The organism is Oscillibacter valericigenes (assembly GCF_021531915.1).
Taxonomy (GTDB): domain Bacteria; phylum Bacillota; class Clostridia; order Oscillospirales; family Oscillospiraceae; genus Oscillibacter; species Oscillibacter valericigenes_A.
In genome coordinates, this window is the sequence record NZ_JAFBIV010000013.1 from 1 (window position 1) to 57285 (window position 57285).

Annotated in this window: 53 protein-coding genes, 3 tRNA genes, 1 pseudogene and 1 riboswitch (1 of these 58 only partly in view); of the genes and pseudogenes, 10 read left to right on the forward strand and 47 right to left on the reverse strand. The window is 59.3% G+C overall.

What is annotated here, in order from left to right; translation table 11 throughout:
• From JQM66_RS09105 to JQM66_RS09160, 12 genes are all read right to left on the reverse strand, one after another.
• A partial coding sequence (locus tag JQM66_RS09105; RefSeq protein ID WP_328284129.1) for an IS66 family transposase occupies window positions 1–430 on the reverse strand: 430 nt, incomplete at its 3' end.
• Window positions 431–495: 65 nt separating this feature from the next.
• Window positions 496–687: a hypothetical protein gene (locus tag JQM66_RS09110; protein WP_235229565.1), complete on the reverse strand. Its 192-nt coding sequence runs from the start codon at window positions 685–687 to the stop codon at window positions 496–498.
• 484 nt (window positions 688–1171) lie between these two features.
• Complete coding sequence (locus JQM66_RS09115) at window positions 1172–1861, reverse strand: V-type ATP synthase subunit D (protein WP_235229566.1); 690 nt, start codon at window positions 1859–1861, stop codon at window positions 1172–1174.
• Between the two features lie 13 nt (window positions 1862–1874).
• The gene (locus tag JQM66_RS09120; protein ID WP_235229567.1) at window positions 1875–3260 is read right to left on the reverse strand and encodes a V-type ATP synthase subunit B; all 1386 of its coding nucleotides are present in this window, start codon (window positions 3258–3260) and stop codon (window positions 1875–1877) included.
• Entirely contained in the window at window positions 3260–5029 is a 1770-nt protein-coding gene (locus JQM66_RS09125; RefSeq protein WP_235229568.1) for a V-type ATP synthase subunit A, read from the reverse strand. The genes JQM66_RS09120 and JQM66_RS09125 overlap by 1 nt, the downstream gene beginning before the upstream one ends.
• A gap of 70 nt (window positions 5030–5099) precedes the next feature.
• Window positions 5100–5417, reverse strand: a complete 318-nt coding sequence (locus JQM66_RS09130) for a V-type ATP synthase subunit F (protein WP_235229569.1) — start codon at window positions 5415–5417, stop codon at window positions 5100–5102.
• A gap of 12 nt (window positions 5418–5429) precedes the next feature.
• Window positions 5430–6434 carry a V-type ATPase subunit gene (locus JQM66_RS09135; RefSeq protein ID WP_235229570.1) on the reverse strand — a complete coding sequence of 335 codons (1005 nt, stop codon included), beginning with the start codon at window positions 6432–6434 and terminating at the stop codon, window positions 5430–5432.
• 17 nt (window positions 6435–6451) lie between these two features.
• Window positions 6452–7042 (reverse strand): V-type ATP synthase subunit E, encoded by a 591-nt coding sequence (locus JQM66_RS09140; protein WP_235229571.1) that lies wholly within the window; start codon window positions 7040–7042, stop codon window positions 6452–6454.
• Between the two features lie 24 nt (window positions 7043–7066).
• Window positions 7067–7549, reverse strand: a complete 483-nt coding sequence (locus JQM66_RS09145) for a V-type ATP synthase subunit K (protein WP_235229572.1) — start codon at window positions 7547–7549, stop codon at window positions 7067–7069.
• Between the two features lie 20 nt (window positions 7550–7569).
• On the reverse strand, window positions 7570–9495 hold the full coding sequence (locus tag JQM66_RS09150) for a V-type ATP synthase subunit I (protein ID WP_235229573.1): 1926 nt from the start codon (window positions 9493–9495) through the stop codon (window positions 7570–7572).
• A gap of 1 nt (window position 9496) precedes the next feature.
• The gene (locus JQM66_RS09155; RefSeq protein ID WP_235229574.1) at window positions 9497–9811 is read right to left on the reverse strand and encodes a hypothetical protein; all 315 of its coding nucleotides are present in this window, start codon (window positions 9809–9811) and stop codon (window positions 9497–9499) included.
• Window positions 9812–10302: 491 nt separating this feature from the next.
• Window positions 10303–10379, reverse strand: a tRNA-Arg gene (locus JQM66_RS09160).
• Between the two features lie 151 nt (window positions 10380–10530).
• Here JQM66_RS09160 and JQM66_RS09165 point away from each other — a divergent pair.
• The gene (locus JQM66_RS09165) at window positions 10531–11121 is read left to right on the forward strand and encodes a hypothetical protein (protein ID WP_235229575.1); all 591 of its coding nucleotides are present in this window, start codon (window positions 10531–10533) and stop codon (window positions 11119–11121) included.
• 235 nt (window positions 11122–11356) lie between these two features.
• On the opposite strand, the gene JQM66_RS09170 is transcribed toward JQM66_RS09165, so the two are convergent.
• The 6 genes from JQM66_RS09170 to JQM66_RS09195 form a co-directional block, all read right to left on the reverse strand.
• The gene (locus JQM66_RS09170) at window positions 11357–11995 is read right to left on the reverse strand and encodes a YigZ family protein (protein WP_235229576.1); all 639 of its coding nucleotides are present in this window, start codon (window positions 11993–11995) and stop codon (window positions 11357–11359) included.
• Between the two features lie 162 nt (window positions 11996–12157).
• A complete protein-coding gene (hflX, locus tag JQM66_RS09175) occupies window positions 12158–13426 on the reverse strand; it encodes a GTPase HflX (RefSeq protein ID WP_235229577.1) in 1269 nt (422 codons plus the stop codon).
• A gap of 17 nt (window positions 13427–13443) precedes the next feature.
• Complete coding sequence (locus tag JQM66_RS09180) at window positions 13444–13956, reverse strand: flavin reductase family protein (protein ID WP_235229578.1); 513 nt, start codon at window positions 13954–13956, stop codon at window positions 13444–13446.
• A gap of 113 nt (window positions 13957–14069) precedes the next feature.
• Window positions 14070–14273, reverse strand: coding sequence for a 50S ribosomal protein L31 (rpmE, locus tag JQM66_RS09185; RefSeq protein ID WP_235229579.1), 204 nt, complete (start codon window positions 14271–14273; stop codon window positions 14070–14072).
• Window positions 14274–14437: 164 nt separating this feature from the next.
• Complete coding sequence (gene addA / locus JQM66_RS09190) at window positions 14438–17998, reverse strand: helicase-exonuclease AddAB subunit AddA (RefSeq protein WP_235229580.1); 3561 nt, start codon at window positions 17996–17998, stop codon at window positions 14438–14440.
• 1 nt (window position 17999) lies between these two features.
• Window positions 18000–21323 (reverse strand): PD-(D/E)XK nuclease family protein, encoded by a 3324-nt coding sequence (locus JQM66_RS09195; protein ID WP_235229581.1) that lies wholly within the window; start codon window positions 21321–21323, stop codon window positions 18000–18002.
• A 124-nt stretch (window positions 21324–21447) separates the two neighbouring features.
• Between JQM66_RS09195 and JQM66_RS09200 the strand changes: the two genes are divergently transcribed.
• Window positions 21448–22056, forward strand: coding sequence for a DUF1643 domain-containing protein (locus tag JQM66_RS09200; protein WP_235229582.1), 609 nt, complete (start codon window positions 21448–21450; stop codon window positions 22054–22056).
• 81 nt (window positions 22057–22137) lie between these two features.
• On the opposite strand, the gene JQM66_RS12600 is transcribed toward JQM66_RS09200, so the two are convergent.
• The 3 genes from JQM66_RS12600 to JQM66_RS09210 all read right to left on the reverse strand — a co-directional run bounded on the left by JQM66_RS12600 (window position 22138) and on the right by JQM66_RS09210 (window position 24109).
• Window positions 22138–22269, reverse strand: a complete 132-nt coding sequence (locus JQM66_RS12600) for a hypothetical protein (protein ID WP_268824382.1) — start codon at window positions 22267–22269, stop codon at window positions 22138–22140.
• 82 nt (window positions 22270–22351) lie between these two features.
• Complete coding sequence (locus JQM66_RS09205; protein ID WP_235229583.1) at window positions 22352–23431, reverse strand: S-layer homology domain-containing protein; 1080 nt, start codon at window positions 23429–23431, stop codon at window positions 22352–22354.
• Between the two features lie 48 nt (window positions 23432–23479).
• Entirely contained in the window at window positions 23480–24109 is a 630-nt protein-coding gene (locus tag JQM66_RS09210; RefSeq protein ID WP_235229584.1) for a redox-sensing transcriptional repressor Rex, read from the reverse strand.
• A gap of 363 nt (window positions 24110–24472) precedes the next feature.
• On the opposite strand from JQM66_RS09210, the gene JQM66_RS09215 reads away from it, so the two are divergent.
• Together JQM66_RS09215 and fic are read left to right on the forward strand one after the other, a co-directional pair.
• A tRNA-Arg gene (locus JQM66_RS09215) sits at window positions 24473–24549 on the forward strand.
• A 61-nt stretch (window positions 24550–24610) separates the two neighbouring features.
• A complete protein-coding gene (fic, locus tag JQM66_RS09220) occupies window positions 24611–25216 on the forward strand; it encodes a protein adenylyltransferase Fic (RefSeq protein WP_235229585.1) in 606 nt (201 codons plus the stop codon).
• A gap of 110 nt (window positions 25217–25326) precedes the next feature.
• Here fic and JQM66_RS09225 read toward each other — a convergent pair whose 3' ends face one another.
• On the reverse strand, window positions 25327–25779 hold the full coding sequence (locus tag JQM66_RS09225) for a tyrosine-type recombinase/integrase (protein WP_235229586.1): 453 nt from the start codon (window positions 25777–25779) through the stop codon (window positions 25327–25329).
• 57 nt (window positions 25780–25836) lie between these two features.
• Between JQM66_RS09225 and JQM66_RS12810 the strand changes: the two are divergent.
• Window positions 25837–26043 (forward strand): annotated as a pseudogene (locus JQM66_RS12810) (ABC transporter ATP-binding protein); the annotation flags it as partial.
• A gap of 197 nt (window positions 26044–26240) precedes the next feature.
• On the opposite strand, the gene JQM66_RS09235 reads toward JQM66_RS12810, so the two are convergent.
• The 4 genes from JQM66_RS09235 to JQM66_RS09250 all read right to left on the reverse strand — a co-directional run bounded on the left by JQM66_RS09235 (window position 26241) and on the right by JQM66_RS09250 (window position 28842).
• Window positions 26241–26519, reverse strand: coding sequence for a DUF1015 family protein (locus JQM66_RS09235; RefSeq protein WP_235229588.1), 279 nt, complete (start codon window positions 26517–26519; stop codon window positions 26241–26243).
• A gap of 186 nt (window positions 26520–26705) precedes the next feature.
• Window positions 26706–26906 carry a hypothetical protein gene (locus JQM66_RS09240; protein WP_235229589.1) on the reverse strand — a complete coding sequence of 67 codons (201 nt, stop codon included), beginning with the start codon at window positions 26904–26906 and terminating at the stop codon, window positions 26706–26708.
• Window positions 26907–27129: 223 nt separating this feature from the next.
• Window positions 27130–28053, reverse strand: coding sequence for a histidine kinase N-terminal 7TM domain-containing protein (locus JQM66_RS09245; protein WP_328284130.1), 924 nt, complete (start codon window positions 28051–28053; stop codon window positions 27130–27132).
• 159 nt (window positions 28054–28212) lie between these two features.
• Window positions 28213–28842, reverse strand: coding sequence for a helix-turn-helix transcriptional regulator (locus JQM66_RS09250; protein WP_235229591.1), 630 nt, complete (start codon window positions 28840–28842; stop codon window positions 28213–28215).
• A gap of 216 nt (window positions 28843–29058) precedes the next feature.
• Between JQM66_RS09250 and nifJ the strand changes: the two genes are divergently transcribed.
• Window positions 29059–32565, forward strand: a complete 3507-nt coding sequence (gene nifJ / locus JQM66_RS09255; RefSeq protein WP_235229592.1) for a pyruvate:ferredoxin (flavodoxin) oxidoreductase — start codon at window positions 29059–29061, stop codon at window positions 32563–32565.
• A 126-nt stretch (window positions 32566–32691) separates the two neighbouring features.
• Here the strand turns inward: nifJ and JQM66_RS09260 are convergent, their stop codons facing one another.
• The 6 genes from JQM66_RS09260 to JQM66_RS09285 all read right to left on the reverse strand — a co-directional run bounded on the left by JQM66_RS09260 (window position 32692) and on the right by JQM66_RS09285 (window position 38478).
• Window positions 32692–33072, reverse strand: a complete 381-nt coding sequence (locus JQM66_RS09260; protein ID WP_235229593.1) for a metal-dependent transcriptional regulator — start codon at window positions 33070–33072, stop codon at window positions 32692–32694.
• Window positions 33073–33138: 66 nt separating this feature from the next.
• A tRNA-Ala gene (locus JQM66_RS09265) sits at window positions 33139–33214 on the reverse strand.
• An 80-nt stretch (window positions 33215–33294) separates the two neighbouring features.
• Window positions 33295–34824 (reverse strand): nitrite/sulfite reductase, encoded by a 1530-nt coding sequence (locus tag JQM66_RS09270; protein WP_235229594.1) that lies wholly within the window; start codon window positions 34822–34824, stop codon window positions 33295–33297.
• Between the two features lie 115 nt (window positions 34825–34939).
• The gene (locus JQM66_RS09275; RefSeq protein ID WP_235229595.1) at window positions 34940–35932 is read right to left on the reverse strand and encodes a hypothetical protein; all 993 of its coding nucleotides are present in this window, start codon (window positions 35930–35932) and stop codon (window positions 34940–34942) included.
• A gap of 8 nt (window positions 35933–35940) precedes the next feature.
• Window positions 35941–37092, reverse strand: coding sequence for a hypothetical protein (locus JQM66_RS09280; protein ID WP_235229596.1), 1152 nt, complete (start codon window positions 37090–37092; stop codon window positions 35941–35943).
• A gap of 57 nt (window positions 37093–37149) precedes the next feature.
• Entirely contained in the window at window positions 37150–38478 is a 1329-nt protein-coding gene (locus JQM66_RS09285) for a CCA tRNA nucleotidyltransferase (RefSeq protein WP_235229597.1), read from the reverse strand.
• Between the two features lie 126 nt (window positions 38479–38604).
• Here JQM66_RS09285 and murC point away from each other — a divergent pair, with 126 nt between their 5' ends.
• Genes murC through JQM66_RS09300 form a run of 3 tightly spaced genes read left to right on the forward strand, consistent with a single transcriptional unit; the run spans window position 38605 to window position 41138 of the window.
• Window positions 38605–39987 carry a UDP-N-acetylmuramate--L-alanine ligase gene (gene murC, locus JQM66_RS09290; RefSeq protein ID WP_235229598.1) on the forward strand — a complete coding sequence of 461 codons (1383 nt, stop codon included), beginning with the start codon at window positions 38605–38607 and terminating at the stop codon, window positions 39985–39987.
• Between the two features lie 4 nt (window positions 39988–39991).
• A complete protein-coding gene (locus tag JQM66_RS09295; RefSeq protein WP_235229599.1) occupies window positions 39992–40528 on the forward strand; it encodes a prolyl-tRNA synthetase associated domain-containing protein in 537 nt (178 codons plus the stop codon).
• A 25-nt stretch (window positions 40529–40553) separates the two neighbouring features.
• The gene (locus JQM66_RS09300; RefSeq protein ID WP_328284131.1) at window positions 40554–41138 is read left to right on the forward strand and encodes a GNAT family N-acetyltransferase; all 585 of its coding nucleotides are present in this window, start codon (window positions 40554–40556) and stop codon (window positions 41136–41138) included.
• A 46-nt stretch (window positions 41139–41184) separates the two neighbouring features.
• Here JQM66_RS09300 and JQM66_RS09305 read toward each other — a convergent pair whose 3' ends face one another.
• The 4 genes from JQM66_RS09305 to JQM66_RS09320 all read right to left on the reverse strand — a co-directional run bounded on the left by JQM66_RS09305 (window position 41185) and on the right by JQM66_RS09320 (window position 46014).
• A complete protein-coding gene (locus JQM66_RS09305; RefSeq protein ID WP_235229600.1) occupies window positions 41185–42111 on the reverse strand; it encodes a sugar phosphate isomerase/epimerase family protein in 927 nt (308 codons plus the stop codon).
• Window positions 42112–42174: 63 nt separating this feature from the next.
• A complete protein-coding gene (mgtE, locus tag JQM66_RS09310; RefSeq protein ID WP_235229601.1) occupies window positions 42175–43182 on the reverse strand; it encodes a magnesium transporter in 1008 nt (335 codons plus the stop codon).
• Window positions 43183–43421: 239 nt separating this feature from the next.
• Window positions 43422–43582: riboswitch (M-box (ykoK) riboswitch) on the reverse strand.
• Window positions 43583–43621: 39 nt separating this feature from the next.
• The gene (locus tag JQM66_RS09315) at window positions 43622–44596 is read right to left on the reverse strand and encodes a helix-turn-helix transcriptional regulator (protein ID WP_235229602.1); all 975 of its coding nucleotides are present in this window, start codon (window positions 44594–44596) and stop codon (window positions 43622–43624) included.
• A gap of 350 nt (window positions 44597–44946) precedes the next feature.
• Entirely contained in the window at window positions 44947–46014 is a 1068-nt protein-coding gene (locus JQM66_RS09320; protein WP_235229603.1) for a hypothetical protein, read from the reverse strand.
• A gap of 159 nt (window positions 46015–46173) precedes the next feature.
• Between JQM66_RS09320 and JQM66_RS09325 the strand changes: the two genes are divergently transcribed.
• Complete coding sequence (locus JQM66_RS09325) at window positions 46174–47253, forward strand: D-alanyl-D-alanine carboxypeptidase family protein (protein ID WP_235229604.1); 1080 nt, start codon at window positions 46174–46176, stop codon at window positions 47251–47253.
• A gap of 79 nt (window positions 47254–47332) precedes the next feature.
• On the opposite strand, the gene JQM66_RS09330 is transcribed toward JQM66_RS09325, so the two are convergent.
• The 11 genes from JQM66_RS09330 to JQM66_RS09380 form a co-directional block, all read right to left on the reverse strand.
• Window positions 47333–48154, reverse strand: a complete 822-nt coding sequence (locus JQM66_RS09330; protein ID WP_235229605.1) for a 4Fe-4S binding protein — start codon at window positions 48152–48154, stop codon at window positions 47333–47335.
• An 85-nt stretch (window positions 48155–48239) separates the two neighbouring features.
• Window positions 48240–48452, reverse strand: coding sequence for a hypothetical protein (locus tag JQM66_RS09335; protein WP_235229606.1), 213 nt, complete (start codon window positions 48450–48452; stop codon window positions 48240–48242).
• 18 nt (window positions 48453–48470) lie between these two features.
• Window positions 48471–50783, reverse strand: coding sequence for an ATP-dependent Clp protease ATP-binding subunit (locus tag JQM66_RS09340; protein ID WP_235229607.1), 2313 nt, complete (start codon window positions 50781–50783; stop codon window positions 48471–48473).
• Between the two features lie 15 nt (window positions 50784–50798).
• The gene (locus JQM66_RS12680) at window positions 50799–51494 is read right to left on the reverse strand and encodes a CvpA family protein (protein ID WP_235229608.1); all 696 of its coding nucleotides are present in this window, start codon (window positions 51492–51494) and stop codon (window positions 50799–50801) included.
• A gap of 57 nt (window positions 51495–51551) precedes the next feature.
• Complete coding sequence (locus tag JQM66_RS09350) at window positions 51552–52745, reverse strand: DUF5711 family protein (RefSeq protein WP_235229609.1); 1194 nt, start codon at window positions 52743–52745, stop codon at window positions 51552–51554.
• Window positions 52738–53493 (reverse strand): tRNA pseudouridine(38-40) synthase TruA, encoded by a 756-nt coding sequence (gene truA, locus JQM66_RS09355; protein ID WP_235229610.1) that lies wholly within the window; start codon window positions 53491–53493, stop codon window positions 52738–52740. Before truA ends, JQM66_RS09350 begins: the two co-directional genes overlap by 8 nt.
• 9 nt (window positions 53494–53502) lie before the next feature.
• The gene (locus JQM66_RS09360) at window positions 53503–54387 is read right to left on the reverse strand and encodes a hypothetical protein (RefSeq protein WP_235229611.1); all 885 of its coding nucleotides are present in this window, start codon (window positions 54385–54387) and stop codon (window positions 53503–53505) included.
• 29 nt (window positions 54388–54416) lie between these two features.
• Entirely contained in the window at window positions 54417–55223 is an 807-nt protein-coding gene (locus JQM66_RS09365) for an energy-coupling factor transporter transmembrane component T family protein (RefSeq protein ID WP_235229612.1), read from the reverse strand.
• Window positions 55217–56083: an energy-coupling factor transporter ATPase gene (locus JQM66_RS09370; protein WP_235229613.1), complete on the reverse strand. Its 867-nt coding sequence runs from the start codon at window positions 56081–56083 to the stop codon at window positions 55217–55219. The genes JQM66_RS09365 and JQM66_RS09370 overlap by 7 nt, the downstream gene beginning before the upstream one ends.
• A gap of 24 nt (window positions 56084–56107) precedes the next feature.
• Window positions 56108–56953: an energy-coupling factor transporter ATPase gene (locus tag JQM66_RS09375; protein ID WP_235229614.1), complete on the reverse strand. Its 846-nt coding sequence runs from the start codon at window positions 56951–56953 to the stop codon at window positions 56108–56110.
• 248 nt (window positions 56954–57201) lie between these two features.
• Window positions 57202–57285: the 3' end of a class I SAM-dependent methyltransferase gene (locus JQM66_RS09380; protein WP_235229615.1), read on the reverse strand. It continues 780 nt past the right edge of the window; 84 of the gene's 864 nt are visible here — the last part of the coding sequence; the start codon falls outside the window, past its right edge; it ends in the stop codon at window positions 57202–57204.

Below are 57285 nucleotides of genomic sequence, written 5' to 3' on the forward strand. Positions count from 1 at the left end.
CATGTGCCCAACAACCCACAACACGGATATTTTCAGGCAGTTTGTGGTAGCCCTGGTATCCATCTGCATGAAGCCAGCCTGAGAACCCTTTCAGGAACTCTTCTGCATGCACAGCCTTGCGGCTTGGTTGGTATTCATACAGGACGATAGGGCTTTCCGCACATCCGCTGGTCCGGTACAGCCACATATAGGACTTGCTGGCAGCTGCCTTTCCAGACTCTTTCAATACCTGCAGAGTGGTTTCATCTCCGTGCAGAACAGGTTCCTTACAAAGATTTCTGTGCAGTACATCATAAATCGGACGCAGCCAGGTATCCGAGGTGTTCAGCATCCAGTTGGCCATTGTCTGCCGGGACAGTTTCAATCCCTCCCGGTTAAATTCCTGCTCCAAACGGTATAGTGGAGAATACATCACGAATTTCTGAGTCATGATGTGAGCCACTGCTTCGGCGGAAGCAAAGCTGCCCGGGTAAAGCACCGGCTGCTTTGGCGTCTTCAGAATATTGGCTTCTCCGGTCTCTTCTTCACACTTCTTGCAGGCATAAGTAAACCATACTTCTCTTTATAACTGATTTCCTTGGCTCCTGCGGCTTCAAGTCTCCGGATTCCTTCATCCACAAGACTATGCCAACCAGGGCCTACATGATAAATGGGGTTGTTGGTTGTGATGGGGTTATCTATTGTCATGGTGTCTCATTTTCCTCTGATCTCTGCTTTCCTTTGTTATGGTATGGCATTGTCTCTTGAATTCTCTTATACTTCCAGTCCGGCCTATAAACATCATTAAGTAAGTCAAAGTAGTCATTCATCTTCGATAGTATCTCTACTCTGAATTGGATGCTAAAAAGACTTTTTCTTCTTTGCCAAATGGATTTTGCTCACTGCACTACATAAGAAATTATTTATGTCTCATACCTGAAAACTACCATGCTAAATACTCCGATTTTTCCATGTCACTCTACAGAAAAATAGTATATAAAAACGGAGAGAGACTTAATGAGCTATCAATACAACTCATTAAGTCTCTCTTATTTCGCAGATGTCCGATGGTATTTTTTAAGGAAATTATGTCAGCGTTATGTCAGACCGCTGATTTTCCTTAAATTTTTCCAAATAAACCCAGTTCAAATCCTAACTTAAAAGTTACGGTTTTTACTCGATTTATAAGGTTTTAGTCCGCTTTTGCCTCACAAAGCATCTGGTCCTGAACCCTACGTTCCTCAATCGCTTGCCGAAGTATCATATCTTTCACCTTCATCAGACGGGTGGTGGTGGCACGGTCGTTCTCATCCAGCTTCATGGTGATATAGCGGATGGCGGCCTCGGTCTCGGGGATCATCACGTATTCCAGAGCGTTGACGCGGCGGCGGGTCTTTTCGATCTCCTCCGCCATCAGCTGGGCGGACTTCTCGATCTCCGCCAGCTTCAGCATCTTCCGGAACACATGGCCCAAGGCGTCCACAGCCGTGTCCAGCTCACCGGAGGTGGATGCGAAGCCATAGGGATAGATGTCGGAATCCGACTTGGTCTTGGTCTGGAAGTCGTACACCGGCACGTTGACGGACATGATGTTCTGGCTGCCCATGGTCAGCTCCACGCTCTGCTTGGGATACAACAGCGCCTGCTCCAGCGCCTCGGAGCTCATGAGGGCGGAGGCCACGGTGAAGGACTTATGGACTGTCATCAGCTCCTCCTCCACCTCGGCCCGGAGAGCCCGGACCTCACGAACGGTCTCCAGGAACTGCTTCATCAGGCCGTCGCGCTTGTCTTTCAGCAGCTTGTGGCCCCGGCGGGCGGTCTTCAGCTTGCCCTTCAGCCGGGTCAGTTCCATGCGGGTAGGGGTCACCGTGATATTCGCCATGGCTCACCCCTCCTCAATTCTCGTCTTTCTTCGGCCAGTACTTCTCAATATACTCGGGTTTGATTCGTTTCAGCTCGCTCTTGGGCAGGATGCTCAGCAGCTCCCAGCCCAGATCCAGCGTCTCCTCGATGGAGCGGTTCTCCTCGTAGCCCTGATTCACATAGCGGCGCTCAAATTCGTCAGCGAACTTGGCGTACAGCAGGTCCGTGGGGGTCAAGGCGGCCTCGCCCAGAATGGACATCAATTCCTTGTTGTCCTTACCGGTGGCGTAGGCGGCGAAGAGCTGGTTCATGGTGTTGGCGTGGTCCTCCCGGGTCTTGCCCTCGCCGATACCCTTATCCTTCAGACGGGACAGGGAGGGCAGCACGTCCACGGGGGGATGGATGCCCTGGCGGTACAGGGCGCGGCTCAGAATGATCTGACCCTCGGTGATATAGCCGGTCAGGTCGGGAATGGGATGAGTCTTGTCATCCTCCGGCATGGTCAGAATGGGGATCAGGGTGATGGAGCCGGACTTGCCCAGCTTCCGGCCGGCGCGCTCGTACAGAGTGGCCAGGTCGGTGTACAGATAGCCGGGATAGCCGCGGCGACCGGGGACCTCTTTCTTAGCGGCGGAGACCTCACGGAGGGCCTCGGCGTAGTTAGTGATATCGGTCATGATGACCAGCACGTGCATATCCTTCTCAAAGGCCAGATACTCGGCGGCGGTCAGTGCCATACGGGGCGTGCTGATACGCTCGACAGCCGGGTCGTTGGCCAGGTTGGAGAACATGACGGTACGGTCGATGGCGCCGGTGCGCTTGAACTCACTGACGAAGAACTCGGATTCCTCGAAGGTGATGCCGATGGCGGCGAACACCACGGCGAAGTTGGCGGCCTCGTCGCCCCGCACCTTGGCCTGACGGGCGATCTGGGCAGCCAGGTTGGCGTGAGGCAGACCGGAGCCGGAGAAGATAGGCAGCTTCTGGCCACGGACCAGGGTGTTCAGACCGTCGATGGTGGAAACACCGGTCTGGATGAACTCGTTGGGATAGTCACGGGCTGCCGGGTTCATGGGCAGGCCGTTGATGTCCCGGTATTCCTCTGCCAGGATCTCGGGACCGCCGTCAATGGGACGGCCCATGCCGTTGAACACGCGGCCCAGCATGTCGCCGGACACGCCCAGCTGCAGGGGATGGCCCAGGAAGCGGACCTTGGCATCGGCCAGGTTGATACCGGCGGCGGATTCGAACAGCTGGACCACGGCGGCGTCGCCGTTAACCTCCAGCACCTTGCCGCGGCGGATGGAGCCGTCGTGCAGCTCGATCTCCACCAGCTCGTCATAAGTGACGTTCTCCACCATGCGGACCATCATCAGAGGGCCGGAAATCTCCTCTACGGTTTTGTATTCTCGGATCATTACTGCTCACCTCCCTGAGATGCGATGGCTTCGATCTGCTGCTCCATCTCGGCCTGGATCCTGGCGTAGGCCCGGTCGTATTCCTCCACGGGCACGCTCTTGGCACGGCCGATCTGCTCACGGGCGGGAATGGTGAACAGCTTGCCCGCCTCGGCACCCTGAGCGATGGCAACACGGCACAGCTTCTCATAGCCCAGGATCAGGGTCAGCAGCTTGGCCTGCCGGTCATAGCTGGAATAACCGTCGATATCGGTGAAGGCATTCTGCTGCAGGAAGTCCTCGCGGATCATACGGGCAACCTCCAGCGTCAACTGGTCACCGGGAGACAGGGCGTCCTTACCGACCAGCTGGACGATCTCGTTCAGGCTGGCCTCGTTCTGCAGAATGCTCATGGCCTGGGCACGGCTCTGCATGAAGCCCTCGCCGAAGTTCTCATCAAACCAGGGCTTCAGGGTGTCCAGATACAGAGAATAGGAGTTCAGCCAGTTGATGGCCGGGAAATGACGCTTGTAGGCCAGAGAGGAGTCCAGGGACCAGAACACCTTGACGATACGCATGGTGGCCTGGGACACGGGCTCGGACAGGTCGCCGCCCGGAGGGGACACGGCGCCCACAGCGGTCAGGCTGCCCTTGCGGTCATCAGAGCCGATGCACTCCACGGAACCGGCGCGCTCGTAGAACTGAGCCAGACGGGATGCCAGGTAGGCGGGATAGCCTTCCTCACCGGGCATCTCCTCCAGACGGCCGGACATCTCACGGAGAGCCTCTGCCCAGCGGGAGGTGGAGTCGGCGATAACGGCCACGTCGTAGCCCATGTCACGGAAGTACTCGGCGATGGTGATGCCGGTGTACACGGAGGCCTCACGGGCCGCCACGGGCATATCGGAGGTGTTGGCGATCAGGACGGTCCGCTTCATCAGGGACTCGCCGGTACGGGGGTCCTTCAGTTCGGGGAACTCACGCAGAACGTCGGTCATCTCGTTGCCGCGCTCGCCGCAGCCGATGTAGACCACGATGTCCACGTCGGACCACTTGGCCAGCTGGTGCTGCACCACGGTCTTGCCGGAGCCGAAGGGGCCGGGCACGGCCGCCGTACCGCCCTTGGCGATGGGGAACATGGTGTCGATGATGCGCTGGCCGGAGCACAGGGGACGCTTGGGGGGATACTTGTGGCTGTAGGGACGGCCCACGCGGACCGGCCACTTCTGGGTCATGGTCAGGGGCACTTCCCTGCCATCGTCGGTCTTCAGGGTGGCGATGGTCTCCGTCACGTTGAAGGAACCGCTCTTGATGTCGGTGATGGTGCCGCTCATGTTGGGGGGCACCATGATCTTATGGAGCACCACGGGAGTTTCGGGCACGGTGCCGATGATATCGCCGCCGATGACCTTATCCCCCACCTTGACGGTGGCGGTGAACTCCCACTTCTTCTCGTGGTCCAGGGCAGGCACTTCCACGCCGCGGGCGATGTTGGTGCCAACCTTCTCCACGATCTTCTCCAGCGGGCGCTGGATACCGTCGTAGATACCCTCGATCATGCCGGGGCCAAGCTCCACGCTCATGGGGGCGCCGGTGGTCTCCACCACGGCGCCGGGGCCCAGGCCGGAGGTCTCCTCGTAGACCTGGATGGAGGCGGAGTCGCCCTTCATGGTCAGAATCTCGCCGATCAGACGCTGGGGGCCAACGCGGACCACGTCGGACATATTGGCGTCCGCCAGGCCCGTGGCCACCACCAGCGGTCCGGAAACTTTAACAACTTTACCGCTCAAATCAGAATACCTTCTTCCTTGGAAAATTCTCTTCCGAGGCTGTTTGTCTCATCTGTAATGCTTAATAGCTTTACAGGATATCCGCTCCAACGGCCCGTTCGATAGCCCGTTGGATATTGTTCTTGCCGATGCCCAGGGAGCCCTCCCGGCCGGGGATCAGGATGATGGCGGGGGTCAGCTCGTCCTTGTAGCGGGACAGCACGTCCTCCATATCCTTTCCCAGCGTCTCGGTGAGATAGATCACCGCGCAGTCGCTTTTGGCCAGCTCGCGGACCTTCTCCTTTGCCTCCTCCACAGAGGTGACGGGATAGGCGTCCAGGCCCAGGGCACGGAATCCCATGACGGATTCCCAGTCGCCGATCACGGCGATCCGATACGTTGTTGCCATCGTTACACCGCCTTACACATAGCTGGCCCGGAGCCGGGTGCGGATCACATCGGCGGGCAGGCCCGTTCCGCGGCCCAGCAGCAGGATGCGGAGGTTGGTGTACTCCGTCTCCCGGGCTGCCAGATAGGCCAGCAGGGGCGCTTCGCCGAAGGCCACAGCCTGGGCGCCGGAGAGGTAGTCTCCCACCGCGTCATCGCAGAGCTTTTCGAACCGGGTCATGGCGCCGCCCCGCAGTATCTCGCTGCCGGCCTCGGCAGCCGCCTGGAACCGGGTGGGTCCATACAGCTCCATCAGGCCGCTGCCGCCGTCGGCACTGACCTTCAGGATGGCTGCCTCGTCGATGTCGCCGCCCTCAAAGAGGACGCCCCGCAGGAACTCCGCGTTCTTTCCCATCCGGATGGTGCGGACCAGCGCCCGCAGGTTGGCCGCGTCGATCTGGGCCTTCACGTAACCGTGGAGGAATTGGCTGCCGGTAGCCTCGGCCACCGCATCCATGTCCCGGTAGCACCAGCTGTCCAGCACGATGTCCGCCAGCTGGGGGTCCCGGGTGGTATCCAGCACCTCCTTGGCCTCCGCTGCAGCGGCAGCCAGACAGGCGGGCAGTTCCTCCATCTTACCGCTCTGGATGGCCTCCTTCAGCGTCTGGACGTCCAACCTGCCCATATCCATCAGCATATGGCCGGGGTCCGTTCCCATGGCGTCCGCCTTCAGGATGGCCTTCACGTTATGATAGTCGTATTTCAGCTTGAAAATGTCGATATACCTGGGGTCCGGCGCACTGTCGGCCAAGTCGGCCAGGGTGGCCTCCCGGGCGGCAGACAGGGCCGCGTCCATGGCCTCCGGCCGGGTGGGGTCCAGCTCCGGATATCCGCACTCCTGGAGGATCTTGACAGCCTCCTCGTCGGTGCGGGCGTCCAGCACCTGCTCCATCCGTTCCCGGGTCAGCAGCCCGGTCTCCATGGCCCGGATGCGGGCGGAGATGGCCAGGTAATCGGTGTCTTTGATTTTTTTCGCCAAGACACTTCCTCCTTCAGTCATGCCTCCGGGAACAGCTTCTTTGCCACCGCTCCCGCGGTCTCCGCTTTCTGCAAACGCACCAGGGTATCAAAGGTGCAGTTGACCTCCACATTGCCGCTCCGCAGGATAAAACCGCCCTGGATGGGCAGAGTCTCCTGAGAGAGGACCAGCTGCTTGCCGGAGGCCTTGTTGGCCTTTTCCACGGCAGCCTTGCCGGCGTGGTCCCGGTCCTCCGGGGAAAAGACCGCCTCTTCGGTGCCGGTGGAGGAAGCCCGGATCAGCAGATCCGCCAGAACCTCCACATACTGCTCCTGCGGCATGGAACACAGCTTCTCCAGCGCCCGGATGTATGCCTTTTCCACCATTTCCTGCTTGGCGGCCAGGAGGACCTTGCGTGCCTCCATCTGGGCCGCACTCACCAGACGCTCCTCCCGCTCGGCGGCAGCCTTCTCATTCTTGGCTGCCAGCTCCGCGGCCTCGGCTTCGGCCCGGACCTGGTAACGGCTGGCGACCGTGTCCGCCTCCTGGCGGGCATTGGCCAGAACGCTGTCGATCTCAGACTGTGCTTCCGTCTGGATCAGCTGCGTGATTTTTTCGATTCCCTTCATATCAGGTCTCCCCTTTCTATGGGGTCAGGCGATGTTGATGATCATCAGCATGGAAGCCAGCAGAGACAGAATGGCGTAGAACTCCACGGTGATGCACAGCACCATGCCCTTGGACCAGTCATCGGGCTTCTTGGCCAGAATGTTGATGGAACCGGCAGCCACGCGGCCCTGAGCGATGGCGGAGAACAGGCCGCCCAGTGCCATAGGCAGGCAGGCCGCGAAGTACTGCAGACCCTGCTGCACAGACAGGTTGGGCACGCCGCCCAGCAGGCCCATGGAGAAGATGGCGAAGAACCACACCACCAGGCCATACAGGCCCTGGGTGCCGGGGATGACCTGCAGGATCATGACCTTACCAAACTTGCTGGGGTCCTGGCACAGCAGGCCGGTGCCTGCCTCACCGGCGATGCCGGTGCCCTTTGCGGAGCCGATGCCGGGGAGAACTGCTGCCAGACCGGCGCCCAGCAGCGCCAGTGCCAAACCGCCAAATGCTTCAAAGAATCCCATAGTGAATTTCCTCCTTAAAGTTATTCGATATCCACGTATTTTGTCTGCATTGCCACGGGACGGAAGGGCTTGCCGCCGTCCTCGTAAAATTTGCCGAAATACTCCAGGCACTGAAGCCGCAGGTCATGGACGTAGCAGCCCAGCAGGTTCAGGGCAAAGTTCAGTGCGTTGCCCGCCATGGAGATGATGATGAAAATGACGATGTTGCCGGGGATGGCACCCAGGGTGTTGAACACCTGGGCAATGACGCTGCCCGCCAGCATCAGGGCCATCAGACGGGCATAGGAGAGAATATCGCCGAAATAGCCCGTGACGTGGTTGTACAGGGAACCAAAGATGCCCATGATCTTGCCGAAGCCCTTTCCGGTGATGATAGGTCCAGCCAAGATCAGCACGATGCCCGCGTACAGCACCAGGTTGGTGACGCCCAGGGCCATACAGCCGATGCCCGCGAAGACCACCCACCAGGTGACCTCCTCAAACAGAGCATCCAGGTACTGGCCCCGCTTGATCTTTCGGACGAAGCTGATGGCCATGCCGGTGACGATCTGCACCACGCCCAGGGCCATGGCGCCCACCAGGATCATCAGCGTGTCGTTCAGCGGTGTGAACAGCGACGGCAGAGCAAAATCGCCGCCGGTGGTCAGCTTTACCACCTGGGTCAGGAAGTCTCCGAAGAAGCCGCCGGTGATGGCACCCATGATAAAGGTGCTGATGCCGCACAGGGTCATCAGGCCAAACATATGCCCCATGGTCCCCTTGGGCCGGTACTTCTTTCCCACGATCAGACCCGCCAGAATCATCAGCAGGCCGTAGCCCATATCCGCCATCATGATGCCGTAAAACAGGATGAAGAACGGCGCCATCAGGGGGTTGGGGTCCACATTGTCATAGGCAGGCAGAGAGTACATCTCCGTCACCATGTTCAACGGCTTAGTCAGCCAGTTGTTCTTCAGCTGTACCGGCACATCGGGGATCTCGTCCTCCGTGGGGTCTGCGGCATCCCATGCACAGCCCAGCTTTTCCAGCAGAGTCTCCGTCTGCCGGAGCTTTTCGGCCGGGACCCAGCCCTCGAAAAAGACGATGGTCCCGTCCGTCAGCATCCGCTCAGCACCGGTCTCCTTGGAGGCCTCGGAATTCAGACGGTCCACATACATCCGCAGGGCATCCCGGTCCTCCGCGCTCTGCACGATGGCGGCGGTGGCCTCCTCCTGCCGGCGGCGGTTCTCCGCCAACAGCTTGTCCAGCTGTTCCACATTCTCCGCCGCGGTTCCGGTTACGTTCTGGAATGCCGTGGCACTGAAGTTGAAGGGCCGCAGGATCTCCTGCACCTTCTCCTCCTCTTCGCGGTGAAGGATCAGCAAATAGTACTTCTGTTGTTTGTCCGCGTTGATCTCATAGAGTTCCGCCGCCGCATCTGCCGCCGCCAGTTCCGTCCGAATGGCGCCGGTGTCCGTGGTTCCAGGGCAAACACCCATGCGGAACACCGTGTGGGCGGTGCCCTCCTGCTCCAGCGGCAGGTCCATGGGGACCCAGGGCCGCAGTGCCGCCTGTCTGGACAGCAGCCGCGTCTCCTCGGCCTGCAGTCTGGAAAGCTCCTGCAGCTGACCGCCGACTCTCTGGCTGGCCGCCTTGGCTCTTTCCGCACTTTCGGAACCGAGGAACTCCTGCTCCGAGACCGCCTTCCGCTGGATGAACAGGCCGTCCTTGACCTGCCCGTATCGCTTGATGGCGGCCAGGGCTGTATTGACATCAGCCAGCTCGGTCCTGGTCTCCGCCAAGGCAGAGGTTCCGCACTTCAGCAGCGCGGCCCAGGCCGGGTCGGCCAGCTTGTCATCCGGCTCGCTGATCTCCACACATCCCAGCTTCAGGAGGCCCTTCAGCAGTTCTTCCCGATGGTCGGCCATGGCAATCACGCGGAGTTTCTTCATTTTTACAATGGCCATTTCAGTGTTTCACAACCCTTCCGACAATAAACTCCGCAGCTTCCTCCAGGTTCCTGCCGGCCGCTTCCCGCAGGGCGGTGCTTTCCGCTTCCGCCGTGCTCCGGATCTCATCCGCCTGCCTGGCGGCCCGCTCTTCGGCCTGTTTCAGCAACTTCCGGCCACGCTCCACTGCATCCGCGCGTGTTTTTTCAAGCAGTGCGATACCCTCACGCTCGGCGTCAGCGGCTATCTGGCGGGCTTCCGCCTCCGCGGCAGCTTTCCGCTCCCGCATCTGCGACTCCAATGCCGTGACCTTCTCAATTGCTTCCAGGGACATATCTGTTCACCTCTTTCCCTATTGACCCTGTTATTTGATCCAGTTCTACCTCCGCGTCAAAAGAAAATTCTCCATTTTCGCCTTGGTATTTTAGAACAGTATAGGCGTCCAATTCTGGTAATGCAAGGAAATCTTCATACTACGGAAGCGCTTTCTTCCTTTTGCACAATCATCCATCTCTTTTTTCTACGTTTCAGCAATAAGTCTTTCGATATTTTTCGAAAATTTTGCATAATTTGCGTTAAAAAATTCACTTTTTTGTTTTATTTTTAACGGATTTTCAATTTTTATCCGAGAAAATGTGATAATTTTCGGAATTGATTTTCGAAAAAAAATGAAAATTTGCCGGAAATAATTAGAAATGTCAAAACAATTCACATTGCCGTTCAGAAACTAAAAAAGGGAGCAAAACAACTTTGCTCCCTTGCAGATCACATTTCCTGCCTCAAAACATAAAAGAACACCGGAGCAAAGCAAGCTTTGCTCCGGTGTGGTACGCCCTGAGGGATTCGAACCCCCGGCCTTCTGGTCCGTAGCCAGACGCTCTATCCAGCTGAGCTAAGGGCGCATGTCTCACAGACAGCTTAGTTATAATAGCACGTGGTTTTTCAAAATGCAAGTGTTTTTTCAAAAAAACTTCAATTTTTTTCTGGCCCTTGTAAACAAGTTCAGCCTATGGTAAAGTATTGCATGATAAAAGAGAAGAAAGCGGTGGGTTTATGGAGAACTATCCCATTAAAAGCGTAACCTTTGGCGGCTTTGACAAACAGGACGTCATCCGATATATTGAGCAGACTGCCGCCGCGCAGCAGACGCTCCAGACTGAAAATGAGCATCTGAGAAACCAGGTGGCCGATCTCTCGGCGGAGCTTTCCGCTTTGAGGGCACAGATCTCCTCCCTGTCTGCCGAGCGGGATCAGCTGCAGGAGACTCTCAGTCAGGAATCCGCTTCCCGCCAGCAATTGGAGACTCTGAAGCCTCTGGAGGACGAAGTGGCCCGTCTGCGGCCCGACGCAGAGGCTTACGCCCAGTTCCGGGAGCGCATCGGCGCCATCGAATGTGAGGCCCGCAAGCGGGCTGCCGACTTGGAGCAGGCCACAGTAAGCCAGCTCCAGAAGACCGTCGATCTGTTCCGGGAGCAGTATCAGACCCTCATGAGTACCTTTGAATCCACTGCCAGCCATGTCAACGGCGAGCTGCGGAAGGTGGAGGTCAATCTCACCCAGCTGCCCAGGGCCATGGATCAGGCCGGCACGGAGCTGAATGAGCTGGCCGCCCGTCTGGAACGCAGCAAGGAATCCCAGCAGTAACATCTATATGATATAGGAAAGGACGCGCCGTTTCGGCGCGTCCTTTCAGACTGTCGATAAACCCGAAAATCTTGCGCGACGGGAAGGAAGATAGTTACGAAAGAAACCCAGGAGGGGTGTCTTTCGTTTTCGATCATAAGTTTTTCGAACTTTTAGAGTTCGAAAAACTTGCAGCAGCTTGTCGAAAAGACTTTTTCGACAAGCTGAAAGGACGCGCCGTTCCGGCGCGTCCTTTTTACTTTGCTTCTTCTCTGGGGCCGGGCAGAAACTCCTCCCCCGCCGGGACCATTTCCAGTCCGCCGGCAGACAGTTCCGTCAGCCGGGGAGCAAACTGCTCCGCGCCACCCGCCGGAAAAGCTGCCCGCAGGATAATATCCACCCCATACTCCGCGTCCCGCACCACGCCGCCGCAGGCAACGATCTCCAGCTTCATCCGCTCAAACAAAGGGTATGTACAGGGTACATCCCACAGCGTCCACAGACTCATGCGGGCAATGCCTGCCGCATCCAGAGCGTCCTTGGCTCCCTTGGTATAAGCCCGGGTCAGGCCGCCCGCTCCCAGCAGAACACCACCGAAGTACCGGGTCACCACGCAGCAGACATTCACCACACTCTCCCGCTGGAACACATTCAGCATGGGCTGCCCCGCAGTTCCCTGGGGTTCTCCGTCGTCGGAGTACCGGACCACGCCGCCCTCCTTCAGCAGATAGCACCAGCAGTTGTGGCGGGCGTCGTAATATTTCTTTTTCATCTCCTCGATGCGGGCCCGGGCCTCAGCCTCGGTCTCTACCCGCCAGAGATGGCTGATGAACCGGGACCGCTTTTCGGTAAATTCGCTCTCTGCGTCCTCAAAGGGCACCAGATATTCGCTCACGCCACATCTCCTCCGTCAGTACATAATAATAGCTCTGCCGGGTCTCTCCCATCAACTGCACAAACTTCCTTCTGGAAAACTGATAGCAGAGGCCGTATTCCTCCATGTCCCGTTCTGAAAAGGGCGGAGCACGGAGGTTTCCAACACGATCTCAATCACTGTTCATTCTTCCATGAACGGTACAACCTGCCCCAGGGTCTTGGGCCCGCAGACGGCGGTCACGTCGATGGTCTCACTGTACTCCACGCTCTCCACCTTGGCCTCCCGGTACAGCATATCCAGCAGGCCACCCTTGTCATAGGGCAGGTGCAGCGTCACCCGGCGGGTGCCCTTGTCCAGTCGCTTATCGATCATCTCCAGCAGCTGAGGGATGCCCTCGCCGGTCCGGGCGGAGATCAGGCAGATATCCTGGCCGTGGGGAAGGATCTCCCCCGCCGGGAGGCAGTCCGCTTTGTTGAACACGTCGATACGGGGCAACTCTCCTGCTCCCAGCTCCAGAATCAGGTTCTCCACCACCTGGGCCTGGGTCTGCCACTCAGGGTTGGACACATCCACTACATGCAGCAGCAGGTCCGCATATTCCAGCTCCTCTAGGGTAGCCTTGAAGGCCTCCACCAGCTGGTGGGGCAGCTTGCGGATAAATCCAACAGTATCAGAGATCACCACGTCCAAGGTATCGCTGACGGTCAGCAGACGGCTGGTGGTATCCAGGGTGTCGAACAGTCGATTATTGGCAGGGATGCCCGCCCCGGTCAGCTGATTCAAGAGGGTGGATTTGCCCGCGTTGGTATAGCCCACAATGGCCACTACAGGGATCTCATTCTTTCGGCGCTGCTGGCGCTGGGTGCTTCGCACCCGGCGCACGTCCTCCAGGTCGGAGCGCAGCTTGTCGATCTTCTTATGGATCAGACGGCGGTCCGTCTCCAGCTGAGTCTCACCGGGGCCCTTGGAGCCGATAGCCCCCTGCCCGCTGCCGCCCTGGCGCTCCAGGTGGGTCCACATACCCGTCAAACGGGGCAGCAGATATTTATACTGGGCCAGCTCCACCTGGAGCCGGCCTTCCTTTGTCTTGGCCCGCTGGGCAAAGATATCCAGAATCAAACCGCAGCGGTCCAGTACCTGAACCCCCAGCATATCCGTCAGCATCCGCTGCTGGGAGGGTGACAGGTCATTGTCGAAGATGACCATGGTGGCGCCGTTGTTCTGGCAGAACTCCTGCACCTCCAGCACCTTGCCCTCACCGATGAAACAACGGGGGTCCGGGGTAGCTCGGTTCTGCAGAATACTGCCCACAGTCAGACCGCCGGCAGTCTCCACCAGAGCCGACAGTTCCTCCATGGTGTCCTCGTCCGCATTTTCCGTCTGTTTCAGTACCGGGGAGTTCAGGCCCACCAGTACCACTTTGTCACGAATCTCTTCCGTTTCCCGCATAAAATGATTGGTTCTCCTTATTTGGTATAGGCCTCCACAACTTTTCCGGTGTAGATGCGATGCCAGCCGCCCTTCTTGCCGTAGTGGGACAAAATAGTCTCCTGATCCAGCACGCAAGTGGGGTCCATATCCTGTACAAAGATTTTTTTGCAGACCAGCACCCATTCCGCCTCATCGAAGAATGGGGCGTCACCGGCGCCGTAGCGCAGCGTCAGGCCGCATTCCTTCACTTTGTCGATGTCCCGCCCGCTTTTCGTGCCGCAGATCTGCATGGTGGTCTGCTTGTGGCTCAGGGGCAGCACGGATACCGTGAAATAATCTTGGGATTCCATAAATTGATAGGTATAGCGCTCAGGCCGCACATAAACGGTGCACACCGGAATGCTCCACAGCCGGCCCAACTGGCACCAGCCGATGGTCATGGTATTACAGTCCGTCCGGTCCCCAGCAGTCAGCAGGGCGTTCTGTGTGCCGAATACCTGAAAGATCTCAGGAGTCAGGGTCTTAAAGTCAACAGGATGCAGGTTCATGGCGCATCGCTCCTTTCACATTCTGTGTTCAGTATATGCGCCGAAGAGGAAAAAGTAAAGAAAGCAAAGAAAAAAAGGGTCCGTCAGTACGACAGACCCTTTCTTGAGCGTGATTACTTGTCCAGACCGAACTTCTTGTTGAACTTGGCCACGCGTCCGCCGGTATCCACCAGCTTCTGCTTACCAGTGAAGAAGGGGTGACACTTAGAGCAGACTTCCACCTTGATATCACTCTTGGTAGAACCTGTCTCAATCACATTACCGCAGGCGCAAGTAATAGTAGTCTGCTGATAATTGGGATGGATTCCTTCCTTCATTGCTCTCGTTCACCTCTTTCTCTTCCAGACTACCCCGCAGAAGCTTTCACCTCCGCAAAGGCGATAATTAGTTTAGCACACCGAAATCTGAAAAGCAAGCCTTTTTCTGAAAGTTTTTTGTTGTTTTTTTGAAAAAGCCGCTTTTTCTTCGCAAGATATAGGGCTCACAGCTCCACGGTCTCACCAACATGCAGAAAATACAGTACGCTCCGGGTCACCGGCTTTTCCATTACCCGCTCCAGAGCCCGGCTGTAGGTCTCCAACTGAGTCCGGTAGTGCTGCGCCCGCCGGGCCAGTTCCTCCCTGCTCCGCACGCGGTCGGTCTTGAAGTCCACCACGGTGAGACCCGCTTCTGTCTCAAAGAAGCAGTCCACCACGCCCTGCAGCAAAATCTGGTCCCCCGCGCCGGTCCGGCCGGTCAGTTCCTCCGCACCGATCAGCAGCGTGAAGGGAAATTCCCGCTCCACCTTCTTCGCCTTTCGGATCTCCTCCGCCAGTGGGGACGCCAGGAACTGTTTCACCGCTATGACATCCACAGCCGCCGCCTGCTCCGGCGTCAACTTGCGGGCCTCCTGCAGTCGCGCCAGCTGTCCCTCCACGTCCTGGTCTGAAAGCTCCAGGTATTGCAGCGCCAGATGGGTGGCAGTTCCTCGTTCCGCCGGGGTCAGCCCCCGGTCCGCCTGCCGGAAGCGGGGCTGGGTCAGGGGGCGCAGGCGGGTGGGCCGGGCCGCGTTCTCCGCGATCTGCTCATCCAGGACACGGCCCTTCAGCTGGGTGGCCGTGACCTTGGCAGGCACGGTGATCTCCGCCTCATAGGGATAGGTGAACCTCAGCAGCGCCGGGTCAAAGGGTGGTTCCTCCGCCGTTTCCTCCGCGCCGTCTGCCGTCCGCCAGGGCCGCTGGCGGAATTCCTCACTATCATGGATAAACACTTGCCAGGGACTGGTATCTCCGGTATACAGGGTATCTACCTCCGCTTCCGCATATGCTCGCAGAGACGCGGCCTCCGGGCGGCACAGCAGGGGCAGCAGCAACCAGTCTCCAAAGCATTTGCCGGCAGCTACCGTCTCCGGCAGCACCGGGCAGGATGCCACGGCAGCCAGCTTCTGGAGCCTGCCGGGGGCGTGATACATGGAATCCACCAGGATCAGCTTCTCTTTTGGCCGGGTCATGGCCACGTACAGGATGCGCTGCTCCTCGGAGAGGTTCTCCCGCCGCAGCTTTTCCTCCATGGCAAGCCGGGCCAGGGTTGGATATTTGATCTTCCGCTTCAAATCCACCCGCCGGGGCCCCAGGCCCATCTCAGGATGGACCAGCACCGCCGTGTCGAAATCCTGACGGGAAAAGGCGTGATCCAGGTCCGCCAGGATGACGATGGGGAATTCCAGGCCTTTGGACTTGTGGATACTCATGAGCCGGACACCGCCGGAAGAAGAGGCGGACTTGGTCACGGGAGCCTGGTCCGTCTCCAACAGCCGCCGCAGATGGGTCACAAAGGCGAAGAGCCCCTTGTAGCCGCCGCTCTCGAACTTCTCTGCATGGCGGCTCAGGGCAATCAGGTTCTCTTTTCGCTCCAGGCCGTGATCCATGGCGCCGAAGATACCCAGCAGGTTCAGTTCGTTGTAAATGTTCCAGATCAGGCTGTGGACGCTCATCTCCCGGGCGGCCAGCCGCAGGCGGTCCAGGGTCTCCAGAAAGGCGGCGCAGTCCGCCCCGCCGTCCGCCGCCACGGCGTCACAGAAGTCGCCGCCAGGAGTCTTGCCCCGGATCTCCGCCAGCCGGTCCGGGCTGAAGCCGAACACCGGCGACCGGAGGACGGAGATCAGCGGCACATCCTGATGGGGGTTGTCGATAATCTCCAGGAAGGATACCATCACGGAAATTTCCATGGTGTGGAAGAAATCGCCGCTCTCCTCAAAGGAGCAGGGGATGTTCCGCTCCGCCAGGGCCTCCGCAAAGGCGGCGGTACGGCTGCCGGGGGACCGCATTAAAATCACGATATCCTCCGGCCGGCAGGGCCGCAGGAACCCATCCGGGTCCGTGACGGGGTATTTTTCATCCAGCAGCCGGCGGATGCGCTTCGCCACGAACCGGGCCTCCGCCGTCAGCTTCCTGACGGGATGGTCATTCTCCGCCGACTTCTGCTGCGCGGCGATCAGATGGAACTCCGTGTCGCAGTCATGGCGCTCCGGGTAATACTCCGCGCCGAAGTGCAGGGCCTCGTCGTCCCCGTAGACCATCTCCCCCATCTCCACGGAGAGGATGTTCTCAAAGATAAAGTTGGCGGCGTCCAGAATCTCTTTTCTGGACCGGAAGTTCCGGGACAGGAGAATTTTTCGTTCCTCTCCCTCCGCCGCCTCCTGATAGGGCTTGAAGCAGTTGTATTTTCCCAGGAAAATCGTGGGGTCCGCCAAGCGGAAGCGGTAGATGCTCTGCTTCACGTCGCCTACGGTAAAGAGGTTGTTCCCATCCCGGGACACCGCCCGGAAAATGGCATTCTGGACCTCGTTGGTGTCCTGATACTCGTCCACCAAAATCTCCTGATACCGGGCAGCCACCTGGTGGCCCAGCTCTGTGGGCGCGCCGTCCTCCCACACCAGCAGTCGCAGGGCCAGATGCTCCTGGTCCGAGAAATCCGCCGCGTTCATCCGCAGCTTCTCCGCTCGGTAGCTCTCAGTGAAGTCCCCCGTCAGCTCCAGCAGCGCCGCCATAGCGGGGGCCACGGCTTGTAGGTCCTCCATGGCCTCTTCCCCGCTGACCGCCAGCAGGCTCTCCAGCTTTTTCAGGTCCGCCTTGCAGCCGTCCCAAAGCTGCTTCAGGGCCACCACCGCCGGGTCCTCTTTCCGCCCCTTTGGCGTGCTCAGGCGGGGGAAAGTGACAGCCGCCAGAGCCTGCCGGGCAGATTCCCATCCGTCTGCCGCTGCCAGAGCATCCAGGCCAAAGGCGGCCACCAAAAACTTTTCCCCATACCCGGCGGAAAGGCCGTCGTCGCCCTCTGTCCGCAGGGCGCCCTGCCGCAGCAGACCTGCCCAGTGGACAGCCTTCCGCTGCACAGAGGCCAGCAATTCCCGGGCATAAGGCGTCTCGTCAAAGCTCCCACCCATATGCAGCCAGTCTTCCCGACTCTCTGCCAGCCACCGCTCCGGGTAGGCGTGGCTCTGGAGCTTTTCGTGAAGCTCCAGCACCAGGTCCTCCAAAGCCCGGTCATCCCGGCCGGCGCCCAGAGTGTCCGCCAGCAGCGCCCGGTCCGGGGTCAGCTCGTCATAAAACCGCTCCAGAGTCCGCTGCAGCACCCGGCGGCGCACCAGTTGGGCGTCGTTCTCGTCCAGCACCCGGAAATCCGGCGTCAGAGCGTGGCGGTCCGATTCCAGGGGCAGCAGATGGGTGTTCTCCCGCAGCAGGGCCGTGCAGAAGGCGTCCACCGTCTTGATGTCCGCCTGATAGACCCGCAGCAGCTGCCGCTTCAGCCGTTGGTCGCCGGGGTCCTCCGCCAACCGCTTGCTGAGCTCCGAGGCGATCTTGCTGCGCAGCTCTGCCGCCGCGGCCTTGGTGTAAGTAATAATGAGGAAATCGTCGATATTACACCGCTCGTTGGTGACGTAGCGGAACAGCCGGTCCACCAGGACCTTCGTCTTGCCGGAGCCGGCGGCAGCGGAGACCAGCAGGCTGCCGCCCCGGTTCTCCACCACAGCCTGCTGCTGCGGCGTCAGCTTCAATGTTGCCATGTCAGGTCTCCCCTCCTTCCGTCTCTTCCAACGATGTCCAGAACTCCTCCGCCTTCACCGGCAGAATGTAATGGAGATGATCTCCGTCCCTGCCGTCCTGGAAATGGCAGGCGTCCGCCCAGTCGCAGTACTGGCAGAAGCTGTCGTCCTCGCTGTGGCAGCAGGGGTCCGCGTCGATGTTGCCATGCCGCACCTCCTCCGCGATCTGGTGCAGCAGCTTTTCCACATACCGTCCCAGCTTCCCCAGCTGCGCCGCCGAGGCAATGCTGCCGGAGAGGCTACCGTCCCGGCTCACCCGCAGAGGCAGGTAGTGTGGCTCTGTCAGAGAGTCGTGCTCCATGGCTCGCAGCACCTCCGGCTCCGCCAGCAGCAGTCCGGACCGCCGCAGCTGCTTCTGCCGTTCGCTCTCCAGCTTTTCCGCCGGGATGTTCCGCTCCATGCTCAAAATTTCGTCCCGGGCAGGCAGATACAACACACCCGCAGGCTCAATTTCGTGCCCGAAGTGGGCCTTGCCCTCTTTCTGCAGGGTAAAGAGGTACAGCAGCATCTGGATGTCCAGACCCATTTTCACGGCGGAGAGGTCAAAGGCTTTCTTTCCGGACTTGTAGTCCACCACCCGCAGGTACAGCTTGTCGTCCTTCACCCAGCCGTCCACCCGGTCCACCTTGCCGCCGATGCGCAGCTCGGCGTCCGGTTCGGAGATTACCACCGCCGGGAGGGTCCCGTGGTCGCCAAAGGACAGCTCGAATTCCAGAGGGATGAAATCCGAGTGGCGCAGTTCCTCCGCCACCTGGTCCATCACCGCGTAGGCGGTGTTCCGCAGACGCTCAAAGAGATACCGGAACCGGGCGTTCCGGCCCTGGAAATTATGGAGTTCCTGCTCCGCATAGCGGTCGATATAAAACCGCACCAGTGCATGCAGTTCTTCCTCCTCCACCGCCGCAAAGCCCCCCTTTGCCAGCACATCCCGGGTGACGTTTTCCAGCAGATAATGGAGGAATGTGCCGATCTGGGGTGCGTCGAAGGCCGCTGGTGTCCGGGGCTTTGCCTTCAGACCGTACTCCATGAAGTAGGCGAAGTGACAGGACCGCAGCCGCTCCAGCCGGGAGGCGGACATGGAGATCCGGTCACCGTACAAGGCCCGCACCGCTCCCCGGGAGAGCCGTCCTCGCTTCAGGTCCGCAGCCCGCTCCATGGCCCGCAGTCTGGGTGCACAGCCGGGCTGCTCCTCCAAGAATGTCCAGAGTTTCCCATTCGGAAGCTGTCCCGCAGCCTCCAAAGCTGGGCTTACTGCTGTTAAGCGATATTCCTTGTCAATGCTTTCTTTTTCAACTTTCAAACCCGGAAACAGGGTCAGCAATCGCCCCACCACAAAGGCGGGCCGCAGCTCCGCTCCGGAGACATCGGTCACAGGATAGCTGACCACCAGCCCTGATCTGGGCTGCGCCAGGGCAGCATAGAGATTCTGCAGCTCCATGCCCATGCGCTCCATGCCAGTGGGCGCCAGCTCGATGCCGTGCTGGGCCAGTTCCTCCCGGTCATCCTCGTTGAGGATGCCGCCCCCCTGGCCGGGGTCCGGCAGAACGTGGTCGTTGGCTCCCAGCAGGAACAGGTACTTGGTAGTATGCCGGTCATTCCGGGTGATCTCATGGGCCGTCACCTGATCCAGAGAGACCGGCACCGTGCCCACGCTATACTGGGTGAGCACCTGGCAGAACAGCCGGGTATATGCATCCAGCTTCATGGGCTCCTCCCCCAGGATCTCCACCATCTGGTCCAGCACGCCGCAGAGGATCTCCCACAGCTGGGCCGTCTCCTCGGCCTCCTGGAGCCGTCCGGCTACGGCCTGGACCTGCATCTGCGCCTCCAAGGCTGCCTGCAGCCCCAGTTCCTCCATGAAGCCGTACAGCGCACTGGTTTTTTCCAATACGGTCCCATCGCCCCTCAAGCCCTCCGCCAGACGGGACAGGGGACCCTGCACCTTCCGCCGGATCGCATTCACTTGATCCAATTGGGCCTGCCGCTCCTCGTTCCAGGGAACGCCGTAACCATCTGGATTCTCCGCCCAGTCCGTGTCCCGGACCCACATCTGTCCGTGAATCTCCCACTTCAGCACATAGTTTTCCAGGCGATCGCACTCGTCGGCGGTAAGACCCGTCAGGCCCGTTTTCAGCCAGCGGAACATATCGTCGTACTCATAGCCGTTCTCCACGGCCATCAGCGCACCGGCCAGCAGGCTCAGCACCGGTTTTTCCAGCACATCGCTGCGGCGGCTCAGGTAGACCGGCACCTCATACCGGGCAAAAACCGTCTCGATGGTCTCCGCGTAGTCTCCCATATTCCGGGCCGCCACCGTGATATCCCGGAACCGGCAGGTCCCGGACGCCACCAGCCGCCGGATATCGGCGGCAGTTTGTTCCACCTCGGAAAAGACTGTGTCCGCCTCCCGGACCCGGACAGCGTCCTGCTCCTCCGGAAAGGGCACATTCTCTCCGAAAAAATACCGCTCCACATGGTCCAGAGGTGTGACACAGTCCCCGGGCTTCTGCACCTCCGTCACCGCAGGGCAGCCTGCCCGTCGGGCCAGTTCCGTCAGCCTGCCGCAGGTCTTGAGGGACGCCTGAAACACCTCTTCCCCGCTGTCCGGCTCTCCCAACAGGACCACCGTCACCGACCTGGCCTCCCGGAGCATGATCTCAATAGACCGGTATTCCAGGGCATTGAAATAGGTGAAGCCATCCAGGAAAAGATCCTTTCCCGCCACATACCGGGACTCTTCCAGGCTGTCACACAGCTGCTCCATACGGCCTCCGGGGGCCAGGCCCTTTGCAGCCAGCAGGCGCTCGTACTCGGCGTACAGCAAACTCAGGTCATGGAGCTTGTCACCGGTGGCTCCGGTGGTCTCTCCGGCCTGGGCGCAGAGCCGCTCCGGGGACACATCATAGCTCCGCAGCTCATCGAACAGGTCCAGCAGCTTTTGCAGAAAGGTGGATTTCTGGGAAGGCCGCCGGTACACCTTCATGACCGGGGCCACAGTCCCCAGAGCCTTTTGCAGCAGGAGTAGCTTGCCACCGGCATCCAGAGATACCTGGGCAAGGCCGCCGGTGATGGTCAGCACCCGGTCGCTGAGCCGCCGGAAGCTGAGCACCTCGGCGTGACGGCTGGCGGTATCTCCGCAGGCGCGGCACAGGTCGATCTCCGCCTGGTGGGAGGCATGCTCTGGTACCAGCAAAATCTGTTTTCCGGTATCTCCCAGCTCCGCGATGCGGCGCAGCACCGTATCCGATTTTCCCGTTTTGGCCCGGCCCATCAAGATCGTCAGCATAGGCGTTCTCCTTTTCGTTTTCCTTTTGACATGATACCACAGTTCCTGTCCCATTAACAGCCCCGGTTGCCTTTTTTCCGTCGGTGTGCTATGCTGAAAGAAATGTCGAAACAGGAGGTGCGCCATGCCCCATATCCCGCAGGGGACCACCGATACCCTGACACTGGAGCTGTTCGAACCGGCGCTGGAGGCCGCGCTCCGGCCCTCTCCGGACTACGATGTCAGCCGGTGGCTGTATGTCCCCAACACTTACTCCGAATACCGTTACATCCTGGGCACCCGGGGGAAAAAGCCCCTGATCTGCGTGGGCATCAACCCCTCCACCGCGGCGCCGGATGCTCTTGATCCCACCCTGCAGTCCGCCCAGCGTATTGCCCTGGCCAACGGGTATGACAGCTTTCTGATGTTCAATGTCTACGCCCAGCGAGCTACCCGGCCGGACGACATGGAGCCATCTCTCAATCCGGCCCTCCATACGGAGAATCGCAAAGCCTTCCGCTATCTCCTGTCCCTGTCGGAGCACCCGGCGGTGTGGGCCGCCTGGGGCAACATCATCCTGAAGCGGGACTACCTGATGGACTGCATGCGGGACTTTGCAGCCGACGGTCAGGCCGCGGGCGCCCGGTGGTACACCGCCGGTCCCCTGCTGAAATCCGGCCAGCCCCATCATCCGCTGTATTTGAAAGGTGACACGAAACTGCAGGCGTTTGATATTGAAACGTATTTGAAGTAAACAAAGCCTCCCGTCAAATCAGGGACATACCGAAACCACCCCGGGTCCGAAGACCCGGGGTGGTTCTCTCATTGACATTGATCAGCAGCAGTTATTGTTGTTGCAGCCGCAGCCATTGCCGCCCCAGCTGCCGTTGCCGCAGCAGCACCAGATGATGATGAGCAGGATGATGATCCAGCAGCAGTTGCCGCCGCCAAAACCGTTATTGCACATACAGGGACCTCCTATGAAGTGTTGACCACCGAAGCGGTCTCATCCCATCATATGCGATCCTGCCTGCTATGTTCCGTGAAACTCAAAGGCGGCCGCTGGTCACCAGTTTCTCCGCGTTCTGCCAGTCTCTCAGCTGGAACACGCCCTTGTCCATCAGCGCGTCTGCCAGGGTATCCCGGCTGTCCGGCAGTCGGGCATACAGGGCATAATAGGAGATATACACCAGATCCGCACGCAGGAACTTCTCCGTCCGCAGGCGGGCCGTCTCTCCGGCAGTCAGCAGGCCGGCAACCTCCGCCCGTTCCATCGTATCCGACAGGTCTGTGTTGGCCGCGGAGCTGTATCCCAGTGCCCGCAGCACAAATTCCGTGTACTGCCCGGCGTTCACCGGATTGCCCGGCTTGAACTGGGTGGCGCTGTATCCGTTGGTATACCCCTTCTCATAGGCATAACCCACGTACTTCTCCGCATCGGAGCCCCTGGAGATATCGGTAAAATGGGTAGTTCCGGTCCAGGCCAGAGCCTGTTCTTCCTCACCCAGCACCCGGATAAACATGATCAGCGCCTGCAGGCGGGTGGGCACCAGTTCCAGGTCAAACCCCTGACCATAGCCGGTGAAGCTGCCCCGGAAAAGGTTCAGAGATTTCAGCGCAGCAGCCATGGCGTTATAGTCCACCTCATCGGAATAGGCGAAGCTGTATCCGCCCTGATAGTCCAGCACGGCGGTCCGGGAAGTTACCTCAAAGGCGGCTGAAGTGTCCTCCGCCACCATGTAGCGGTGGTTTGTAGCCAGCGCTGTTCCACTGGGAATCTGGGTTCCCGTGGTGACGTCCACCACAGCGCCGGATCCGTATGTGACCCGGCCGCTGCCGGCCAGCAGCAGCACATTGGTCCCCGTGGAGCCTGTCAGCAGGTCTCCTCGCTTCAGGCGGGTCTCCTGCCAGACAGCGGCACTGCTCAGGTTCAGTTCTCCACCGGCAGCCTGTTCCAGGATGGCCTCGTCCGACTGGTCCAGCTTCTGATCCACCCGGTCCTCCATATTCCCCCAGAAAGTCCCTGTCAGATAGGACAGGGAGATCAGGGAGTCCTCCCCGCCGGCGGCATAGGCGACTGCCGCCAGCAGCAGGCAGGCGGACAGTAAAAGCGCAAGTTTTTTCATCATAAAGGGTAAGTATCCTTTCGTCAGCCCGGCGGCAGAGCCGGGGCGGCGTCAGCGGTTGGCAATGCGGTAGCTGAGAGTCAGCAGGCTGTCCGCGAAGTGAATATTCTCAAACTTCACGTTAGGGTTGGTGCTGGACAGCTCAATGTTGGTAAAGTTCCAGAAGCCGTGGACACCCAGAGCAATCAGGTGGTCCGCCATGTCCTGTGCCACAGACTGGGGCACGGTCATGACCACCACGTCCACATTGTGATCCCGGATATAGGCATCCAGCTCCTCCATGGAGTACACAGGAACACCGTTCACCGTGGAGCCGATGATGGCGGGAGACACGTCGAAAGCGCCGTCCACCGTAAAGCCGGTGTCGGAAAACGGGAAATTGTGCAGCAGTGCACGGCCCAGGTTGCCAACGCCGATCATGATAAGGTGATGGTTATTGTCCACACCCAGAATATGGCCGATTTCTGTCCGCAGTTCTTCCACGTTATAGCCGTATCCCTGCTGTCCGAACTCGCCGAAGCAGCTGAAATCCTGACGAATCTGAGAAGCAGTGATATTCATTTCCTGGCCCAGAGAATGGGAGGAGATCCGCACAACACCGCGGTTGCACAGGTCTGTGAGCTGCCGGTAATAACGAGGCAGACGGCGAATCACAGCATCCGAAATATTCTCTTTCTTCAAAGCACTCACTCCTACATCTTATATTGTTATATCATTCACACTTAGTTTAACGCAAACCGATTAACTTGTCAATTTTTTTAACAATCTTTTCGATGATTTTTTTTGCAAAAAAAGCTTTACACCCAGCCGAAACTTTGGTATACTACCCTAGCACGCATAAGTGATTTGTGTATGCGCCCGTGGCGCAGTTGGATAGCGCGTCAGACTCCGACGTTTCAGGTCCTATCCGCAGCGAACCGGCGCAACCCCTTGCAATCAGTGGCTTCCAGCCAATGCAGAGGAAAATTTCCTTCGCCGTTGACTACTATTTGACCACTCTTTTGAAAAATAGAACTTCCTCACAACTTCATACCGTTTTGATACGCGCCCGTGGCGCAGTTGGATAGCGCGTCAGACTCCGACTCTGAAGGCCGCTGGTTCGAATCCAGTCGGGCGTACCACTAAAAGGCACTTGCGAAAGTAAGTGCCTTTTGTTTTAATTTAGGCAAGGGAGGTTTCGCCATGGCTCTTGAGAATAAACTGGGACTCACATCCTCTGCTGATCTCGCCCGTGAAGAAGAGCGAATCAGCAAAAAGAAAGCTGTCGAGCTTTTTGAGAAGGGCCTGCTGAATCAGCTGGAGGCCGGAACCTTCTCCTCCCTGCGAGCCATCCACAAGTACCTCTTTGAGGAGATTTACGACTTTGCCGGCGAACTCCGCACAGTTAATATCGCCAAGGGCAACTTCCGTTTTGCTCCGGTGATGTACCTGGAAGCAGCGCTTACGAATATTGAAAAGATGCCGCAGTCCACTTTTGATGAGATCATTGAGAAGTACGTGGAGATGAACATCGCCCACCCCTTCCGTGAAGGCAATGGGCGCAGCACACGCATCTGGCTGGATCTGCTGCTGAAAACCGAGCTGCACCAGGTGGTAGACTGGAGCCGCGTGGATAAGGAGGACTATCTGCTGGCCATGGAGCGCAGTCCTATCCGGGATACAGAAATCAAGCACATCCTGAAAAATGCACTTACAGACGAAATTGACAGCCTTGAAGTGTATATGAAAGGTATCGACCACAGCTACTACTATGAGGGTTATACGATCTTCAAGGCCGAGGAACTGTGATTGATCCAATTTTAAGTCTATGAAAACTCCCTTGTAGAACGATCATCTACAAGGGAGTTTTCTGTGGCTTTTGTACTGCAATTTCACATTGCAACACAAGTCTATCTTTATCAAATCTCCAGACCCTTCTGCAATACTTCGCTTGCCGCTTTTTTGTTCTTATCGAACGCATGGGTATAGATGTCCAGCGTAGTGGACGGCTGGCTGTGGCCCAGCAGGCCCGCCACCGTGGCCACATCCGTGCCGTTGACAATAAGCAGGCTGGCGTTGGTATGCCGCAGGGAGTGGACGTTCAGCTTCTCCGGCAGGCCGTTCTTCTTCAGGATCAGCTTCATCCGCCAGGTGAAGGAATTGGGCGTCATGGGCAGTTTAAGGCCGTGGCGGCGGAACACATAATCGTCCTCCGTCAGCGTTCGGTTCTCGTAGGCCTCCGCCTCCCAGTCACATTCCTTTCGGTACTCCTTCAGCAGGCTCCCCATCTCCGGGGAGAAGTACACATAGCGGTCGCCCGCGGCGGTCTTGGGTTCTTTTACGATGATCTCCTCACCCGTCACCTTCACCACGTTAGTGTCGTCATTGACGGCATCCCCGTCTCTCGGCTCTCACGAAACCAGCTGGCCTTGCAGGTCGCCTATGTGGCCCAGAAAAATGAGCTGGCCCGCTCTACCGTGTTTGACGCCGTGCTGCTGGGCCGCAAGCCCCACATGAAATGGGGGCCCTCCGCCGTTGACTACGATGAGGCGGAACACGCCCTTCGGGCCGTGGGCATGGAGGAGTGTCGTCTGCGGTATGTGGACCAACTCTCTGGCGGCGAACAACAGAAAGTGATTCTGGCACGAGCTATTGCCCAGGAGCCCAAGCTGCTGCTTCTGGATGAACCAACCAGCAGTCTGGATCTTCGGAACCAGTATGAGTCCATGGACCTCATCCGACACTGCGCCCATGACCATAACATTGCTGTGCTGGTAGTCATCCATGATCTAAATCTTAAGGCGCATTTTCATTCTTACACTAGATGCACATCTTATAAAAAGCACTTTTCTCGATATTTCTTACCTTGTCGATCTGCTTCTATCATAGCATCATATACCAAATCCGGTGTTACATTGAACGGCATACGGGACAGCACCGTTCCCTCAGTGGCACGGATCAATGCACCGGAACCGGGGGTGAAATCGTACTGATCCAGATCCACCATGCCAATGAGGCCGTGGCGCACCTTGCCGTCAGATTGCGTGCGTTCAATATAAATCAGGGTGTCCTCCAGCGTCTTGAATACGTCCTCATCCAGATACTTCTTCATAGACGCATTATAGGGCTAATTCAAGCCTCCGGCTTTGCGGAGGTTTTGACTCTATCCAGCAGAGATATATCCGTTCGAAATGGCAAAGGAGGCGCAAAAAAGCACATACTTCAAAATGCGCTTCATAATAGCTTTCTGCTCCCTGAAACGGGGATAAATGTCCTGGCATCCGTACCACACAAAGAATCAGATGCCTTTCTGCGGAATATCCGGTTGGTCAGGACCGTCCGGCATCAGTACAGGGTACTGCTGCCACAACCATTTCAGCATCTGTATCTCACTTTGAAAGAAACAGGACTTGCCGCCGGCCTCCACGACCCCCTGCCAGGTATGATTGTAGGTCGATGTAATCAGGACTGAAAACTGTACGGGTCTCCGTTTTTCCATCATACTCTCCTTCCGTGCCGGAAACGGATGAGACAGTTCCGGTACAGAAGACCTCCCTTCCTACCAAAGTGCAAATAATACCATCTTTATTATAGACACCGGCGGCGGGAGAGACTATTAGACTCCGGATGCAAACAGGGCTACTTCTGGCAAAAACAGGGCTACCTTTTGGGCTACCCCCTCATAAAAGCGGACAAAAAAGCCGCCTCACCGGAGGCGGCTCTCAGCAATATTGTCTGACGATCTCATAGAGCTCCGCACGGCTGGAGACGGACAGCTTTTTGAAAATGCCTGCGGTGTGTTTCTTGATGGTGTGTTCGGTGACAAACAGTTCCTGGGCAATGTCCCTGCGTTTACGGTTGGCCAGGATGAGCCGCAGTACCTCCTGCTCCCGTCCGGAGAGGGAAGAGACCATGGGCCAGGCGGCAAAAATGGCGTCGATCTGCTCCGGGGCAAAGGAGTGGATGGGCCCTTCGCCGGCCCCCTCCGTGGTGGGAAGAACCACCGGAGCGGGCTGGCTTTCGCCGCTCAGCGCCACATTGTCCAGAAGCAGCAGCATCAGCGCCGTCAGCACATAAGAGATGGCGAGGAATTCAAAGCTTCGGGGGATTAGCTTCTCCACCATCCAGATGGAGATGTTCCCCAGTGCCGCCACAGCCAGGAAAATCGTGTGAGAAACGGAGCATGTCCGCCGTTTGACGGCGGCATAGAGGACCAGTCCCACCATGGCGGCGAAATAGGCATACAGGTAGCAGCCATACAGACCGTGCAGCGGACCGTATTCCCGGACCAGCTGGGCCGTGCCGTCCGCAAAGTCCAGAGCAACCTCCTTATAAAACAGTGTGGACCAGCCGCCGCTGGCAGCCAACAGCAGCATCAGGGTACTCACAACGACCAGAACACCCGGCAACGCCTTTGGATAGCGCAGACCGTTGAGCGCCAGAAGCATCATCAGCATGAAAAAGGGCAGAAAAACATTGCCCAGGTAAGAGATGCGATAGGCCATCAGGGCGATTTCCAGAGTTTTGGAGATGGAAGTCAGGAAGTAGCCCAGCTCGCAGACAAAAACGGAGACAAACAGCGCGAACAGCCAACGGTTCTTTCTGCGGTCCATCCACGGAAAGGCAATCACCAGCGCCAGAGACACAGCGCAGATGATGCCATAAGCAATCGATATGGTACTCCCCTCCTTCCCACAGCGTATCAGGTGGTTTTCAAATCATTCAAGTAAAATACAGCATCCTTCGGCACATTCCGAAAGAGACACGGCAGATGCGCCGGATCTCCCTGTACAGGCCCCTGCCGGTCAGTCCTGCGCTTCCAATTCCTTCAGATAATTATACACGGTAAAGCGGGAAATCTTCAGCCGGTCGGCCACATAGGGGACCGCCTTCTGCATCTGAAAAACGTTCCGCTCCCGGAGCATTCCGATGATCCGCATGCGGTCGTACTTCCCCATTTTCTCCACCGGAATTCCCACGCTGCCGATGCACTCGTTCATGATCTGGTTGATGCTCTGGCGGGAGTATAGCTCCTCCTCCAGTTTTGTAGAGGTAGAGATCAGTTTATCCAGTGCGTCCTGCATACCCACATACTGGGAGATATCGAAATTGATGCCCAGGCCATAGTGATACGTTTCGCTCTTGAAGTAGATGGTGGAGGATTTGATGGTCTTTCCGCCGGTTGTCACCACCTGGCAGTTCATATAGTTCGTGCCCGGGTCAATATTCTGGAACGCGTCTTCCGGAACAGGGTCCCCTGTGATGTATACACAGTCCCCTTTTTTGCGGCCGGACACATGCCCGTTGTAGATGGCCGCGATAAAATCCTCATAGTGTTCGCAGTCATGGATCACCGTTTCACAATGATAGCCAAAGGTCTCCGAGATCATTTTCGCGATCTCACACAAATTGTTGAACATCTCCGAGCTTTCCATGTCGCGCTCCATCTCCGCTTTTCAACCTTTTTCGTATTATACCATCTTCACATCAAAAAAACAACATGGTCTATCTGCACAACAAGTTGTCTATTTTTTTGTCAGTTGTATGATGACGTATGCATTGACAATCCGTTCAGATATTATTACAATTTGTTTAGATATATCTGCACTGCTCTGCATGAATAATCCGATGAAGAAAGGGGTCAATGAACAATGCGAAAAAAAACGATCATGGTTGCGGACGGAAACGAAGCCGCGGCGTATGTGGCCTACGCGTTTACGGAGGTCGCCGCCATTTACCCCATCACTCCCTCCTCTCCTATGGCGGAGAAAACGGATGAGTGGTCCGCCAACGGGCGGAAAAATCTGTTCACCCAGCCAGTGAACCTGGTGGAGATGCAGTCCGAGGCCGGTGCCATCGGCGCAGTCCACGGAGCGCTGGAGGCCGGTTCTCTGGCTACCTCCTTCACCTCCTCCCAGGGCCTGATGCTGATGATCCCGGTGATGCACCGCATCAGCGGAACCCGTCAGCCCGCTGTGCTCCATGTGGCCTCCCGTACCGTGGGCACCCACGCCATGTCCATCTTCGGTGACCACAGCGACGTGATGAACTGCCGCCAAACGGGCTTTGCTATGCTGTCCACCGGCAGCGTGCAGGAGGTCATGGACCTGGCAGGCGTGGCCCATCTGTCGGCCATCAAGAGCCGCATCCCCTTCATCCATTTCTTCGACGGCTTCCGGACCTCCCATGAGATCCAGAAGATCCGTGCCATCCCCTACGAGGAATTCGGCAAGATGCTGGACTGGGGGGCTGTCCGCAGCTTCCGGGAATCCGCCCTGAACCCCTATCATCCCTCCCTGCGGAACACCGTCCAGAACCCGGACGTCTACTTCCAGTTCCGGGAGGCCAACAACCGGTTCTATGACGGTTTGCCCGACATCGTGGAAGATTACATGCAGCAGATCAACGCCGTCACCGGCGAGGATTACCACCTGTTCAACTACTACGGTGCCCCCGACGCGGAGCGGGTCATCGTGGCCATGGGCTCCGTCAGCGGCACCGCCCGGGAGACCGTCGCCTATCTGAACGCGCTGGGTGAGAAGGTTGGCTATCTCCAGGTCCATCTGTTCAATCCGTTCTCCAAGGAGCATTTCCGGGCCGCCCTGCCCAAGACGGTGAAGAAGATCGCCGTCCTGGACCGCTGCAAGGAAATGGGCGCGGCCGGCGACCCCCTGTATCTGGCTGTCTGCGCCGCCTACGCTAACCGGCAGGACGCTCCCTACATCTGCGGCGGCCGCTATGGCCTCTCCTCCAAGGACACCACTCCCTCCCAGATCAAGGCTGTGTTCGACCACCTGCTGGGCGACGAGCCCTTCTCCGGCTTCACCGTGGGCATTGAGGATGACGTGACTCACCGCTCCCTGCCCGTGGGCGGCAGCCTGCCCCTGACCCACAAGAAGATGGTCAGCTGCAAGTTCTGGGGTCTGGGCAGCGACGGCACCGTGGGCGCCAACAAGAACTCCATCAAGATCATCGGCAACAACACCGATATGTACACCCAGGCGTACTTCGAGTACGACACTAAGAAGTCCTTCGGCATCACCCGGAGCCATCTGCGCTTCGGCGAGGAGCCCATTCTCTCCTCCTATCTGGTGAAGGAGGCGGACTTTGTGGCCTGCCACAACCAGTCCTTCCTGGATAAATACGACATCGTCTCCGAGCTGAAGAGCGGCGGCACCTTCCTGCTGAACTGCCGCTGGACACCGGAGGAACTTGACAAGGAGTTGCCCGCCGCCGTCAAGCGGGTCCTGGCGGAGAAGCACGCCAAGCTGTACATCATCGACGCCAACGCCATCGCCCGGGAGCTGGGCCTGGGTGACCACGCCAGCATGGTGCTGCAGGCGGCCTTCTTCCGCCTGGCGGACATCATCCCCATTGAGGAAGCCGTCACCTACATGAAGAAGGCCGCGGAGAAGTCCTTCGGCAAGAAGGGCGAAAAGGTGGTTCAGATGAACCTGGCGGCCATCGACCAGGGCGTGGACCACGTGGTGGAGGTCTCTATCCCGGAGAGCTGGAAGGACGCCGTTGATGCCCCCAAGGCGGTAAACGTCAGCGAGCCCGACTTCATCCGCAACATTCTGCGTCCCTGCAACGCGCTGAAGGGCGATGACCTGCCCGTCTCCACCTTCATCGGCTATGAGGGCGGCACCATGCCTCTGGGCACCACCGCCTATGAGAAGCGCGGCATTGCCACCCGGCTTCCTGTGTGGGACAGCACCGCCTGCATCCAGTGCAACCGCTGTTCCTTCGTCTGCCCCCACGCCGTCATCCGGCCCTACCTGCTGGATGATCAGGAGGTGGAGAAAGCCCCCGATGGCTTCGTAACAGTACCCGCCAAGGGCGCCAAGGAATACCAGTTCTCCCTGCAGATCAGTGACATGGACTGCACCGGCTGCGGCAGCTGCGTGGCCTCCTGTCCCATGAGCGGCAAGGCCCTGCGGATGGAGCCCGTCACCAGTGAGCTCTCCCTGACCCCCGCCTGGGAATATGGCCTGACCATCACCGACAAGAAGGCCTTCAAGGCCGAGACGGTGAAGGGCAGCCAGTTCCGCCAGCCTCTGTGCGAATTCTCCGGCGCCTGCGCCGGCTGCGGCGAGACCCCCTATGCCAAGCTGCTGACCCAGCTCTACGGCGACCGGATGTACTGGGCCAACGCCACCGGCTGCTCTCAGGCATGGGGTGCCGCCATGCCCTCCATTCCCTACACCGTCAGCAAAGAGGGCCGTGGTCCCGCCTGGTCCAACTCCCTCTTTGAGAACAACGCCGAGTTCTGCCTGGGCATGTACCTCTCCGTGAAGCAGCAGCGCAACAAGGCCCGGGTCTGGATCGAAGAGCTGCGTGGCCTGGTCCCGGAGCTTGAGGAACCCATCGATGAATGGCTGGATACCTTTGCGGATGTCAACGCCTCTATGCCCACCTCGGAGAGACTGTACGCCGCCCTGGAAGCCACCCCCCTCACCGGCCGGGCAGGCGACTTGAAGACCCTGATCTTGCGCCATCCGGAGCACCTGGCCAAGCAGCCCGTGTGGATGTACGGCGGCGACGGCTGGGCCTACGACATCGGCTTCGGCGGTCTGGACCATGTCATCGCCATGGGCGAGGACATCAACATCATGGTGGTGGATACCGAGGTCTACTCCAACACCGGCGGCCAGAGCAGCAAGGCAACGCCCCTGGGCGCCGTGGCCCAGTTCCAGGCCGCCGGCAAGAAAACCGGCAAAAAGGACCTGGGCAAGATGATGATGGCTTACGGCAACTGCTATGTGGCCTCCGTTGCCATGGGCGCGGACCCCAACCAGCTGCTGAAGGCTATCACCGAAGCCGAGGCCTATCCCGGCCCCTCCCTGATCATCGCCTACGCCCCCTGCATCAACCACGGCATCAAGGCCGGTATGGACCAGGTCCAGGCGGAGATGAAGCGGGCGGTAGATGCCGGCTACTGGCCCCTGTACCGCTACAACCCCGCCAAGAAGGACCATCCCTTCACCCTGGACTCCAAGGCGCCCACCATGGGCTATCAGGAGTTCCTGGAGGGCGAGGTACGCTACAACTCCCTGCACAAGACCTTCCCCGAGAACGCCAAGGAGCTGTTTGCAGAGGCGGAGCAGCAGGCCAAGGCCCGCTATGAGTCCTACCAGAAGCTGGCAGAGCAGGAATAATCCGGCATCGACCGGACTGATATGCGGATAAAATCCCCCTGTCCAACTCCGTCGCATCGTATTGCGTCATCCGAAAAAACGCCGCCGCAGGCAAGCCCTGCGGCGGCGTTCATATTTGCCTGGTTTTCACTTTTCGCTGTTCTCCCGCTCCTGTACATAGTCACAGATGCGGGCAAAGGTCTCCGCGCTCAGATCATGCTCCACCTTGCAGGCGTCCACTGCCGCCTGCTCCTGGGAGACCCCCAGTAACGTAAACAGCCGGGTGATGATCTGATGGCGCCCATAGACCCGTCTGGCAATTTCCAGACCGCTGTCGTTCAGAGTAATGCTGCCGTCGGGCGCCATGGAGATGTATCCGTTCTCCCGCAGTTTCTTCATGGCAATGCTGACGCTGGGCTTGGAGAATCCCAGGTGATTGACAATATCAATGGAGTGAACCTGGCCGTACTGCTCCTGCAAAACCAAAATGCTCTCCAGATAATCCTCTGCGGACTCGTGGATCACCATAGTGTCAGCTCCTCTCAGTATCATTGCTGTGTAAAAAAGCGACGGCAACAGCCGTCGCTTTTTTATTGGTGGAGATAAGCGGGATCGAACCGCTGACCTCTTGACTGCCAGTCAAGCGCTCTCCCAGCTGAGCTATACCCCCGAACCGGAACATTCGATAGTATAGCAGTTGGGTCCCACTTTGTCAACACCTTTCGGCAATTTTTTTAATTTTTCTTTTCCTCACGCAAAACGGGCAATGATGGCCTCCCGCTCCGCGGCGTGCTCCGCGGACCAGCGGTCCCATCCCTGCTCCGCTGCGGCACGGCCCAGCTCCACCAGCAGTGCGGGGATATCCTTTTCCAGAATGGTGGCCACAGGCTCGCCGAACCGGGCGCCGCCCAGGGTATCATCGCCGCCCAGGAACAGCTTGAAGGCCGGCTGAGGCTTGCCGTCCACGGGCTTGACGCAGCCCTGGAAGCCCATAGCGCCCGCCTGATGGGCGGCGCAGCTGGAGGGACAGCCGGAGATGACGATCTTCGGCAGTGCGCCGTCGGAGAGGCCCGCCTCCCGCACGGCCTGGACCGCCGCCCGCAGCAGGCTCTGGCTGTCCCGCACGCCCTGCTGGCAGATAGAGGCGCCGATGCAGGCCACGCTGTGCTCAAAGGCCGTCCTGGCGCCGTCCTCCGTGGCGGCCAGGACCTTCTTCGCCTCCGCCGCCGTCAGATTGATGATGTACAGCGTCTCATTGGGAGCCACACGACATTCCGTTCCGGGCATGTCCTTCAAAAGTGCGTACAGCTGGGCGGGCTTCTCCACCGGCAGAACACCGCCGATGGGGTGGTACGCCACAGCGTACAGGCCCGCCTGTTTCTGGGGAATGGCGCGTGCATCCGTCAGTTCGCCGTCTCCGGACTTGTCAACCGCAACAGGCTCCACCGCAAGGTCCAGGCCGCCCTCGGCCTTCCGCTTCTCCACGTTGGCCAGGAATACCGCCTTCAGGCCATCAGCTCCCAGAGTCTCCTGCAGATAGCGGGTGCGGGCCTTTGCCCGGTTCTCATAGTTGCCGTGGGCACAGAAGGTGTCGATCATGGCCCGGATATAGTACAGCACATCCTGCGGCGCAATTCCCTCCGCCACAGGTACGCCCATGCGGTGATTGTTGCCCAGGCCGCCGGCGATGGACAGGTCGAACGTTCCATCAGGCTTCGCCAGGAAGCCCATGTCCCGGAAGGCGCTGTGGACGCAGTCGTCCACGCCGTTGCAGAAGGCAATTTTCAGCTTGCGGGGCATTTTGATGTCCCGGCAGATAGACAGCAGATACTCGGTAGCCGCCTCCGCATAGGGCTGCACGTCAAACGCCTCACCCTGCTGAACCCCGGACAGGGGGCTGCTCATAACATTGCGGGGATTGTCTCCGCCGCCTCCCCGGCAGTAGATGCCCACGCCAATGGCGCCCTCCATGATGGGTGCCACCTGCTCCGCCGGCAGGTCATGGAGCTGTACGGTCTCGCAGGTAGTGAGCTTCATACGGTGCACGCCGTACTTTGCCACGGTGTCCGCCAGGAAGCCCAAGCGCTCCACCGTCAGGCGGCCACCAGGCATCCGCAGCCGCAGCATGTGTTTGGAGGCATCCCGTTGGGCATAGCTGCCCATACCGCCTGAGATGCCCTTGTAATCTTTCTTTTCGATATCGCCCTTCTGGAAGGCGCTGATGGTCTCCTGAAAGCTCCCGATCTCAGACCGGTAAGTTTTGATCCACTGTTCGTTCATCGCTGTACCTACTTTCCCATTCAAACTACATGTATACGACGGAAACCGCCGTTCTTCTGCAAATGATATTTTCACTATACCACAGAGAATCCTTGCAGGCAATCCCCGGTTCTGCTCATTCAGCGCTAATCCAATTGGAAAAATCCAACAATTTGAACTCTTCCAGTTCCCGGCAGAAGGTGTTCTCCCACCGGGAGACCCGCCCCAGGCCGGAGGCCAGCGGGTCGATGTACCGCTTCTTGGCGTTCACCCGGACCCACTCCCCCGCTTTCGGTGTTTCCCAGCTGCGAAGGATGCGGGAATACCCGCAGAACCTCCGCCACAGGGGACCGCAGACCGGGTCCCGCTCCAGCAGCGCAATAACGGCAGGCTCCGTGGTCCAGAGGTCCTTCTGCGTGACTGCTCCCCGCTCCAGCCCCACCCTCAGGAGGTCCGCCAGGGACTGCATGGCGAAGCGGTCCTCATCCGCCACATAGACCCGGGAATTCCGCATAGCGCCTTCCGCAAAGGCGGCGGCGATCTCCGGTGTGCGGAACACCAGCTCCGGCCGCCCCTGTTCATCCCGCCCCACAGTCAGATCACGGTACATGGCCACAACACACTCCATATCCGCGAAGCCGTAGTTCAGCAGGTTCCCCAGGCTGTACTCCAGCCGGTCCGCCGACAGGGCAGGACTGTCATTGTCCGCCATGGGATAGCGGTGGTAATCTGAAATGTCTCCCGGCGTCACCCGGTATTTCTCAAGCAGTTCTGTCACCTCCGGCGACGCGGCAAGGCACTCCGCCACCCCCGCCTCCGTGGATTCCTGCCGCAGGTGGTCCCCATTGAGGAAATCCACCACATGGGCAAATACCGGGGTGGTCACGTCGTGGAACAGCCCCGCCAGGCTCTGCTCCACGCTTCCCGTGAAGTGCCAGACGATCAGGGCTACGCCCAGGCTGTGATCATAGCGGGAATAGGGTCCGATCTCCACAAAACGAGGAAAGCGGGTGTATTCACACCCGCAGTTCATCCCCACCTGTTTCAGCCGCTGCATAGGCGGCGTGGCCGCGAATTCCCGCAAAAATTCCGGGATTTCCGAATGATACAGGCTCCATAATTGGTCCATGACCGCGCTCACTCCACTCCGTACTGATAGCATTGCTCTTTGTCGAAAGATACGCCGAAGGCATCCTCCATCAGCTCACTGCGGAAGATGATCCCATCCAGTTCATAGTTCTCCTTGTAATTCAGGCAGTAGGCATATACCGTTCCCTCCTGCTCACTGAAAATCACGTATTTCGTGTCTAAAAAGCGGTCGCCCTCTGCGTTCCGGACTGTCAGAAAGGCCTCCCGCCGGCCGTCACCGTTGAAGTCCAGCCATGCCTGCTCCGTCATTTCCAAGGGAAGGTCCGCGTATTCCGTCGCGCCGCCGGGCTGGAGGTATGCCTCTAAAGTAGTCCAGCCGGTGTCGCCGCCGAAGCCATCCGCCGTGACGCCGTAGAACGCTCCGCCGTTTTGCAGTACATTTTCGATAGCTTTTTTTGCCGCGGCATCCCGCTCCGGGTCGATTTCCGCCGCTGTCCGATCCTGACCGTAGTTATAGATGAGCAGGATCATCGCCGCCAACTCCGGCAGCTCCACCAGAGTGCGAGTCTCCCGCAGGTACATGCTGCCCGGTACAATGTCTGTCATGGCAGAGTAAGGCTTCTCCGGGTCGTTGAAGTTGTCCTCCTCAAAGAACATGGTTTCCTCTGGCTTCCCATCCACGATGCTGAGTTTCTTCACGAAATGTCCACCCATGTGGCCCCAATTCAGCGCAACGGCGTTCTCCTCCGGCCAGGTGTACAGGCTGGTGTGGCCGGTGGGCACGTCCCCGATCTCCACCGCCGTGCCGTCCCGGTATCCATAGACCGTGGTGTGATATCCGGCCTCGCCCAGTCCGTAGCGGAGCAGCAGCTCCGGCACGCCATCCTTGTCGATGTCGTAGAGCACATAGGTGCCGCTGACCTCCCCGATCTCCAGAGCAACGGTATTGGGGTCGTAGTCCGGGCGGTTCGTGTCACGCAGGGTCCTCACCTGCCCTGCCAAGTCCATCAAAAAGGCAGCATAGGCCACCTGCCAGTCCGCATACACTGGCTCTTCCGGCGTTTCAGGCTGTTGCTGCGGCTGTGCGGGTTCTTCCTCGGTGACCACAGGTTCCTCCTGTTCAGGTGCCTGTGCCGTCTTTCCCCCGCAGGCCGTCAGCAGCAGGCACATGGCCAACGCCATACCTATCCATTTTTTCATAGAAGCCACCTCACTTTTAAGCTGACCTCAGTATACCAGCCACGGTCCTGTCAAAAACTACAAATCTGTTACAAATCGTGACACCGATGACAGCAGTTCCTTCCGGTCGTTGGGCAAGTCCCCATCCACCACCGCGTCCAGCAGCTTCTTCAAAACCTGCCCCACCACCGGCCCAGAGAGGCCAAATTCTGTTAAGTCTTTCCCATTAACAGCAAGCTGTTTCAGGGAAAAGCAGGCATCCTCCGCCAACAGCTTCTCCATGATAGTCTCTCCCTTGTCCAGCTCTCGCTGGCGGTCATGGAATTCCGGTGCCTGGGCCAGATTATCCGCCCGCTTTAGGGCAAGCAGCCGCCGCAGGTCCCGTTCCCCCAGTTTGCCCAGAGCCCGGCGGATGGCCTTGTCCGTCCGTGGAATGTCCCGATCGTGCCAGTCCACCAGCCGCACCACGGTTTCCCGGAACTCCGTAGAGCACTTCAGGCGCCGCAGCATCCGGTCCGCCAGCTCCCGGCTGATGGCGCTGTGTCCGTAAAAATGCCCCACGCCCTTTTCATCCACTGTAAAGCAATTTGGCTTGCCGATATCGTGCAGCAGGGCTGCGCACCGCAGTACCGGGTCTCCCGGCACCGCCGCCACTGCGTGGAGGGTGTGCTCCCAGACATCGTAGCAATGATGAACATTTTTCTGGTCGAAGCCCACCATGGGCAGCACCTCCGGCCAGAACACCCCCACTACATCCGGGTACTGCCGCAGCACCTCCGCCGCATTCTGCCCAGCCAGCAGCTTCAGCAGTTCCACCTGGATGCGCTCCGCGGCGATCTCCCCCAGCAGTTCCTTATTTCTATGGATGCTCTCCCCTGTTGCCGGGTCAATTGCAAATCCCAGGACCGCCGCAAACCGCAGCCCCCGCAGAATGCGCAGGGCGTCTTCCTGAAACCGCTGGTCCGGGTACCCCACGCAGCGGAGAACGCCGTTTCTCAGGTCCTCCTGCCCCCCGAAGGGGTCCCGCAGTTCTCCCCGGAGGCTCATGGCTATGGCGTTGGCGGTGAAGTCCCGCCGCTGCAGGTCCTCCTCCAGAGAGCGGGTAAAGGTGACGGAGTCCGGCCGCCTATGGTCATGGTAAGTGCCGTCTACCCGGTAGGTGGTCACCTCCACGCTGTTATGGTCCGCCCGGACCGTGACCGTGCCGTGCTGCAGCCCCGTGGGGAAGGCGTGCTGGCCAAAGGCCGCCATGGTCTCCTCCGGCATGGCGCTGGTGGTCACGTCCCAGTCCTCCGGCACCCGGCCCAGCAGGGTATCCCGCACGCAGCCTCCAACGCACCAGGCCTCATGGCCCGCCGCCTCCAGGGTCTCCAGGACTTTTTTCACATATTCCGGTATTTCCGCCATGTTTTCGCCCTCATTTCGGTTGCATTTCCTTGTTTCGTGTAATATAATAAAGTGCTTTTGAAGATTATGCAACGCTTTTTTCCCTTTTATGTGGCAAAGGCGTTTTTGAAAGGACGACCAGTTTCCATGATGAACAATCCCAATCCCATTCGTGACTATCTGGTACCCGGCAAACGGGTCCATCTGGTGGGCATCGGCGGCGTGTCTATGTGCCCCCTGGCGGAGGTCCTGCACGGCAAAGGCCTGCAGGTCCAGGGTTCAGACATGACTGACAGTGACACCGTCAAGCATCTGCGGTCCCTGGGCATCCCCGTGGCCATCGGTCATAACGCGGACAACCTGGGGGACTGCGACTTTGTGGTCCGCACCGCCGCCGTCCACGACAGCAATCCCGAGATCGCCGGGGCCGTGGCCCGGGGTATCCCCGTCTATGAGCGGGCCCAGGCCTGGGGCGCCCTTATGCAGCATTATCCAAACGCCTTGTGTGTCTCCGGAACCCACGGAAAAACCACCACTACTTCCATGTGCACCCACATCTTCATGGCCGCCCAGGCCGACCCCACGGTGATGATCGGCGGCACCCTGCCCCTGCTCCACTCCGGCTACCGGGTGGGCCACGGGGACACCATCATTCTGGAGTCCTGCGAATACTGCAACAGCTTCCTGAGCTTCTATCCAACCGTGGCGGTCATTCTGAACGTGGAGGAAGACCATCTGGACTTCTTCAAGGACCTGAACGATATTGAACATTCCTTCCACCGCTTCGCGGAGTTGGTCCCCCCCTCCGGACATGTCATCGTCAACGCTGACAACCAGGGCGCCGTGGACTCCGCGGTGGGTCTGGAGCGCCCGGTGTTCACCTTTGGCCTGGACCATCCCGCTGACTGCACTGCCGCTGGTCTGACGGATGTGGACGGTGCCCCCTCCTTTGACATCATGGTGCATGGCGAGAAGTACGCCCATGTGACCCTTCACGTCTACGGACACCACAACATCCTCAACGCCCTGGCCGCCGCCTCTGCCGCCTACGTGCTGGGCATCCCCGGCAGCGCCGTGGAGGAGGGTCTGGCCTCCTTCACCGGGGCGGGCCGCCGCTTTGAGCACAAGGGTGCCTATCACGGCGCCGAGGTCTACGATGACTACGCCCACCACCCCGACGAGCTTCACGCCCTGTTGACCACCGCCAAGAACCTGGGCTATGAGCGGGTGATCGTGGCCTTCCAGCCTCATACCTACACCCGCACCGCCAAGCTGTTCGAGCATTTTGTGGAGGAACTGAAGCTGGCGGATGTGGCCATCCTGGCGGAGATCTACGCCGCCCGGGAGCAGAACACCCTGGGCATTTCCTCCGCCGATCTGTGCCGCAACATCCCCGGCTCCGTCTACTGCTCCACCCTGGACAAGGTGGCAGACCAGCTGCGGAAGATCGCCCGGCCCGGCGACCTGATCCTCACCGTGGGCGCCGGTGATATCTACCGGGCCGGTGAAAAGCTGCTGAAGGAGGATTGACACCATGGAGATCTCCGGCATCTTTACTGCCGCTCCTGCCGGCGGCCGCTGCCCGGTGGAGATGGCCTCCTTCGCCCTGCTGGACCAGCTCCGCATCCCCTATCAGCGAGTGGAGCATGACCCTGCCGACACCATGGAAGCCTGCGCCGCCATCAGCGATGCGCTGGGCATCCGTATCTGCAAGAACCTGTTTCTCTGCAACCGGCAGAAAACAGATTTCTATCTGCTGACCATGCCGGAGGACAAGCCCTTCCACACCAAAGACCTGAGCCACCAGATCGGCTCCGCCCGCCTGTCCTTTGCCTCCCCCGAGGCCATGGAGGAACTGCTGGGCTGCACCCCCGGCTCCGCCAGCGTGCTGGGACTGATGAATGACACCGGCCACCGGGTCCGTCTGCTGATGGACCGGGAGGTCTATGAGGCGGAGTGGTTCGGCTGCCACCCCTGCAAAAACGACGGCAGCCTCCGCATCAAAACCGCCGACCTGCTGAACGTTTTCCTGCCCCACACCGGCCACGAGGTCACTGTGGTCGATCTATAAAGGCCTGACACCACCGGAGGAACACATGATGTCCATGAACTGCAAGATCAGACTGGCCCGGCCCCAGGACGCCGAGGAACTGCTGGAGATCTTCCGTCCCTATGTTCTGGAGACTGCCGTTGCCTTCAACTATGAGCCCCCCACCCTGGAGGAGTTCCGGAATACCATGGAGGACCGTCTGCGCCGCTACCCCTATCTGGTGGCGGAAACGGAAGAGGGGTTGATGGGATATGCCTACGCCTCCCCCTTTAAGGCCCGCGCCGCCTATGACTGGGCGGTGGAGACCTCCATCTACGTCAAGCAGGGTCACCCCGGCCAGGGCTATGGCCGCCTGCTCCACGACAGGCTGGAAGAACTGCTGAAATCCCAGAATATTCTGAGTATGTATGCCTGCATCGCCTACACGGACCATGAGGACACCCACCTGACCAACAACAGCATGCACTTCCACGCCCACATGGGCTACGAGCTCACCGCTAAATTTCCCAAGTGCGGCTATAAGTTCGACAAGTGGTACGACATGATCTGGATGCACAAGGAGATCGGCTCCCATGACGGCCCGCCCTCTCCGGTCATCCCCATCACGGCGCTGGACACAACACTTCTGTGATAGAAGAACAAAAGGACATGGCTGAACGCCATGTCCTTTTGTTCTTTCAGAGCACCAGTGCCTCTTTCAGTGTCCGCAGGGAGCTGATGTGGCCCTCCAGCATTGGCAGGGTCAGGTCCTCCATCTCCAGGGACACGTCTCCGTCATAGCCGCACATACGGACCACGGAGAAAAACTCCTTCCACCACTGGGCACCGTGGCCGGCCCCCACGGCCACATAGTTCCAGGCCCGCTGGCGAAACTGGTCGATGGGCTTGGTGTCCAGCATGCCGTTGGGACCGCACATCCGGCGCTCCGGTCGGGAATCCTTGCCGTGGATGTGGTAGATGGCATCCTCCTCTCCCAGCACCCGGGCGGCTTCCATGGGGTCACCGCCCATCCAGAAGAGATGGGAGGGGTCCAGGTTCATGCCTACCATGGGGCCCACGGCCTCCCGCAGGCGCAGCAGCGTCTCCGGATTATATACCAACTGCATGGCGTGGTTCTCCAGGGCAATGCGGCGGATGCCGCAGTTTTCCGCCATCCGCACCAGCTCACGCCACTTGGGGATGGCCACCTCATTCCACTGGTAATCCAGGATGTCCTGGGTCTCCGGAGGCCAGGAGGTGGTGACCCACACCGGAGTCCTGTCGCCGGGGCACCCCGCGGGCAGACCGCTCATCATAACGATCTTTTCTACCCCCAACTGCTCCGCCAGACGGAAGGTCTTTTCCGTGGCCTCCCACTCTTTTTCATAGGCCAGGGGGTTGCCGGAGCAGTTCAGGGCACAGAGTTCGATGTTCCGCCGCCGCAACTGGTCCATCCACCGCTGCCGGGCTGCTTCGGAGGACACCATCTCGTCCAGATCGATATGGGGTGCGCCGGACCAGTTTCCGGTGCCGATCTCCACGGCACGGACCCCCTGCTCCACGCAGAAATCCAGCATCTCCTCAAAAGGCATGTCCAGGGTGCAGGTCTTGATGGCAAGTTTCATGGGAAGGTCCCTCCTGTTTCATTCTGCTGCCATGATACCACAGAAGGAACCCTTCGTAAAGTGTCACAGTCCCAGCAGCCAGGAGGCCAGCCGGAAATAGGTCAGCAGGGAGACTGCGTCCACCAGAGTGGTGATAAAGGGGCTGGCCATCACCGCCGGGTCAAAGCCCAGCCGCCGTGCCAGAATGGGCAGAGAACAGCCGATCAGGTCCGCCAGCACCACGGTGACCGCCAGGGTCAGGCTGACGGTGGCCGCCACCCCCTGTCCCACACCGCTGAACACCAGCAGCCGCAGATAGTTCACCACCGCCAAGACCAGGGCGCACAGGGCCCCCGTCCGCAGCTCCTTCCACAGCACCCGGGGCCAGTTGGAAAAGCTGAGCTCACCCAGAGAAAGTCCCCGGATCACGGTCACGGAGGACTGACTGCCGCAGTTGCCGCCGGTATCCATCAGCATGGGGATAAAGGCCGTCAGGGCCACCTGAGCCGCCAGGGCGTCCTCAAAATGGGCGATGATGCCGCCGGTGAAGGCAGCGGAGATCATCAGCAACAGCAGCCAGGGGATACGGCTGAGGAACACCCGCACCACAGGGCTTTCCAGATAGGGTGTCTCCGACGGCATCATGGCCGCCATCCGCTCCATATCCTCCGTGGCCTCCTCCTGCAGGACCTCCATGGCATCGTCGGCCGTGACGACGCCCACCAGGCAGTTGTCTCCGTCCACCACCGGCAGCTCCAGCAGGTCGTACTCCTGCATCAGCTGGGCCGCCAGTTCCTGGTCATCCTCCGGCTGGAGGGTGATAAAGGGATGGGACATGGCGTCCTTCAAATGAACGCCGCCCCGGGTCGTCAGAAGCGCCCGCAGGCTCACCAGCCCCAACAGGGTGTATTCCTCATCCACCACATAGCAGTGGTTCATCTGAGCATCCGGCAGTCCCACCTGCCGGATGCGCTCGATGGCCTCATTCACCCGGAAGTCCGGCGGCAGCACCACTGGCTGCCGCATAATAGCGGCCACGGTGTCCCCGGTGACGGGGATGTTTTCACGGATCTCATCAAACGTCTTTTTCATAGGTCTTACCTCCTCGTTTCCTTGTGAGCATTTGCTCCAATGGACAGGGAGGCCGGACAAAGCGCGCCTAACCGGGACAGACGCCGTGTCGTCTGTCCTGACGGCTGCTCCGGTCAGGGCTTTCTGATCTGTCTGGCCTTCGACTGCCGGCGTCCATCCTGTTCACCTCACTTTTTCAAAAAATCCACCGCAAAAAAAGCACGCGTCCCCGAATGGTGGACGCGTGCCTGACACGACTGTTCAGCTGCCACCGTTCGAGCTTTAGCTCCGCCGGGCGGTGAAATCGCATTAGGTCATGCCTTGCTTTCGACAAGCCCTGTTCAAACCATCGCGTGATGTCTCCATCACTTTGCGGCAGCGATCCATATCCCTGCGGTAGCCTTACCTACCGGACGCATATGCGGTTGTGCGATTATTTTATCATTTCGGATTGGAACTGTCAACCTTTTGTTGGAAAAACAGGCCGGATATACTTGAAATACTGCTTGGGATCATAATAAAAGTACATAAGTCTGCCGGGAGTCGTATCCAGGCAATAACCGGTATCGGAATAATCAAAGCCTGCCATGGCCCGTTCGATCTTCTCCTCCACGGTGCGGTTCTCCTGCTCATAGTCAAAGGGCCCGTGCTCAAAGACGATATACTCCCCCTCGGGGACCTCCATCAGCCGCAGCGGAGCCGGCACCTCTCCCCAGTAATCCGCCGGGAGCCGGACACCCCAGCACTCCGTGCGGGGAATGCCCCAGTCGCAGAGCCTGCCCTCCGGGTCGTTTCGGTAGGCCATGATCTGGCCGCTGCCGCAGTTGACCTCGCTGCCGCCGGTATCGTCCAGCTTGCCCTTGATGCTGTCCAGCAGGCCGCAGACTGTCTCATAGTCCTGTCCCGGGATAAGATTCTGCTTCTGCCAGAAATCCCAGTATCCGTTGCTCTCCCGGTTCTCAACATACAGGAATTTGTGCGCCGGGATGGTGATGAAATAAATATTGATGCCATCTGTGGAGCTTACCATGCCGATCTCTCCCCATCCTAAAAAATAGCGGTCAAAGGGGTTGAGCTTTGTACGAAGGACGACAGGCTTCGGTTCCTTCCGGTATGCACTGGGCGTAACGCCGTAGGCGTCTTTGAAGGCCCGGGTAAACGCCTCGTGGGAGGAAAAGCCATAGTCAAGTGCAATGTCCAGAAAGCTCTTTTCGCTGTCCCGCACTTCCTTCAAGGCAAAGGCGAGTCTCCGGCTGCGCAGGTAATCCCGCAGCGGCATTCCCGATATTTCCCTGAATTTCCGTGTGGTGTAAAACTCGGAGTATCCCAGTCTGCCGGAAAGTGCCCGCAGTGTCAGCGCCTCGTCATCCCGTGCCTTGATGCAGCGGTCGATCTCATCCACGATGCTCTGGATCTGCTGCTCCCATTCGTACATCTCAGTTCCCTCCTTTCAGCACTATTATAAAGGAATCGGCGTGTTTCCGCTTGATTTGACTTGCTGTGATGCGGATCACTCCTCAAAAGCGGCGATCTCCGTCAGGAACGCCCTGCCGTATCGGCCGGCCCTGGCCGCCCCGGAACCCATCATAGCCGAAATAGGTTTTCAGAACTTCTTCCTTTGTCATGGATGGTTCTCCTTTTCTTCGCTGCGTCCATCATATCACACCCTGTCCCTGATGTCTCCGCCGTTTTGCTCATTGTTTGGATATCCCCGCTTTTCTCCCTTGGAACGGAAAAACGGGGAGAGGACTTCTTCCCCTCCCCGTTTCAAATCTCAATATGTTCTTATCCCATCCAGCTCAGAAGCCGCCCTGCCTCCATGGCCGCCAGAGCCCGGACACCCTCAAAGTCCACATAGGGATTGTAGACTGCCTCCAGCTTGTCGTGACTGGCCTTGGCGTCCTTCAGGGACACCACCGCCTCCTGCCGCAGCAATGCTGTCATCCGGGTCTGGAACCGCAAGCGGGCCTTGCCCTCCGGGTCTGCCATGGCGTCCAACCGGATGCGGCGGAATGGCTTTTTCCCGTAGTCCATCCCCGGCCGGGAGGTGACGAAGGCCAGCTCCAGTCCCGGCACCAGCAGGTGCTCCATACGGGACGGGTCCTCTGGCGCCATGCAGGCGATGGTATCCCAGCCGTTGTCCACCGCCACCCGGTGGAGCCGGGCCAGACTCTCCCCTGCCAGCTCCCAGCTGTCCGTGAACTCGTAAACCTTGGAACACAGCGTATCCACACTGTCAAACCGCCAGAGATACCCCTTGTGGGTGATACTGCCCAGAAACCGCTTCGTGGTCCTACCCTGCTCCCGGCCTTTGGCTCGCAGTTCCCGCTGGAGGATACCCTCCACCCGTCGGTCCATCCGGTCCCCGCCAAAGGTCTTCCCTGCCGCCGCAACGGTGTCTAACTCCACCTGCCGCGCCGCTTTCAGGCAGCGATAGGCCCGTGCGTAGGCTGCCTGATATTCGTGGGTGTGGGCCTTCACCGCCTCCGCATCTCGTTTGGCTGCCATCAGGTCGTAAAACCGCCCCAGATCCACATACCGGTCCACCGCCGCCGGATACTTGGGCTCAATCACATGGGGACTGGTGCCGTCCGCGATGGCGCATTTCAGTTCCGGCAGCACCACGCCGTCCAGGGAATCCGGGTCGCCGGAACACCACAGATACTCCACCTTTGCCCCCGCCTGCTCCATGGTGCGGCCGATCTCCCGCATAAAAGTATTCTTCCCCACCCCGGGGCCACCTTTCAATACCATAAAATCGTATGTATCTTCCAGTTCCAGGATTTCCCCAAAGAGGTTCTGGAAGCCCTCGCCGCTGTTGGCGCCCACAAAAAAGTTTGTCACCTGTGCCATAGCCGTCTCCTCCATTGCTGATTTCATTTTCAGGCTATGCGGCCATACCTTGGCCTGACAGTCGTTTCTTCCCACTTTTTCAAAATTTCTGAGATTCCTGATGCAATCCGCGCAGGTCTCTGTTATAATAGGTACACCATTCCAAACAAGGAGCCCTTCATGGACCATTCATACGAACCTATCCTCAGCGACGAGGAACGGGCCCGTCGCCGGGCCCAGCGTGCTGCAGCCCGGAAAAAGAAACAGCAGGCCCGTCGCCGACGCCTGCTTCTTCAAACCGCTCCCTTTCTTCTTCTGGCCGTCATTCTGGCGGTCTTTCTCCTGCGAAACGCCCAGCATCCCAAGGAGGAGTCTGCGCCCGAGGCCCCCGCTGTGGCCCCTGCCGTGATGCCGGATGTCCAGGAGGAACCGGAGGAGCCCGTTGTCTACACCATTTCCGCCACGGCGGACACCGTCCAACTGGACGATACCCTTCCTAGCGCCTACGCCGTGGTGGTAGACCGAGCCAGCGGCAGAATCCTGGCGGAAAAAAGTTCCGAGACGGTTATCAGCCCTGCCTCCATGACCAAGATCCTGACTCTGCTGGTGGCGGCTGAAAACCTAAAAAGCCTGGAGGACACCGTCACCATCACCATTGATATCACGGACTACTGCTACGTCAACGACTGCAGTGTGGTGGGTTACGATGTGGGCGAAACGGCCACGGTGCGGGAACTGCTGTACGGCACCATTCTCTCCTCCGGCGCCGACGCGGCTCTGGGGCTTGCCACCTATGTGGCCGGGTCCCAGGAGGCCTTTGTGGAGCTGATGAACGCAAAGCTGGAGGAACTGGGGCTTTCTGAAACGGCCCACTTCACCAACTGCGTGGGGCTGTACGACCCTGACCACCACTGCACCGTCCGGGACATGGCGATCATCTTAAGCGCTGCTATGGACAATGAACTGTGCCGGGAGGTTCTGTCCGCTCACACCTATGAGACCACCCCCACGGAGCAGCATCCGGAAGGCCAGGTCCTCTCCAACTGGTTCCTGCGGAAGATCGAAGATCACGACACGGAGCAGGCTGTCCGGGCCGTGGGTGCCAAGACGGGCTTCGTGGTCCAGTCCGGCTCCTGCGCCGCCAGCTGGGGCGAGGACAGCGCAGGCAGAGAATTCATCTGCGTCACCGGCAATGCGTACAGTGCATGGCGGGCCATTTACGACCATGTGGAGCTATATAAAAACTACTGTGGATATTAAAAAGTCGTCCCCAACGGGGACGACTTTTTAATATCCGCATTCTCAGTTCTCGCTCTCTGGCCCGCCTTCGTCAGCTGCTTCACAGGAAGACTTCGTTCTCCTTCGAGTCCATGAAGCTCATCTCCAGCATCTTCACATGAGACAGAAAAGCCTCGTCATCAAAGTATTTGGCACCCTTGGTACACTTGCGGACGCACCGCTGGCACTTGATGCAGGTTCCGGGGACATTGGATACATCCGCCGGGTCAATAGCCCCCATGGGACACAGCCGAGCGCAGGCACCGCAATTGGTGCACTTGCGCAGGTCGGTCCTTGGCTTGGCTTTCAGGAACTTGGCTGGCTGGCCGTCGGTGCCCTTGGGGATGTAATAGGGTGCCTCCGGATCTCCGGGGACCTGAACCGGCGCCGGAATATCTGTGAAGCTTTTTACCTTGTCAGAAGCTCGTTTGGCAAAGCTTTTCATCTCAAACTCGTCGCTCCAGCCAGGACGGCCATAGGCCAGCTCATCGGTGAAGGCGTGGCGGCCCACAAAGGCCCCCGCAGCCACGGTATGGAACCCGTCCCCCTCCAGAACGGCACACAACTCCGCCAGAGAATTGTCGTAAGCCCGGTTGCCAAAGGTCACTGCCGCCACCGCCAGAGCGCCGTTCCCCCACAGCTTCTCCCGGAAGTCGGGCAAAATTTTGTTAGGCAGCTTCCCGGCATAGGTTGGCGAACCCACCACAACTAAATCAGTCTCTGTAAAGGTATATACCTGTTCACGCTCCACAGGTCTGGTAAAGGCGATCTGCTCCAGCGGCACGCCCAGAGCCGCCGCCAGTTCCTTTCCCAGCAGGGTCACTACCCGGTCCGTATTGCCGGTGGCGCTGAAGCAGAGGGTCCAGACTTTTTCGATCTTCATACGATACTCCTTTCGTAACGCAGCGGGGCGGTCCCGGCCGCCAGGAGACGGCCAGAGACCGCCCCACAGGGATGTCTTTGGTGTATTACAGGGAAAAGTCCTCGTCCTTTAGCTTTCCGGTGTCCAGTGCAGCGGGACGGGGCGGCACCCGCTTCAGCGGGTCGTACTTGAAGGCCCGGCAATGGTCCTCCATGGGGACGATGCCCCGCTTCACGCAGGCCACCTCCCGCTCGTTGATCTGCTGGCCCCGCTGGCAGTAGGCGCAGCGGGGGTCCATATCCTTGCGAAACAGTTTCACGGTTCCCCCTCCATTCCCTTACAGGGTATAGAGCTTCACAGCCTCGTCCTCCACGGTGGCCTTCACCTGAGTGATGGGGCTTTCGTAGCTGTCGATGATCCTGGTGGCCATGGGGTCCTCCAGTTCCTTCTGGATGGTGCGCCGCAGGTTCCGGGCGCCGTAGGTCCGGGAGAAGGACTTGTGGGTCAGGAAGGCCACCAGGGCGTCGTCATAGGTAAAGGTAATGCCCTTGTCCTTCAGGGACTCCTTCAGCTCATCCAGCATGATGCGCGCAATGGCCTGGAAGTGCTCCTCCGTCAGGCGGTTGAAGGTGATGACCGCGTCCACCCGGTTGATGAACTCCGGCCGCAGGAACTGCTGCAGGGCCTTCATGGCCCGGTCGGTGTCCTGCTCCTGCTGGGTGCGGCCAAAGCCCACGGTGCCCTCCTTGGTGGCGCTGCCCGCGTTGGAGGTCATAACGATGATGGTGTTCTCGAAGTTGACCTTGCGGCCGTGGGCGTCGGTGATCTCACCGTCATCCAAAATCTGCAGCAGCACGTTCAACACATCGGGGTGGGCCTTTTCGATTTCGTCGAAGAGGATGACGGCATAGGGCTTGCGGCGGATCTTCTCCGTCAGCTGGCCCGCCTCGTCATAGCCCACGTATCCCGGGGGCGAACCCACGATACGGGAGACGGAGTGCTTCTCCATGAACTCGGACATATCCAGCCGAATCAGGGCGTCCGGGGTGTTGAACAGGTCGGTGGCAAGCTGCTTCACCAGCTCCGTCTTGCCCACGCCGGTGGGGCCCACGAAGATGAAACTGACGGGTTTGTGCTTGGGGCTGATGCCCACCCGGTTGCGGCGGACGGCGGCAGACACGGCGGAAACCGCCTCGTCCTGGCCGATGATGTGGCTCTTGAGACGCTCCTCCAGCTGGCTGAGGCGCTGGAACTCCTGCTCCCGGATCTTGGCGGCGGGGATCTTGGTCCACAGCTCAATGACATGGGCCAGGTTCTCCATGGTCAGCTGCGGATCACCCTTTGCCAGCAGGCCGTCCAGCTCCGCGTGGAGCTGCAGCTCCCGGCTTTTCAGCTCTGCCATGCGGGCGTAGTCGCCCTCGGCCTTCTCCTCCTTCTCCTCCAGCATGGTGCGCTCTTTCTCATAGTCGTCCAGTTCCCGCTGGATCTCCATGCGCCGGGAGATATCCGGGTCCTTCAAATTCAGGTCGGAGCAGGCCTCGTCGATCAGGTCGATGGCCTTGTCCGGCAGGAAGCGGTCGGTGATGTACCGCTCGGAGAGCACCACCGCCTGGCGGAGAATGCCGTCGGACATTTTCACGCCGTGGTATTTTTCGTAGTTGGGGGCCAGTCCCTTCAGAATCTGGATAGAGTCCTCAATGGAGGGCTCGTTGACGGTGACAGGCTGGAAGCGGCGCTCCAGGGCGCTGTCCTTCTCGATGGATTTCCGGTACTCGTTGAAGGTGGTGGCGCCGATCACCTGGATCTCACCCCGGGAGAGGGCGGGCTTCAGGATGTTGGCGGCGTTCATGCTGCCCTCAGCGTCGCCGGCGCCGGCGATGTTGTGGACCTCGTCGATCATCAAAATGATGTTGCCCAGGCGCTTCACCTCATCGATCAGACCCTTCATGCGGCTCTCAAACTGGCCCCGGAACTGGGTGCCAGCCACCAGGGCCGTCAGGTCCAGCAGGTAGACCTCCTTGTCCCGCAGTTTGAAGGGCACGTCGCCGTTCACGATGCGCTGAGCCAGTCCCTCCGCAATGGCGGTCTTGCCCACACCGGGCTCACCAATCAGGCAGGGGTTGTTTTTCTGGCGGCGGTTTAAGATCTGCACCACCCGCTCGATCTCCTGGGCGCGGCCGATGACCGGGTCCAGCTTGCCGTCCTTGGCCTTCTGTGTCAGGGAGATGCAGTAATTTTCCAGGAACTTGCGCTTGCCGTTTTTCGGCTCCTTCTTCTCCCGGCGGTCCCGCTGCTGGCCGCCCTCCTCCGGGCTTTCGCTGCGGGGCACATCGCCGCCGGAGAACAGGCGGTTCAGGAAGGGGAAGGTGGCGGTTTTGCCCTCTTCCTCGTCTCCGTCGGTCTCGTCGCCGCCGGGGAGGTCCTCAATATTCTCCACGCCGCTCATGGCGTTCATCATCTCCTGGCTAAGGGTCTCCAAATCCTCGTCAGAGATGCCCATGCGCTTCATCATATCATTCACCTGGGGCAAACCCAGGTCCTTGGCGCATTTCAGGCACAGGCCCTCATTGATGGTCCGGTCGCCGTCCATCTTGGAAATGAACACCACGGCCACATTCTTTTTACATCTTGAACAAAGTGTCGGCTGCATCATATACCTCCATCGTTAATGAAGAAACGACAACAGGCTCAAAGGCGTGTTGGTCGTGAATATCCGTAAAATATGGGCCTCTGCCAGGGTCTCCGTCTCAAAGGAGATTCCCAGCCGCCGGGCTGCCCAGACTGCCAGGAACAGCACCAGGGCGCCCTCCACCAGGCCCAGGGCACCGCCGCCCAGGGTATTGATACCATGGAGCAGCGGCAACTTCATGACCAGGTCCATGGCCCCCACCAGCACATGCAGCATCAGCAGCAACAGCAGGAAGGACAGAATGAACAGAACGCCGTAGGCAACGGAGCCCACCATGCTCTCCACCACCGCAGAGACGATAGAGGCGCCGGTGTCCCGGATGCGTTCTTCCGCCTGATCCGCCAGGGAACTCCGCACATCCTCGTCCAGACCCAGCAGGGCCAGCAAATCCTCCACCCGGGGCTCCTCCCCGGTTTCTTCCTCCGGAGCACTGCCGGTCTGGACCGCCATGGCCTCCTCCACCCGGCTGGTGATGTGCTTTTGGATGACGGGTGCCGCCAGCCTGGCAGCGGGACCCGAAAAGGTGGCGGCAATCATTCCCGCGCCCACCAGGGCCACGATCACCATGACCAATCCGGCCAGGGCACGGACCAGGCCCTGCCTGGCGCCCCAAATGACAAATGCCAGCAGGACCACCACCACGATGGCATCTATTATAACAGCTGTTGTCACGATTTCCTACCTTTCTGCCTGTAAACGTTTTATGAATTTCCCTGTAACTTCTGCCGTTTACGGCAAAAACAGGCCCGCATTCTCCGAAGAGAGCAGCAGGGCAGAGCCGTCCGGGCGCAACAGTACGCCGGTGGCGAAATCCGTGCCGTTCAGGGAGGCATAGACCTGCAGATCCTGGTTGTAGATCACCAGGCTGTCGGTGTACAGCACCGCCAGATAACGTCCGGCGGCGGAGATATCCAGCACCTCCCGGTTCACATCCAGGGATGCCAGCTCCGTTCCGTCCGGACCCACCGTCACCAGGCGGCCTACGCTGCCGGATTCATAGCGGTTCAGAAGCAGGGCCGCAAAGCCGTCTCCTCCCAGGGCGTAACCCCGGAGATACAGGCCGCTGTATGTATACGAAGCACCGATCTTTCCGTCGGTCCCGGCATAGGTCAGACAGGTGTCCGACACCGTCACCAGCCGGTCTCCCTGCTGGCCGATAACCGCCACCAGGCCGTCTGTCACGCTGTAATTGGCAATGGGTTCCGTCTGGGTCAGGTCATACAGTACCACATTGCTGACAAAGACACTGGACTCCTGTCCCAGGGTCACTGCCGCCAGATGGGTGTTATCGTCTGTCACATAGGCATCCGTCACAAAGCGTTCCCGGGCCTGGAACTCAAACACCTGCTCCATGCTGTCATTGTAGACGCAGACGCTGCCCTTGAGGCCCTTCTTTTGCTCCGTCACCGCCAGCCAGCCGCTGTCATTCAGGGTGGCCGCAATAAAATGCTCCTCTTCCGCCGCCGTCAGGTGCAGCAGCTCACCCTCACGGTCCAGCACATACAGCTCTGTACCGCCCACATCGTAGGCCGCCACGCGGCCGCCGCCCGCGCTCAAAGCAGGCGATGCCATGCTGACGGTCGTGGACCAGACCTCTTCCCCGCCGGGACTCAGAATGGTAAGCCGGGTATCAGACAGCACCACCAGCCGGTCCTCCAGCTGGGCGAAGCGGTTGCGGACGGAGGCGTCGTAATGGTAGGCGGCAGTGCCGCTGACCTCCTCCGCCTTGCCGTAGTTAAAGTAGCGGCGCAGAGCATCAAAGCCGGTGCCGTCCCGCCAGGCGGCTACCAGCACCACCCCCAGGACCACCACCAGCGTCAGGAAGAACATCAGAAAGCCTTTCAGGACCCGGTGCTTTTTCCGGGGGGCCTTCTCCTCCTCGCCGTCGTCATCATTCCAGATGTTGTTCGTTCTCTCAGCCATTGAGTCGTTCATCCTCATACCAAAGTCTCGTCAGGTACAGTCCTCCGGGAGGAACAGTGGGACCCGCCAGACGGCGGTCTCCGCTCTTCAGAATGGCGGGGATGTCCTCCGGGGCGAATTTTCCCTCCGCCGCGTAGAGGACCGTGCCGGTGATGGCCCGTACCATGTTATACAAAAAGCCGTTGGCGCAGACCTTCAGCTCCAGCAGGTCGCCGTTCCGGGTCACGTCGCACCAGTAGATGGTGCGGACGGTGGACTTTGTCTCCGTCCCCACGGAGCGGACAGCCTTGAAGTCGTGGGTCCCCACAAACATGTGGGCCGCCCGGTTCAGGAATTCCTCGTCCAGCCGCTTGGGGTAGAAATAAGCCCGGTTGACATAGAAAGGATTCTTGAACCGGGAGTTGTAAATGCGATAGGTATACTCCTTCTTGAGGCAGGAGCCGATGGCGTTGAAATCCTCCGCCACCTCCAGGGCCTCCTTCACCATGATGTCCTCGGGGGTGTGGGTGTTGACGGCGAAGGGCAGCCGGTCCACGGGAATGCGGCTTTCGGTGCGGAAGTTGGCGATGTAGTGCTCCGCATGAACGCCGGCATCGGTACGGCCGCAGCCGGTGAGATGCACCGGGGCCCCGGTGATCTTCTCCAGGGCTTTTTGCAACGTCTCGCAGACGGTGACGGCATTCTTCTGGACTTGCCACCCGTGGTAGGCAGTGCCGTTGTACATCAGTTTTAAGGCAATGTTGCGCATACTCTCTCCTTATTCCGGCCAGGTGACAGTGGGGCGGCGGGACAGCGGTACTTCCTCCATGTCATCCCACCGCATGGCAATCTTTTCAAAAATCGGAAACTCATACCGCAGGCCAAACGCATCCCTGCAGGCGTAGCACAGCCGCATACGGTCCCCCGGAGCACAGTCCAGGCCGACACTTTCCAAAATCTCCCCATCTGCTTCCACATTGTAGCTATCGGGGACCTGCCGCCCGGTGAATACCAGAGTCCCATTCCGGTAAACCCGGAATTCACCGTCCAGCGCCTGTACCTCATTCCCCGCCGGGTCCATCAAACCAACGCCCCAGTCGCACTGAGAAAAGATCTGCCTCTCGCTGTCAAAGTGCCAGGAAGTGCTGCCATCGTTGAGCTGCACCGGCAGCAGTTCCGCGATGGAATCACTGCTGAACAGCACCGTGTCATCCTCCAGCCGCAGCTCCAGTCCCATCTCCAGCTCCAGAGGGAATGTCACCGTCTGCACATGGTTTCCTGTTTTATTCCGTTCAAGATGCTCCATTTTCCAAGCCATGCGGTATGGCTCTCCCGGGTGGCAAAAACCGATCGTCGGGCTGTGTTCATGCACATCCGGGAGTTCGGCAATGATATCTACCGTCAGCATCCGGTCCATGGTATTGACCTTCGGATTTGCAAATGAGACTGTGATTGGCCGCTGCTCCTGACTGGCTTGCAAGGTTTTCAATTCGGTATCCGCTTCGTTCAGGCGCTCCGCCAAAGTCTCCGCCATCTCTTGCTCCTCAGCCAACGCAGCCCGCAAACTGCCGACTTCCGCGCTCTGCCGGACCAGCGCTGCGGCGAGAATGGCGCATAGGGCCAGAGACAGCATTGCAAATCCATTCTTTTTCAGGAATTCCACAGCGCCGTTCTCCTTTCAAACACATCCCGTTACAGTCCGAAATGCCGCAGTACAAAGATTACAGCCACCACCAGCACACCCAGGATCAGGGCGATGTAGTCCCGCCGCTCATATTTCAGCACATGCAGCTTGGTGCGCCCCTCCCCGCCGTGGTAGCAGCGGCATTCCATGGCAGTCGCCAGCTCGTCCGCCCGGCGGAAGGCGCTGATGAACAGCGGCACCAGGATGGGGATCAGAGCCTTGGCCTTCTGGATGATGTTGCCGCTCTCAAAGTCCGCGCCCCTGGCCTTCTGAGCGGACATGATCTTGTCCGTCTCCTCAATGAGGGTAGGGATGAACCGCAGGGCGATGGACATCATCATGGCCAGCTCGTGGACCGGCACATGGAACCGCTTCAATCCGTTCAGCAGCCGCTCCAGACCGTCGGTCAGGCTGATGGGGCTGGTGGTGTAGGTCATCAGGAAGGTGCCCATAATGAGCATCATCACCCGCAGCACCATAAAGACAGCGTTTTTCAAGCCGGTATCCGAGATGCGGAGAAACCCGATTTCCACCAGATATCTATCTCCGGGGGTAAAGAACAGGTTCAGAATACCGGTGAAAATGATGATGAACAGCACCGGCTTCAAGCCCCGCACCAGCTGCTTGACGCCCACCTTGGAAATACGGACGCAGACAGCCAGACACAGGGCCATCAGGGCATAGCCCGCGACGCCCTTGGCGCAGAACAGCGCCACGATATACAGGACCACCAGCAGAATCTTCGTCCGGGGGTCCAGCTTATGGGCCACGGTGGTTCCGGGGAAATACTGGCCCAGCGTGATATCTTTCAGCATGCGGCACCGCCCTTCCGCAGCGCCTGAAGCTGCTTTTCCAGTGCCTCCACCGTGTACACGGCGGGGTCGATGTTCAGGCCACGCTGCTTTAGGGCCATGGCGATGCGGGTCACCTGGGGCACGTCCAATCCGGCGGTGAGCAGCTCGTCCGCCCGGGCGAAAACCTCCGCCGGGGTGCCGCTCATCAGAATATGGGCACCCTTCAATACCAGGATGCGATCCACGTTCCGGGCGATCTCGTCCATGCTGTGGCTCACCAGAATAATGGTCTTGTGCTTGTTGCGGTGGTAGTCCCGGATGTTGGCCATCAGGTTCTCCCGGCCTGCTGGGTCCAGGCCCGCCGTCGGTTCGTCCAGGATCAGCACGTCCGGCTCCATGGCCATGACGCCCGCCAGGGCCACACGGCGCTTCTGGCCGCCGGACAGCTCAAAGGGGGACTTGTCCAGCTGGTCGTCCCGGATGCCCACCAGACGGGCGGCCTCCCGGACGCAGCGGTCCAACTCCTCCCCGGTCTTGCCCATGTTGGCGGGACCGAAGGCGATGTCCTTGTAGACGGTCTCCTCAAACAGCTGGTACTCCGGATACTGGAACACCAGGCCCACCCGGAAGCGCACGTCCCGGATCTTTTTCGGCTCCGCCCAGATATCCTTACCCGCCAGCAGGACCTGGCCCTCCGTAGGCTTTAAAAGGCCGTTGAGGTGCTGGATCAGGGTGGATTTCCCGGAACCGGTGTGGCCGATGATGCCCAGGAATTCCCCCTCATACACATCGAAGCTCATATCCTCCACCGCGCTGCGCTGAAAGGGCGTACCGATGCCGTAGGTATGGGTCAGGTTTTTGATCTGTAAAATCGGTTCCAAATCGTCTCTTCCCTTTCGTGTCGTTTAGCACAGCGCCGCCGCAATGGCATCAGCGCACTCCTCCACCGTCAGAGCATCCAGAGGCACATCCCAGCCGTCCTTCCGCAGGCGGTCCAGCAGGTCCACCGTGTCCGGGGTCGTCAGGCCCATGGAGCGTAGCTGGTCAATGCGGGTGAACACCTCTTTGGGGGTGCCGTCCATGGCCACCACGCCATCGTCCATCACGATGACCCGGTCCGCCTCCTCCGCCTCGTTCATGTGATGGGTGATCAGGATGACGGTGATGCCCTTCTCCCGATTGAGCTGGTGGACCGTGGACAGCACCTCCTGCCGCCCGATGGGGTCCAGCATGGCGGTGGCCTCGTCCAGCACGATGCAGGCAGGCTCCATGGCGATGACGCCGGCGATGGCAATGCGCTGCTTCTGTCCGCCGGAGAGCAGATGGGGCGCATGGGTCACAAATTCGCTCATGCCCACGGCCTTCAGGGCATCGTCCACCCGGCGGCGGATTTCTTCCGTGGGCACGCCCAGGTTCTCCGGGGCGAAGGCCACATCCTCCTCCACCACATTGGCGACGATCTGGTTGTCCGGGTTCTGGAACACCATGCCCACCTGCTGGCGGATGGCCAGCAGCAGGTTTTCATCCAGGGTGTCCATGCCCTCCACATACACCTTGCCTCCCGCGGGCAGCAACACACCGTTGAAGGTCTTGGCCAGGGTGGACTTGCCGGAGCCATTATGGCCCAGCACCACCACAAAGCTGCCCTTTTCGATGGTCAAATCTACACCCCGCAGGGCAAAGACCGGCTCACCGCCCTCGTCCGCCGGGTAGGCAAAGCGAAGCTCTTTTGTTTCAATGATCGCAGACATAGCTCTTGTCACTTTCTCTTGTTTTCTGATTCTTTTGCCTCCGGCAAAAGAAGAAAATGAAATCATTTTTGTCAGGACATGTGCCTGACAAAAATTCCTTGACTTCAGGCGTCTTGGGCGCCGGCACCAGTGACCGATGTCACTGGTGGGGGGAATCTACTGCGCAGCCGTTAGCAGCTCTGCTGCTTTACGGATGCGGCGTACCCCTTGCGGGTAAAGGGGGGGGGGATGGAGTCCCTTCTTTAAGGTCACTCGCTGAACCATCTTCCCGTGGCGCCGCAGGGCAGAGCCAGTCCCGTTTCGGTAACGGGCAGCCCCAGCTCGTCCCAGGT

Excerpts from the sequence above, each read along its gene's own strand:
- JQM66_RS09110 (WP_235229565.1), bottom strand. The coding sequence starts at position 687 with ATGACAATAGATAACCCCATCACAACCAACAACCCCATTTATCATGTA.
- JQM66_RS09115 (WP_235229566.1), bottom strand. The coding sequence starts at position 1,861 with ATGGCGAATATCACGGTGACCCCTACCCGCATGGAACTGACCCGGCTG.
- JQM66_RS09120 (WP_235229567.1), bottom strand. The coding sequence starts at position 3,260 with ATGATCCGAGAATACAAAACCGTAGAGGAGATTTCCGGCCCTCTGATG.
- JQM66_RS09130 (WP_235229569.1), bottom strand. The coding sequence starts at position 5,417 with ATGGCAACAACGTATCGGATCGCCGTGATCGGCGACTGGGAATCCGTC.
- JQM66_RS09140 (WP_235229571.1), bottom strand. The coding sequence starts at position 7,042 with ATGAAGGGAATCGAAAAAATCACGCAGCTGATCCAGACGGAAGCACAG.
- JQM66_RS09145 (WP_235229572.1), bottom strand. The coding sequence starts at position 7,549 with ATGGGATTCTTTGAAGCATTTGGCGGTTTGGCACTGGCGCTGCTGGGC.
- JQM66_RS09150 (WP_235229573.1), bottom strand. The coding sequence starts at position 9,495 with ATGGCCATTGTAAAAATGAAGAAACTCCGCGTGATTGCCATGGCCGAC.
- JQM66_RS09155 (WP_235229574.1), bottom strand. The coding sequence starts at position 9,811 with ATGTCCCTGGAAGCAATTGAGAAGGTCACGGCATTGGAGTCGCAGATG.
- JQM66_RS09165 (WP_235229575.1), top strand. The coding sequence starts at position 10,531 with ATGGAGAACTATCCCATTAAAAGCGTAACCTTTGGCGGCTTTGACAAA.
- hflX (WP_235229577.1), bottom strand. The coding sequence starts at position 13,426 with ATGCGGGAAACGGAAGAGATTCGTGACAAAGTGGTACTGGTGGGCCTG.
- JQM66_RS09180 (WP_235229578.1), bottom strand. The coding sequence starts at position 13,956 with ATGAACCTGCATCCTGTTGACTTTAAGACCCTGACTCCTGAGATCTTT.
- rpmE (WP_235229579.1), bottom strand. The coding sequence starts at position 14,273 with ATGAAGGAAGGAATCCATCCCAATTATCAGCAGACTACTATTACTTGC.
- addA (WP_235229580.1), bottom strand. The coding sequence starts at position 17,998 with ATGGCAACATTGAAGCTGACGCCGCAGCAGCAGGCTGTGGTGGAGAAC.
- JQM66_RS09195 (WP_235229581.1), bottom strand. The coding sequence starts at position 21,323 with ATGCTGACGATCTTGATGGGCCGGGCCAAAACGGGAAAATCGGATACG.
- JQM66_RS09200 (WP_235229582.1), top strand. The coding sequence starts at position 21,448 with ATGCCCCATATCCCGCAGGGGACCACCGATACCCTGACACTGGAGCTG.
- JQM66_RS12600 (WP_268824382.1), bottom strand. The coding sequence starts at position 22,269 with ATGTGCAATAACGGTTTTGGCGGCGGCAACTGCTGCTGGATCATCATC.
- JQM66_RS09205 (WP_235229583.1), bottom strand. The coding sequence starts at position 23,431 with ATGATGAAAAAACTTGCGCTTTTACTGTCCGCCTGCCTGCTGCTGGCG.
- fic (WP_235229585.1), top strand. The coding sequence starts at position 24,611 with ATGGCTCTTGAGAATAAACTGGGACTCACATCCTCTGCTGATCTCGCC.
- JQM66_RS09235 (WP_235229588.1), bottom strand. The coding sequence starts at position 26,519 with ATGAAGAAGTATCTGGATGAGGACGTATTCAAGACGCTGGAGGACACC.
- JQM66_RS09240 (WP_235229589.1), bottom strand. The coding sequence starts at position 26,906 with ATGGAAAAACGGAGACCCGTACAGTTTTCAGTCCTGATTACATCGACC.
- JQM66_RS09250 (WP_235229591.1), bottom strand. The coding sequence starts at position 28,842 with ATGGAAAGCTCGGAGATGTTCAACAATTTGTGTGAGATCGCGAAAATG.
- nifJ (WP_235229592.1), top strand. The coding sequence starts at position 29,059 with ATGCGAAAAAAAACGATCATGGTTGCGGACGGAAACGAAGCCGCGGCG.
- JQM66_RS09260 (WP_235229593.1), bottom strand. The coding sequence starts at position 33,072 with ATGGTGATCCACGAGTCCGCAGAGGATTATCTGGAGAGCATTTTGGTT.
- JQM66_RS09270 (WP_235229594.1), bottom strand. The coding sequence starts at position 34,824 with ATGAACGAACAGTGGATCAAAACTTACCGGTCTGAGATCGGGAGCTTT.
- JQM66_RS09275 (WP_235229595.1), bottom strand. The coding sequence starts at position 35,932 with ATGGACCAATTATGGAGCCTGTATCATTCGGAAATCCCGGAATTTTTG.
- JQM66_RS09280 (WP_235229596.1), bottom strand. The coding sequence starts at position 37,092 with ATGAAAAAATGGATAGGTATGGCGTTGGCCATGTGCCTGCTGCTGACG.
- JQM66_RS09285 (WP_235229597.1), bottom strand. The coding sequence starts at position 38,478 with ATGGCGGAAATACCGGAATATGTGAAAAAAGTCCTGGAGACCCTGGAG.
- murC (WP_235229598.1), top strand. The coding sequence starts at position 38,605 with ATGATGAACAATCCCAATCCCATTCGTGACTATCTGGTACCCGGCAAA.
- JQM66_RS09295 (WP_235229599.1), top strand. The coding sequence starts at position 39,992 with ATGGAGATCTCCGGCATCTTTACTGCCGCTCCTGCCGGCGGCCGCTGC.
- JQM66_RS09300 (WP_328284131.1), top strand. The coding sequence starts at position 40,554 with ATGATGTCCATGAACTGCAAGATCAGACTGGCCCGGCCCCAGGACGCC.
- JQM66_RS09305 (WP_235229600.1), bottom strand. The coding sequence starts at position 42,111 with ATGAAACTTGCCATCAAGACCTGCACCCTGGACATGCCTTTTGAGGAG.
- mgtE (WP_235229601.1), bottom strand. The coding sequence starts at position 43,182 with ATGAAAAAGACGTTTGATGAGATCCGTGAAAACATCCCCGTCACCGGG.
- JQM66_RS09315 (WP_235229602.1), bottom strand. The coding sequence starts at position 44,596 with ATGTACGAATGGGAGCAGCAGATCCAGAGCATCGTGGATGAGATCGAC.
- JQM66_RS09320 (WP_235229603.1), bottom strand. The coding sequence starts at position 46,014 with ATGGCACAGGTGACAAACTTTTTTGTGGGCGCCAACAGCGGCGAGGGC.
- JQM66_RS09325 (WP_235229604.1), top strand. The coding sequence starts at position 46,174 with ATGGACCATTCATACGAACCTATCCTCAGCGACGAGGAACGGGCCCGT.
- JQM66_RS09330 (WP_235229605.1), bottom strand. The coding sequence starts at position 48,154 with ATGAAGATCGAAAAAGTCTGGACCCTCTGCTTCAGCGCCACCGGCAAT.
- JQM66_RS09340 (WP_235229607.1), bottom strand. The coding sequence starts at position 50,783 with ATGCAGCCGACACTTTGTTCAAGATGTAAAAAGAATGTGGCCGTGGTG.
- JQM66_RS09350 (WP_235229609.1), bottom strand. The coding sequence starts at position 52,745 with ATGGCTGAGAGAACGAACAACATCTGGAATGATGACGACGGCGAGGAG.
- truA (WP_235229610.1), bottom strand. The coding sequence starts at position 53,493 with ATGCGCAACATTGCCTTAAAACTGATGTACAACGGCACTGCCTACCAC.
- JQM66_RS09365 (WP_235229612.1), bottom strand. The coding sequence starts at position 55,223 with ATGCTGAAAGATATCACGCTGGGCCAGTATTTCCCCGGAACCACCGTG.
- JQM66_RS09375 (WP_235229614.1), bottom strand. The coding sequence starts at position 56,953 with ATGTCTGCGATCATTGAAACAAAAGAGCTTCGCTTTGCCTACCCGGCG.